This is a genomic window from Aestuariibaculum sediminum (assembly GCF_014596945.1).
Classification (GTDB): Bacteria; Bacteroidota; Bacteroidia; order Flavobacteriales; family Flavobacteriaceae; genus Aestuariibaculum; species Aestuariibaculum sediminum.
Genome location: NZ_JACVXB010000001.1, coordinates 288358 through 346028, shown reverse-complemented (window position 1 = coordinate 346028; position 57671 = coordinate 288358). Strand labels below are relative to the sequence as shown.

Here is a 57671-nt window from a genome sequence, read left to right as displayed (position 1 = left end):
AAATGGAAAACACGACGATACACACCTTTCCGGTTTGGGTGCTCATAAAGTTGCTGAATTGGCTGTTGAAGCATTAAAAAATAATGTGCCTGAAATTAAAAAGTATTTTAAATAAATGATCGGTTTAGATTAATGCGCCGGGTTTTTGGCTGATTTTTCAATTTATAAGAAAAATCCGCTGGATTGTTACTGCTTAAAACCTTAATTTAGTAGCATTAACTAAATAAGCGACTTGGGTTTCAGGATTATCATGTTGAAGCTCATAAATTACTCATTGATGAAACTTCATTTAATAGACCGAAGTACACCCCAAAATGCCTCATTTACGGCAAATATTCATGAAGGTTCTCATTTTTTAAAAATTTGGCATTACCATGCTGAGCTCGAGTTTGTGCTTATTTTAAAAAGTGAAGGTATGTGTTTTGTGGGTGATGCCGTAGAACCATTTTCGGCAGGAGATGTGTTTTTAATTGGAAAAAATACACCTCATATGTGGTTAAATGGAGAAATATATTTTGAGGAAGACTCCACACTAACTGCTAAATCTGTGGCAGCTCATTTTAAGGAAGATTTTTTAGGAAATCACTTTTTTGAAACACCAGAGATGAAACATTTAGCTGAACTTTTCGAAAAAGCACGATTTGGTATTAAGTTTTTGAATTTGGAAACCCAAATAATAGAAGAAATACAAGGTTTAATCGATCTCGATGGATTTTCAAAGACAATGGCCTTTTTAAATATCATGAATACGCTGGCTAAACATGATGGCTATAAATTATTGGTGAGTTCAGGTTTTTTAAATGCATTTCAGGTGTCAAAACATAAAAGCTTAGATGATGTTTATGCATACATGTTTAAAAATTTCAATAAACCTATAAGTTTAGATGAAGTCGCCAAAATAGCCAATATGAATTCTTCGGCATTTAGTAGGCTGTTTAAACGAATTAATGGGAAAACGTATTCCAGGTATTTACTTGAAATAAGGATTGGATATGCATGTAAACTTCTTTTAGAGAACAAGGGAAATGTTTCCGAAATATGCTACGACGTAGGCTTTAATAATGTCTCTAATTTTAACAGACAATTTAAGTTTTTAATGGGATGTAGCCCTACCGATTATGTTAAGTCTCATCTTTAAAAGATCTAGTAACATGTGTTATTAATATTACATAAAGAAAATCAATTTGTTATTAAGTGCAAAAATAGTACTAGTTTTGGTCATAATTTAAGAAGTGATGCTAATTAAAAAGTTTTAGTATTGCAAGTTACAACCCCTAATGAAAAATACTGGCTATGAAAAATGAAGTGTTAAAAATTCACCCAAAGGATAATGTCCTTGTTGCATTAACCGATTTAGCTAAAGGATCACATGTTTCTTATGAGGATGTCGAATACATTCTACAGGAAGATATACCAGCCAAACATAAATTTGCAATCACTAATCTAAGTGAGGGAGATAGCATTTATATGTACGGTGTTTTGGTGGGGAGAACAACCGAAAATATTTCTCAAGGGAGTTTAATAACGACTAATAATTTAGTTCACGATACCGAAAAATACAGTACAGATAAATTGAGTCAAAAATTTGTCTGGAAAGCTCCCGACGTTACAAAATTTAAAGATCGAACATTTTTAGGATATCATCGGGCAAACGGTACGGTAGGAACCGAGAACAATTGGTTGGTAATTCCGCTTGTATTTTGTCAGAATAGAAATGTTGAAGTGCTTAAAAAAGCCTTGGTAGAAAAGTTAGGTTTTGATACCCAGCAACATTCTGGTTTTAACGTAGATAGTTTAATAGAGGATTATAAATCAGGAGCTTCTACTCACGATATATTAAACAAAAATATTTCACTAAACAAAGACGAACGTGTTAAAAATCAATTGTTTCCTAATGTTGATGCTATTCGGTTTTTAACGCACGATGGTGGTTGTGGTGGCTCAACAGATGATGCGATTGCTTTATGTCATTTACTAGCCGGTTATATAAACAATTCAAATGTGGCGGGAGCCACAGTTTTAAGTTTAGGTTGTCAGCATGCACAGGCGAGCATTTTAAAACAAGCTTTAGAAAAGTTAGGATTTGAAAATGAAAAGCCAGTATATTTTTTAGAGCAACAGGATATACATACAGAACAAGAATTACTATCAGAAGCCATTAAAAAAACCTTTGTAGGTTTAATAGAAGCTAATAAAATTGAGCGTAAGCCAGCAGCATTAGATAAGTTAGTTATTGGATTAGAATGTGGAGGTTCCGACGGTTTCTCTGGCATTTCAGCAAATCCGGTATTGGGGCACGTGTCCGATTTACTTGTAGGGCTAGGAGGGGCAACAATACTTTCTGAATTTCCTGAATTGAATGGTGTAGAACAAGAACTTATTAATAGATGTCAAACCAAAGAAAGTGCCGATAAGTTTTCAAAAATTATGGCGGTTTATAATGAAAAAGCCAGTTTATTAGGAGGAGGTTTTTCTGCAAATCCTTCACCAGGAAATATAAAAGATGGCTTAATTACCGATGCGATTAAATCGGCCGGAGCGGCTAAAAAAGGGGGGACTTCTCCTATTGAAGATGTTTTGGATTACACCGAACAAGTCGTAAAGCCAGGTCTGAATTTATTGTGTACCCCCGGAAATGATGTTGAATCGACAACTGGATTGGCAGGTTCAGGTGCGAATATTATTTTATTTACTACTGGTTTAGGCACTCCTACAGGAAATCCAATTACTCCAGTAGTAAAAGTGTCATCCAATACAAAATTGTATAATAAAATGAATGATATTATCGATTTTAATACAGGTGGAGTCATTGAAGGAACGTCAACAATAGAAGAAACAGGAGAACAATTATTAAACTTTGTAATTGATGTGGCTAGTGGTAAACTGGTAAAAGCACGACAATTGGAGCAAAATGATTTTATTCCTTGGAAACGAGGAATGTCGTTGTAAAAAAGTTAATATATTGATGCTTAAAAGCCTTATAATAGTAATACTTCCTGTTACTTGAAAATATAAAACTTAAGCTTTAAAAGTCGAAAAGATAAGACTGTAATAAACCAAAAATAAACATATGAAATTCAGTTTAAAAAATAAAACAGCCATTGTTACCGGAGGAGGTAGTGGTATTGGAAAAGCTATTTCAAAAACATTGGCAGCACAAGGCGCTTTTGTAAACATATTAGAGTTAAATGTAGATAACGCTGAGGTAACTAAATCGGAAATTGAGTCAGATGGCGGTCAAGCTGCTGTGTATCAATGTAACGTTGTAAATCAGGAAGATGTAATTAAGGTTGTTAATACAATTGCTGAAAAAAATGGTGTTGATATTTTAATAAACAATGCAGGAATCGCACATATTGGTAATGTTGAAAATACTCAAGAAGCAGATTTAGATCGTGTTTATAATGTTAATGTAAAAGGTGTTTATAACTGCATTTATGCATCCATTCCGCACATGAAAGCTAAAGGCGGAGTCATTATTAATATGGCATCGATAGCCTCGTCTGTGGGAATTAATGATAGATTTGCTTACTCCATGTCTAAAGGAGCAGCGTTAACCATGACGTATTCGGTTGCAAAAGATTACGTAAATCAAGGTATACGTTGTAACTGTATTTCGCCTGCTCGTGTTCATACACCGTTTGTTGACGGATTCCTAAAGAATAACTATCCAGGTAAAGAAGCTGAAATGTTTGAAAAATTATCGCAAACTCAACCTATTGGGCGCATGGGGAAACCTCAGGAAATAGCCGATTTAGCCTTGTATTTATGTTCAGATGAAGCATCATTCATTACGGGTACTGATTTTCCTATTGATGGCGGGTTTATTAAATTAAACGGTTAATATGTTTAAACTAATTGGTTCCTTCGTTTTTGGATTATTGTTTTTGAGCAGTCCTCTTTCTGGTGCGCAAAACAAAATGGATGATTTAAGTTTTAAGGATAAGTTAACCCCAATAACATCAGACAATGTTTTTAAAACCGAAGGTTACTATAATTGGGGTACATCCATTTTAAAAGGCGACGACGGAAAATACCATTTATTTTATTCACGATGGAAAAAGGAATACGGTTTCTATGGTTGGTTAACGCATTCTGAAATTGCGCATGCCACATCTAATAACCCTGCAGGTCCTTGGGAAAATGAAGAAACCATCTTGGAGGGCGCTAGAGGAAATCGCTGGGATGCGATTACGGCACATAACCCTAAAATTAAATATTTTGATGGAAGATATTATTTGTATTACGTCGGGACTAATTTAGGAGAAAATGCATTTACAGAAGAAGAATTAAAAGAAACAGCTTTAACAGGCTATAGCCATCCGAATTGGAAGATATTAAGACCAAATCAACGCGTTGGTGTTGCTGTGTCTAATTCGGTGAACGGGCCCTGGAAACGTTTTAAAAAACCTTTAATCGAACCATCGGGACCAATTACTACTTTAACTGTAAATCCGGCTATAACAAAAGGAACGGACAATCTTTATTATCTGGTAATAAAGGGGGATAAACCAAACGAAAAAGGTTTTGTTAGAAATCAAGCTGTAGCAGTGTCGACTTCGCCAACTGGGCCCTTTGAAATTCAAGAAAAACCTGTAATAGACTATTTGGATACTGAAGACATGTCTATATGGTATGACGAGATTAGAGAACGATTTTACGGTGTTTTTCATGCACATGGTTTTATAGGAGTGGTTACCTCTAAAGATGGTATTCATTGGGAAAAAGCTCAGAATTATGAGTTGATGCCCAAAAAAGTAAAGCAGGATAATGGGGTGCTGTTAATACCAGATCGACTAGAACGTCCTTTTATTTATCAAGAAAACGGAAAACCTAAAGTATTAGGGCTGGCAGCAAAGCAAGGAGATGAATCTTTTAGTATTTTTATACCTATTAATGAAAAGATTTAAAAAACGAACCATATTAATATAAGTAACAGAAATAATAAACTTTAAAAAATGAAATTAATACGATTTGGAGCGGAAGGACAAGAGAAGCCAGGCGTTCAGTTAACAAACGGACAACGTTTAGATGTATCAGGATTTGGAGAAGATTATACGGAAAAATTTTTTGAAACAAACGGGCTAGAACGATTAGAAGAGTGGTTGAAAATAAATGAAGATAAATGCCCTGGCGTAGCAGAAGATATAAGATTAGGGTCGCCAATTTGTCGTCCATCAAAATTAGTTTGTATCGGACTTAATTATGCGAAACATGCTGAAGAGGCTGGAATGAAAGTGCCAAACGAACCGGTATTGTTCTTCAAGTCTACAACAGCAATTGTTGGTCCTAATGACAATGTTATAATCCCTAAAGGAAGCGAAAAAACTGACTGGGAAGTGGAACTGGCAGTGGTAATTGGTAAAAAAGCCTCTTATGTTTCTAAAGAAAATGCTTTAGACTATGTGGCAGGCTATGTGTTGCATAACGATGTAAGTGAGCGTGCTTATCAAATAGAAAAAGAAGGTCAGTGGTGTAAAGGAAAAGGATGTGATACCTTTGCTCCTTTAGGTCCTTTTATGGCTACAAAAGACGAAATAAAAGATCCTAATAACTTACACTTATGGTTAAAGTTAAACGGTGAAATGATGCAGGATAGTTCTACATCAGATTTTATTTTTAATATACAGGAATCTATTAGTTACATCAGTCAGTTTATGACCTTATTGCCAGGTGATGTCATTTCAACTGGAACCCCTTTTGGAGTTGGTTTAGGTTTAACACCTCCATTATACTTAAAGCCGGGAGATGTTATGGAATTAGGTGTTGAAGGTTTAGGGGTGTCTAAACAAACTGCGGTGGCTTACCCTGGAGAATAAAAGATAAAGCGACTACAAAAAGTAGCGATGTAATAAAAACAAAAGGCTTTTAAAAATAGAAATTCAATGATGAATAGATATTATGGATTACTTATCGTTTTATTAACAATTTTATCTTGTAAGAAGGATAATGGTATTGTTTTAAAAACGAAAAATACGATAGAAATCACAAAAACGGATTCTAAGGATTCTATAATTTTAAAAGCCGCGCATGTTGTGCCTACCCTAAATCAGTATGAGGCACTGAAAAACGAATTTATTGCTTTTATTCATTTTGGCCCGAATACATTCACGAGAATGGAATGGGGTAATGGGAAAGAAGATCCAGAAGTTTTCGATTTAAAAACACTGGATACCGACCAGTGGTGCGATGCCATGAAAAGTGCAGGCATGAAAATGGTAATCCTAACTGTAAAGCATCACGATGGTTTTGTGCTATGGCAAAGTCGCTATACCAAACATGGGATTATGTCTACTGCATTTCAAGATGGAAAAGGAGATATACTCAAGGACCTTTCAGCATCGTGTGAGAAGTTTGGTTTAAAGCTAGGAATATATTTATCACCTGCTGATTTATATCAAATTGAAAACGAAGAAGGGCTTTATGGTAACCTCAGTGAATATTCTAATCGTACCATTCCGAGACCAGTGGAAGGGCGTCCTTTTGCGAATAAAAAAACATTCACTTTTAATGTTGATGATTACAATGAGTATTTTTTGAATCAACTTTTCGAATTGTTAACAGAGTATGGGCCAATTCATGAGGTTTGGTTTGATGGTGCGCACCCAAAACGAAAAGGCGGACAGAAATACAATTATATCGCATGGAAAGAGTTGATTTCAACTTTGGCGCCTGAAGCAGTGGTGTTTGGGAAACAGGATATCCGGTGGTGTGGAAACGAATCCGGTGCAACACGAAAAACCGAATGGAATGTGATTCCTTATAATGAAAATCCTGATAAACTAAACCGTTTTGCGGATATTACCAGTGAAGATATTGGGAGTAGGGAGAAATTGTATGGGGCTAATTTTTTACATTACCAACAAGCAGAGGTAAATACATCTATTCGTGAGGGTTGGTTTTATAGAGATGACACATCGCAAAAAGTTAGAAGTGCCGACGATGTATTCGATATTTATGAACGCTCGGTGGGAGGTAATGCAACGTTTTTATTAAATATTCCCCCAAATAGAAAAGGGAAATTTTCACCCGAAGACGTAAAGGTTCTTCAAGAGGTGGGTAAACGTATTGAGGCAACATATGAAACTAATTTGTTTAAATCTGCAAAAGGTCCTAGAAATGTTTTAGACGATGATTCAGAGAGTTTTGAGCTTTTAAATGATAAAAACAATGAGTTAGTTATTACTACACCAACAGCCGTTACCATAAACCGATTAGTACTTCAAGAGGCCATATTAACACATGGTGAGCGTATCGAAAAGCATGCGTTAGATGTATGGGTGAATGGCGCCTGGAAAGAAATGGCAACAGCCACCAATGTGGGTTATAAACGCATTTTACGTTTTCCTGAAGTGACTTCTGATAAATTCAGAATTCGTGTTTTGGCGTCTCGTTTTAAGCCTGCAATTTCTAATGTTACGGCGCATTATTATAAAACACGTCCGCCGCAATTATCAATTTCAAGAAATGCAAAGGGTAATTTGGTAATAGAACCCAAGAAACACGATTTTGGCTGGAAACCACATGGCGAAGATGTGCTTAATAATTTGAATTCTGGTTACGAAATTCGCTATACGACCGATGGTTCCAAACCAACCAAATCTTCGAAATTATATAAAGAATCGGAAATTGTGGCTTCGACTCAGGTTAATGCAGTTGCTATTGATAAAGAGCAAGAGGGAAGTGTAGCTTCATACGATTTTGGTATTTTGAAATCAGATTGGAAACTTTTAGGTGCCGATAGTGAAATGGAGAATCATTACGGATTGCATGCTTTTGACGAAGACCCAAATACCTTCTGGCAATCTCAGGATACAAATAAAGCGCATGAATTTGCTGTTGATTTAGGACAAACCTATAATATTTCAGGGTTTGCTTATACACCTCAAAATAAATTTTCAGAGGGCATGATAGAACAAGGTACGTTTGAGATAAGTCAGGATGCCAAGCATTGGAACGTTATTGAGTCATTCGAATTTGGAAATTTAATTAATGACCCCGTTAGAAGAAGACATAATTTCGCAAATCCGGTGAGCGGAAGATATATCAGGATTACCTCTAAAACTATTGCAGGTGGGGAGCAAACAGCAGCAATTGCAGAACTTGATATTTTTGAATAAGACCGCTTCGGAAACCTGTATTAAAATTTGTAAAAGCGTTTTATTAACATGAAATATTAATAGAATATGATAATAGATAGTCATCAACATTTTTGGAAATACGATCCCGTAAACCACGCGTGGATAGATGATAGTATGGCAGTTATTCGAAAGGATTTTATGCCTTCTGATTTACAAGCGCTTTATCAAGAAAATGGAGTTGATGGATGTGTTGCGGTACAAGCCGATCAAACCTTAGAAGAAACAAATTTTTTACTCGATTTATCTATAAAAAATAAATTTATCAAAGGCGTTGTTGGTTGGGTTGATTTGAGGGCTTCGGATTTAGAGAAAACACTGGAAACATATAGTAATGAAGCCAAGCTTAAGGGTTTTAGACATATTGTCCAAGGAGAGTCGGATCACAATTTTTTATTAAGATCAGATTTTTTGAAAGGAATTGGTTTTCTTGAAAAATATGATTATACTTACGATATATTAATCTTCCCACATCAATTAGGTGCCGCTTTAGAATTTGTTAAGCGTTTTCCTAATCAAAAATTTGTTATCGATCACATGGCGAAACCATATATTAAAGATGGTTTTTACGATGGATGGGCAACCTTAATGAGAGAAATCGCTAAACATGAGAATGTGTATTGTAAAATGTCCGGAATGACCACTGAGGCCGATTTCAAAGCATGGACACCAAACCAAATGCAACCCTATATGGAATTAGTTTTAAATGCCTTCGGAACAGATCGCATCCTGTATGGATCGGATTGGCCAGTTTGTTTAGTGGCAGGAAACTATTCAAAAACCAAAAAACTAATAACCGATTTTATTGCAGCTTTAACCACTAATGAACAACAAAAAATTATGGGTGCTAATGCAATAGAATTTTATAAATTATAAGACATGGATTTACATTTAAAAGACAAGGTTGTAGTGGTTTCAGGATCTTGTGGAATTAAAGGGAGTATTGGAGAAACCATAGTACAACGCTTAGCAGATGAAGGAGCTATACCCGTTCTGATTGATAGAAATGACAGAGGCGTTGGATACGCTGCAGAGTTAAATGAGCGAGGTATAGACTCTATTTTCGTAAAGACCGATTTAACGCAACCGGAACAAATTGAAGCTGCTGTAAAAACCATTGTTGAAAAATATGGTCGAATAGACGCACTTATTAATAACCAAGGCGTAAACGATGGTGTTGGTTTGGATGCTTCAGTTGAACAGTTTATAGATTCTTTAAAACTTAATGTTGTTAGCTTTTTTGCCATGGCGAAATATTGCTTGCCCTATTTAAAGGCTTCAAAAGGAAATATATTAAATATAGGTTCTAAAGTAGGTATGACGGGACAAGGCGGTACTTCGGCATATGCTGCAGCTAAAGGCGGTGTGCTAGGTTTAACCCGTGAATGGGCTGTCGATTTAATTAAGGAAGGCATTCGTGTTAATGCCATTATTATTGCAGAATGCTGGACCCCAGCTTACGATACTTGGATTAAAACACTTGAAAACGGCGAAGAAAAATTAAAATCTATAGTTAAAAAAATACCGTTAGAACACCGAATGACTACACCTGAAGAAATTGCAGATACCTGTGCCTTTACTATCTCGGATAGATCATCGCATACAACAGGGCAATTTATATTCGTAGATGGTGGCTACGTGCATCTTGACCGATCGTTGTTAACTGAATAATTACAATTTTATCACTTCGAGCTAAGCCGGTAGCAATTACTTTTAACTTGTTTGCTCGGAGTGAATGTTCTTAATTTTAAAAAATAAAATGCCATGTCTATTACCAGATACTGTTTAGGCTGCGATTTAAAAGAGAACCCCGAACTTATTGCAGAATATATTGAACATCACAGAAACGTTTGGCCAGAAATTCTTAAAAGTATTAAAGATTCGGGAATTGTCGATATGGAAATTTACAATATTGGGAATCGACTATTTATGATAATGGAGGTTAATGAATCTTTTTCTTTTGAAAAAAAGTCCGAAATGGATTCAAATAATTCTAAAGTTCAGGAATGGGAGCATTTTATGTGGAAATTTCAACAAGAATTACCTTTTGCAAAACCTGGAGAAAAATGGGTGCTTATGGATCGTATTTTTAAGCTTTAAGTAAAGTTTAGTCTTTAGCCATTTATACTACCTTTAAAAACAATTAAATTTTTAGTTAAAAAAACTTTAAGTGTTTTTGTTACACTTATAAAATAATGTTATATATTTGTGAATATCAAATTCTAATGCGTATAAATTAGGCTTTAGGTAAAATGTTTTACTATTTTTGCAGCATTATTTAAAATGTGTTCAACAATCTAAATGTTGACGATTAAATTAACTAAAATTAAAATGAACAAAAAATTAGATCAGCAGGCAGCAGATAATATCAGAGCGTTGGCTGTAGCTATGGTAGAAAAGGCTAATTCAGGACACCCTGGAGGACCAATGGGAGGTGCAGATTTCATGCATATTCTTTATTCAGAGTTCTTTAATTACGACCCAACCGACATGGAGTGGCCGTTTAGAGATCGCTTTTTCATGGATGCCGGTCACTTATCGACATTAATGTATGCTCAATATTATCTTTTAGGAAATTATGCAAAAGATGATGTGGCTAATTTTAGACAATGGGGTTCTATCACTCCAGGTCACCCAGAAGTAGATGTTAAACGAGGAATTGAAAACACCTCAGGGCCACTAGGTCAAGGACATACTATGGGCGTTGGAGCTGCGATTGCTGCTAAATTTTTAGAAGCAAGATTTGGAAACTGGATGAATCATAAAATTTACGGATTCATTTCAGATGGTGGTATTCAGGAGGAAATTTCTCAGGGAGCCGGTCGAATTGCTGGTCACTTAGGATTAAGTAACTTCATTATGTTCTTCGATTCTAATGATATTCAGTTATCAACTTCAACTGATGAAGTTACAACTGAAGATACAGCCATGAAATACGAGTCTTGGGGGTGGAAAGTCGTAACTATCGATGGCCATAACCACGACGAAATTCGTCAGGCTTTAACCGACGCGAATAACGAAACTGAAAAGCCAACCTTGATTATTGGTAAAACCATAATGGGTAAAGGTTGTGTAACTGCCGATGGTAGTATGTTTGAAGGGTATTGCGAATTACACGGTCAGCCTATTGGAAATACAGGCGCAGACTACGCAAAAACGCTTGAAAATCTAGGAGCAGATGTAGAAAACCCATTCGATATATTTACTGATGTTAAAGGTTTTTATAAAGATATAATTGCAAAGAAAACAGCTCAAGCTGCAGAAAAGAAGGCAGAAATTGAAGCTTGGAGATCAGCAAACCCAGCATTAGCTGAAAAATTAGATTTCTTCTTCTCAGGGCAATTACCAGAATTAGATTTCTCAGCAATCGAGCAAAAATCTGGAGTAGCTACAAGAGCGGCGTCATCAGCGGTTTTAGGATACTTAGCTGAAAATGTAGAAAACATGATTGTTTCTTCAGCCGATTTATCGAACTCCGATAAAACAGATGGGTTCTTAAAAAAATCGCATGCCCTTAAGAAAGGTGATTTCTCTGGTGGATTCTTACAAGCAGGTGTTGCCGAATTAACTATGGCATCTATCGCTAACGGTATTGCATTACACGGTGGTATTATTCCGGTTGTAGCAACTTTCTTTGTATTCTCAGATTATATGAAACCAGCCATTCGATTAAGTGGTATCCAAGAATTACCAGTTAAGTATGTGTGGACACACGATGCGTTCCGTGTAGGAGAAGATGGGCCAACGCACCAACCAATCGAGCAGGAAGCTCAGATTCGTTTATTAGAAAAGCTTAAAAACCACAGCGGAAAACCTAGCTTCTTAGCTCTGCGTCCTGCTGATGCTGTTGAGACGACTGTTGCATGGAAAATGGCTTTAGAAAATACATCAACCCCTTCTGGATTAATCTTATCCAGACAAGGTGTTAAAGATGTACCGGCACAAGGCGATTCAAGATATAATGAAGCCTTAGCTGCTGAAAAAGGTGGTTATTTAGTAAAAGAAGTTGAAAACCCAGATGTGGTGCTAATCGCTAACGGATCAGAGGTTTCTACTTTAGTTGCTGCTACCGAAATTTTAGAAGGCGAACACGGATTAAAAGTGAGTATAGCTTCGGTAATTTCAGAAGGTGTATTCAGACTTCAATCTAAAGATTACCAAGAAAGTATAATTCCTAAAAACAAACCATTATTCGGATTAACAGCTGGTTTACCAGTTAATTTAGAAGGTTTAGTGGGCGATAAAGGACAAGTATTTGGTTTAGATCATTTTGGATATTCAGCACCAGCAGGTGTGCTTGATGAAAAATTCGGATTTACCGGGCCACAGGTAAGCGCACAGGTTCTAGAATATTTAAAAGTATATAACAACTAATAAGTCAAGATAAGATGAAATGCCTAAAGGTCAAGTCGTATTAGGCATTTCACCTTACCTAAACAAACAAATAATTAATAACAGATGAAATTTTTTATAGATACAGCAAACCTAGAGGAAATTGCAGAAGCACAGGCTTTAGGAGTGTTAGATGGGGTAACAACAAACCCGTCTTTAATGGCGAAGGAAGGTATTACAGGAGAAGCTAATATTTTAGCGCATTACCAAAAAATATGTGATATCGTTGAAGGTGATGTAAGTGCCGAAGTTATTTCAACAGATTTTGAAGGTATGGTAAAGGAAGGCGAAGCTTTAGCTGCGCTACACCCACAAATTGTGGTAAAATTACCTTTAATTGCTGATGGAATTAAAGCCTGTAAATATTTTTCAGATAAAGGCATCAGAACAAACGTAACATTGGTGTTTTCAGCGGGACAAGCTTTATTAGCAGCAAAAGCAGGAGCGACTTATGTGTCTCCGTTCTTAGGTCGTTTGGATGATATTTCTACCGATGGATTAAACTTAATCGCTGAAATCAGACAGATTTACGATAACTATGGTTTTGAAACACAAATCTTAGCAGCTTCAATTCGTCACACTATGCACGTTATCGACTGTGCTAAAATTGGAAGTGATGTTATGACAGGGCCATTATCATCAATTACAGGGTTGTTAAAACACCCACTAACTGATATTGGTTTGGCGAAGTTCTTAGCAGATTACAAAAAAGGAAATCAATAACATTAACACGATTTGTTGTGAATAATATAATGGAACAAAAACAACAAATTAAGTTAGCTGTTGATTGTATCATTTTCGGGTTCAATAACAATAGGCTAGAGTTACTTCTAGTGCACCGAGGTTTTGAACCCGAAAAGGGTAAATGGTCTTTAATAGGTGGTTACGTTGGAAATGAAGAAGATCTAGACGATGCTGCTAATAGGGTTCTGTATAATTTATCCGGTTTGGAGAATATTTATATGGAACAGGTAAGAACATGGGGGGAAGCTAATAGAGATCCTTCAGGTCGTGTGGTTTCAACAACCTATAGCGCGATGATATTAAAATCGGAATACAATGCAGAATTAGTAAATAAATACGACGCTCAGTGGTTTCCAATTGATGAACTTCCAGAATTAATTTTTGATCATAGAGCTATGGTCGATTCAGCGGTTCGTAGGTTAAGACGCCGTGTTCGAAACTATCCTATAGCATTTAACCTTTTGCCAGAAAAATTTACCTTACCACAGCTGCAAATGCTGTATGAAGGTATTTTAAGTGAACCTCTTGATAAAAGAAACTTTAGAAGAAAGGTGGCGCAAATGAATTACTTCATTAAATTAGAAGAAAAGGATATGTCCGAATCACGAAAAGGAGCCTATTATTACAGGTTCGATGAAGCGCTTTATGCCAAAGAGTTAAACTTCAATTTATAATAGGTATTAAAGATAACTTTAGCGAGTTATTTTTTTTGACTTAAATTTTAAAAGTGTAAATGATACACTTTTAAAAATAATTACTATATTGCAATACTTTTTTTAGCATAGCCTTTGAAATTTGTAGACGTAATAGGTTCTGGGCTTTTTTTAAGAAGTAATAATTAGATTGAGAGTGGTGAACTAATTTTCAATTAAAATTATCGAGTAAACTACATTAGATGTTCAGATTATGAATGAATTAAAATACACCATCGGTATGGACTTCGGTTCAGATTCGGTTAGGGCTTTAATTGTAAATACCAGTACCGGTAAAGAAATGGCAACTGCCGTACATTATTACGCCAGATGGAAAGCGGGGCTTTATTGTGAACCGTCAAAAAGTAAATTTAGACAACACCCATTAGATTATATTGAAGGTATTGAAGCAACGATAAAATCGGTAGTTTCACAGGTACCTCAAGAAGTAGTAGATAACATTGTAGGGCTAGGTGTTGATACTACAGGATCTACACCAGTAGCCGTTGATAAAACAGGAACACCTTTGGCATTATTGGAGGGATATGAAAATAATCCTAACGCCATGTTTGTTCTGTGGAAGGATCACACAGGTATTAAAGAAGCCGATGAAATAAATGCCCTGTGCGCCAAGTGGGATATAGATTATTCGAAATATGAAGGTGGTATTTATTCTTCAGAATGGTTTTGGTCGAAAATATTGCATGTATCAAGAACCGATAAAAAAGTACTAAATGCTGCTTACTCTTGGGTAGAACATTGTGATTGGATTCCGTTCCTGTTAACAGGAGGAAACGATGTTTCTCAAATGAAACGCAGTCGCTGTGCAGCTGGTCATAAAGCTTTATGGCATGAATCTTTCGGAGGATTACCACCAAACGAGTTTTTTGTAGCTTTAGATCCTGTTTTAGATGGGGTAACCGATAGATTATTTCAAAAAACATATACATCCGATGTTTCCGTGGGAACGATATCTGAGGACTGGGCAAGTAAACTTGGGTTACCTAATACCGTTCAAGTTGCTGTAGGTGCTTTCGATTGTCATATGGGAGCTGTAGGTGTAAATATAGAACCTTATCATTTAACAAAAGTTATGGGGACTTCAACGTGCGACATCGTTGTAACACCTATGCAAGAAGAAGAACATTTGGTAAAAGGCATTTGCGGTCAGGTAAATGGTTCGGTAATACCTAATATGCTTGGTTTAGAAGCTGGTCAATCGGCTTTTGGCGATATTTATGCCTGGTACGAGCGTTTAATAGCATGGCCTATTAAAGAACTGATACGAAATTCAACCTTAATTTCAGAAGCCGTTAGAGAAAAATTAGTCGAAGAAGCCATTAGTAATATACTGCCGAAATTAAGTGAAGCTGCCGCTGAAGAACCTATTGGAGCTTCAGGCGAATTGGCTTTAGATTGGATGAATGGTAGAAGAACGCCCGATGCCAATCAGAATTTAAAAGGTGTTATTTCTGGAATTAACCTCGGAAGCACTTCACCAAAAGTATTTAGGGCTTTAGTTGAAGCATCGTGCTTTGGCGCTAAAAAAATAGCCGACAGATTTGTTGAAGAAGGCATTCCCATAAAAGGGGTTATTGCCATTGGTGGTATTTCAAAAAAATCAGATTTAGTCATGCAAATCATGGCCGACGTTTTAGGTGCTCCCATAAAAGTGGCCAAATCAGAACAAGCCTGTGCGTTAGGAGCTGCAATATTTGGTGCCGTTGCTGCAGGAATTCATCCCGATACCGAAACGGCTATGAACGTCATGGCAAGTCCGTTTGAGAAAGTTTATGAGCCCATAAAAGATAATGTAGACGCTTATAAAAAAATATACAATGAGTATAGCGACTTGTGTGTTGCTATGGAAGAACATATAATGAAATAGTTAATTTTCGTTTTAATAGTTAATAAAAAAAGCATGAATTTTTTATGCTAATAAGTTTAGCTAATAAAAGCTAAATACAACGTGGGTGTTTAGCGGTCTAGCGAAAATTTATTGTAAAATTTGGAGTGAAACTTCCGTAAGAATTTTAGGCTGTTTGAACTAACTGAAACTTATGATAAGGCAATGTTCATCACAGTGAGTTCCTAAAAATTAGGAGACGATTAATACATTTAGATAAAGATTCATTTCAATTAAAAAAATAAAAATATAACAGAAGAAATATAGGGTTATGAGTATTTATAAATCTTTAAAAGAAGAAGCTTACGAAGCTAATATGCAGCTTCCAGAGTTAGGCTTAGTACTCTTTACGTTCGGTAATGCAAGTGCAGTAGATCGCGATAAAGGTATTTTTGCTATTAAGCCTAGTGGTGTGCCGTATGCAGAATTAAAACCTGACGATATGGTTATTTGTGATTTCGATGCTAAAATAATTGAAGGAAACATGCGTCCATCTTCCGATACAAAAACACATGCCGTATTGTATAAAGAATGGGAAAAAATTGGCGGTGTAGTTCATACCCATTCTACTTATGGGACGGCTTGGGCACAGGCTATAAAGGATATTCCGATTTTCGGAACAACACATGCCGACCATTTAATTTCTGATATTCCATGTGCTCCACCAATGAAAGATGATTATATTGCCGGTGATTATGAACATATGACCGGATATCAAATTATTGATTGCCTCAAAGAGCGAAATTTAGATTACAACGAAGTCGGAATGATTTTAGTTGGTAATCATGCGCCTTTTACCTGGGGAGCTTCTGCTGCTAAAGCTGTGTATAACAGCGCTGTTTGCGAGGAAGTTGCTAAAATGGCCTACTTAACGCTACAAATAAACCCTAGTGCAGCAATATTAAAAGATGCGTTAAAAAAGAAACATTTTGAACGCAAGCATGGTAAGGATGCTTATTACGGTCAAGGTTGCTAATCGTAACGAGTATTAACATTTAACTAAACTAATTAAATTATTATGAGTATTTTATCTTTCGTTGCATTTACGCTACTGGTTGCTGTAATTGCATGGTGGTCAACAAGAAAAACCGATGAAAATTCTTCTGATGGCTATTTTCTTGGGGGTAGGAGTTTAACAGGTCCCGTTATTGCCGGTTCCTTATTACTTACAAATTTATCAACTGAGCAAATCGTTGGTATGAATGGTGTGTCGTTTAGAGACGGTATACCCATTATGGCTTACGAGGTTATAGCGGCTATAGCCATGGTTTTTACAGCCTTTATTTTATTGCCAAAATATCTTAAAAGTGGTATTGCTACAATTCCTCAGTTTTTAGAAAATCGTTATGGTAAAAGCACGAAAACTATTGTGTCTTTATTATTCTTATTAGGATATGCCATTTCAATGCTTCCAACTGTATTGTACTCGGGAGCTTTAGCCATAAATACCATGTTCGATATTCCTGAAATGATTGGAATGCAACCAGAACCTGCTTTGTGGGTTACCGTATGGGCAATTGGTATTATTGGTAGTATTTATGCTATTTTTGGAGGGTTAAAAGCAGTAGCTGTTTCCGATTCTATAAATGCCGTTGGGTTAATTGTTGGAGGATCATTAATTCCTATTTTCGGTTTAATGAAAATAGGTGATGGTAATGTTTTTAAAGGTTTGAAAACGTTAACGACTGCCTTGCCAGAAAAATTTAATATTATCGGTGGTCCTGAATCCGATGTGCCATTTGCTACTTTATTTACGGGTATGCTTATAGTTAATTTTTACTATTGGGGGACCAATCAAGCTATTATTCAAAGAGCATTAGGAGCCAAAAACTTAAAAGAAGGTCAAAAAGGATTATTATTGGCTGCTTTCATTAAAATATTAGGACCTTTTATTGTGGTTCTACCTGGTATTATTGCCTTCTATTTATTTAATGGAGATTTAGCTAATGCCGACGAAGCCTATCCAATGGTAGTAAAAGCGGTCTTGCCCGTGACGTTTATTGGATTCTTTGCAGCGGTATTGTTTGGTGCTATTTTAAGTTCGTTTAATAGTGCCTTAAACAGTTCGGTAACCTTATTCGGATTAGATTTTTATAAAGAATATATTAATCATAATGCTTCAGAGCGTCAGGTGGTTAAAGCGGGTAAAATTTTCGGAATTGTTCTAGCCCTATTTTCTATGGCAATTGCACCTTTATTATATGGCGTTGAAGGAGGAATATTTACCTATTTACAAGAGTTAAACGGAACACATAGTGTGCCTATTTTAGCTATAATATTAGTTGGGATATTTTCTAAACGTGTATCTGGAAAAGCAGCAAACATTTCTATTTTATTCAGTGTAGTTACGTACTTAACAACTTTGTACATCATTAAACCAGATATCAGTTTCCTGCATTTAATGGGTATTCTGTTTGCTTTAACTGTCATCATCATGTTTGTAGTGAGTTCTTTTGTTCCTAGAGAAACAGATTATAATCAAGAGTATACAAAACAAGTGGATATTACACCTTGGCAATATTTAAAACCCGTTGGTTTTGCTGTTGTTGCGGCGGTGATAGCACTTTATATATATCTATCATAACAATTAATAAATCTTAGTTTTATTTCATAATGATCAATTTTAAACAAGGCGAAGTGTGGTTTGTAACGGGCAGTCAGCACCTGTACGGGCCTGAAACCTTAAAACAGGTTGCCGAACATTCAAAGGAAATTGCCAATGCTTACACAGAAAACGCTGTTATTCCTGTAAAAGTTGTTTTTAAACCAACAGTTAAAACAGCCGATGAGATTCATGCTATTTGTAAAGCAGCAAATAACGATGAAAATTGTATTGGTATCATTACTTGGATGCATACGTTTTCTCCAGCTAAAATGTGGATTGCAGGATTAACGGCTTTACAAAAACCGTTTTTACACCTGCATACACAATTTAACCGCGATATTCCTTGGGGAACGATTGATATGGATTTTATGAATCTTAATCAATCGGCACATGGTGGTCGTGAGTTTGGCTTTTTAGTATCTCGCCTTCGTAAAAACCGAAAGGTTGTTGTTGGTCATTGGAAAAATGAAAAAGTAATTAAACAAGTTGCAGACTGGTGTCGCGTGGCTAATGCAGTGGCCGATAGTAAGCGAATGAAAGTTGCTCGGTTTGGAGATAACATGCGTCAGGTAGCTGTAACGGACGGAAACAAAGTTTCGGCTCAAATTAAATTTGGATACGAAGTTAACGGTTATGGTATAGGTGATTTAGTCGATTTTGTAAATCAAATTACCGATGTACAAGTAGATACTTTAATTCAGGAGTATGAGGATACCTATGTTATGGCTTCAAAAATTAAAGCTGATGGCATGATGCGTCAATCATTAAGAGATGCAGCTAAAATAGAATTAGGAATGCGTGCTTTTTTACAAGATGGTGGTTACTCAGCTTTTACCGATACTTTCGAAGACTTACACGGTATGAAACAATTACCAGGTATTGCCACGCAACGTTTAATGGCTAGTGGATATGGATTTGGAGGTGAAGGTGATTGGAAAACTGCCGCTTTGGTGCGTACCATGAAAGTCATGGGACACGGACTAGAAGGAGGAAACAGCTTTATGGAAGATTACACCTATCATTTCGATCCTGAAAATACCACCTGCTTAGGGTCACATATGCTTGAAATTTGCCCAACTATTGCAAAAGGTGATGTATCATGTGAAATCCACCCATTAGGAATCGGCGGAAAAGAAGATCCGGTTCGTTTAGTATTTAATAGTGGAGCAGGAAAAGCCTTAAATGCTTCAGTTGTAGATATGGGTAACCGTTTTAGAATGCTGGTTAATAAAGTAGAAGCTGTCGAGATTAAAGATGATATGCCAAATTTACCTGTAGCCAGAGTACTATGGGATGCTAAACCAGATTTGCAAACAGCCGCGGCTGCCTGGATTTATGCTGGAGGCGCACATCATACGTGTTACAGCCAGAATATTTCGTCAGAATCGTTAGAAGATTTTGCTGAAATAATGGATATCGAGTTCTTATTAATTGATGAGAAAACCGATTTATACCGTTTTAAACAAGAGTTGCGTTGGAACGATGCTGCATATGTAATTAATAAAGGATTTTAAGGGAATTCAATCGATTTTAATTATAATAAAAACCACCGAGTAATTATTCTCGGTGGTTTTTTTATGGAATTTTACACTGTTTACATTTAAATTATTATCCTAGAAACCTTATTTCATTATAGTTTAAATCAATGAAAGGATGTCTAGCTTATCTCGACTATTTCTTAACTTTGATAAAAATTAAATAAAAAGAAAGAATATAAGGTTATGCTTACTTGGAAAGACATTGTAAATTTTGCGGTTAATGGAAATCCTAATCCAGATTTTAGAGTTGAAAAAACTGAATCAGAATGGAAATCTCAATTAACTCCACAACAATATAAAATAACCAGAGAAAAAGGTACTGAAGCGCCCCATTCAGGTGCATTTTGTACCTCATATGAAGAAGGGAAATACAGTTGTATATGTTGTGATTCGCCTTTATTTGATTCTACCATTAAATTTAGCTCGGGTACAGGGTGGCCCAGTTTTACTCAGCCTATAACCTATAATGCCATTAAGTATATTAAAGATGCTTCCTTTGGAATGGTTCGTGTCGAAATATTGTGCAACACTTGCGATGCGCATTTAGGACACGTATTTCCCGATGGCCCTGAACCCAGTGGTTTGAGGTATTGCGTAAATTCAGAAGTTTTAAAATTAGAAACGGTAAAGGAAAAATTAGATGGGAAATAAAACGATGGAATTAATGACCGTTGGTGGCGGTTGCTTTTGGTGTGTAGAAGCTGTTTTTAACGAGATTAAAGGTGTTGAGAAAGTCGTATCTGGCTATACTGGCGGACAAGCCCCGGGAAAGCCAACATATCGTGAAGTCTGTTCTGGTTTAACCGGGCACGCCGAAGTAGTACAAGTAACTTTTGATGCCGATGTAGTGTCTTTTCATGATTTAATAGTAGTGTTCATGACGAGCCATGATCCAACAACATTAAACCGTCAGGGAGCTGATGTTGGAACACAGTACAGGTCTGTTATTTACTATCATAATGATATGCAAAAGAACATAGCTCAGCAGGTGTTAATTGAAATGGCTCCTTATTACGAAAATTCGATTGTTACTGAAATTAGCGAATTGGGTGTTTTTTACGATGCTGAAGATTATCATCAAAATTATTATGCAAACAATAAAACACAAATGTATTGTAGTGCCGTAATAACCCCGAAGCTGGCCAAATTACGAAAAATGCATGCGAATAAATTAAAAGCTGCTCAGGTTTAAAATTGGATAGATGAAACTAAATATAAAAAATACATTCATAACTAATCTACCTGCCGATCCCATTCATGAAAATACAAGACGTCAGGTAGAAGAGGCTTGTTATTCGTTTGTTGAACCGAAGCAAACCCAAAATCCAGAACTTTTGCATGTCTCTAAAGCTATGCTGGAAAATCTTGGGATTTCCGAAGCAGATGCTGATAGTGATACTTTTTTGAATGTATTTACAGGAAATGATATTTATAAAAACACCCAGCCTTATGCCATGTGCTATGGAGGTCATCAATTTGGAAATTGGGCAGGTCAATTGGGTGATGGTCGCGCTATAAATTTATTTGAAGTGCATCATAAAAGAAAACAATGGACAGTACAACTAAAAGGCGCAGGTGAAACGCCTTACTCCAGAACAGCCGATGGCCTTGCAGTATTACGTTCGTCAATAAGAGAGTATTTATGTAGTGAAGCCATGTATTACTTGGGCGTGCCTACAACAAGGGCATTATCTTTAGCTTTAACAGGCGATCTGGTTCTAAGAGATATGCTTTACGATGGAAATGCAGCCTACGAAAAAGGCGCCATAGTTACACGTGTTGCCCCAAGTTTTTTGCGTTTTGGTAATTACGAAATATTTGCAGCACGACAAGATATTGGAAACCTAAGAAAATTGGTCGATTTTACCATTACACAACATTTTCCGCAATTAGGAAAGCCGAGTAAAGAATCGTATTTAAACTTTTTTAAAGAGGTTACTAATAGAACCTTAGACATGATTATTCATTGGCAACGTGTGGGTTTTGTTCATGGTGTCATGAATACCGATAATATGTCTATATTAGGCTTAACCATAGATTATGGTCCTTATGGCTGGCTCGAAGGGTTCGATTATGGCTGGACACCCAATACTACCGATAGACAACATAAACGTTACCGCTATGGAAATCAGCCGAATATTGGTTTGTGGAATCTGTTTAAATTAGCCAATGCATTATATCCTTTAATTGAGGAAGCTGAACCTTTAGAACGAATTTTAGAAAGATATAAAGTAGATTTCGAAATGAAGTCTTTGGCTATGATGCGCAGTAAGTTAGGCTTGGAAACAAAAGCTGTTTCCGATACGGCACTCATTCAGGATCTAGAGGATAATCTTTTTTTGATTGAAATTGATATGACCATATTTTTCAGGAAATTAAGTAGTTTTAAGAAGGATTCAGATTCGAAAGTAGATGGCATTCAATTAATTGAAGCGGCCTTTTATGATTTGAAGGCACTAAAACAACCGGTCATTGATAAATGGCAAGATTGGTTTCAAAGGTATGCCGACAGACTGCGTCAGGAAAATATTTCAGACGAACGTCGTAAAGAAAAAATGAATCAGGTAAACCCTAAATATGTGCTTCGAAATTATATGGCGCAATTAGCTATCGATGCTGCTAATAATGGTGATTATACCCTAATTGATGAGTTGTTTCAGTTATTAAAACAACCTTATGGCGAGCAACCTGAAAATGAAAAGTGGTTTGCCAAACGTCCGGAGTGGGCGAGACATAAAGTTGGATGCTCTATGTTATCCTGTAGTTCATAAAGTAGTATATTTATAAGCCGTTTTTAAAAAGCAATGACCGATTTTACCAAATACATAGAAACCCCGTTCGATATAAAAATTAGTTTTAATAAACTCATTGAACACTATGAGGTTTTGGCCAATAGTGATGACGACTTTATTGCTGCAAAAGCACAAAAAGTGTTAGAAGTACAGAAACCGTTACCAATATTAAGAGAGGGTTTTGGAGACTTGTCGTTTTTTAAAACTTATGAAAATGAAATTAAATTAATTTTACAGGATTCGTTTAGCGAAGTACTAACGAATAATGAAATAAAAACGGCATCAATACCATTTCAGGATGTGGTTTTTAATAGCTCTAAACGTTTTAGAAAAATTATCGAAAATGCTGGTGAAGGTTTTGAACTAAAAATTAAAAATATGCCCGAAAGCGATATTTATATTATGGCATGTACCGTAATTTTAAATGCTTGTTATGGGTTTAATTTAAGTTTTAAACGGCCAATAATGTATGAAATACCCGATGAAAACGGTGTTATGCGTTATTATAAGATTTTGTATAATGCCGATTTTGTAGAAGTTAGTCGTACTGAAAATGCCCCCCAGATTACGCAGGATGATTTTGATGAGCTATTGGATAATTTTAGTAATATAGACCTTTGGAAAGAAAAGTTTCCGCCAAAAAGTTACCTTTTTAAAGGGTTTGTGATTTCCAATATTTTCGATGTTACCGACGATCAGTCTATTTCTAATATGAAATCGACATTAATCACCGAGAAAAAACATAGAAGTATGGAAAATATGACTGATTTTCAGTCTATTTTCCAATCACTTTTAGGGATTAAGGATTTAAAAATTGGATTTTCGGTTTACAATAAAGGTGAAGATACTTTCGACTGTGTGCATCAGGAAGGTATGAAAAGCTATTTGCTCAATAATGAAGAAGAGTCCTCTTGTAATAGCGTTTTGTGTGAAGAGTCTTATAAGTCGTTAATTAATAATAATACATCATATGCTATTTCCGATGTCGATAAATCTTATGACATGTCGGAAGGAACAGTGGCTCAGTTCAGAATATTAAAAGAGCAAGGGGTAAAGAGTGCTATTTTTACACCTATTTCAGAAAATGGAGAATTACTCGCTATTTTAGAAATTGTATCGGCAACACCTAAAATATTAAACAGTATTATAGCTAATAAGCTGTCTGATGTTATTCCGTTTATTTTGGCGGCAGTAAAACGTTCTATAAGAGAATACGAAAATTCTATCGAAGCCGTAATACAGCAAGAGTGTACGTCCATACATTCCAGTGTTTCTTGGAAATTTGAAAAAGCAGCTAGACAATTTTTAAAAGATAAGGAACACATAGGAAACGATGCGGTTTTTAGTAAAATAGATTTCGAAAATGTATACCCTTTATTTGGACAAATTGATGTGAAAGGGTCTTCGGAAGCTAGAAATCTGGCAACCCAGAAGGATTTATCGCTTCAGTTAAAATTGGTAGAAGAGATAATAAACGACATATATTTAGAAGAACCATTACCCATTTACGAGCAAATAAAATTTCAAATAGACACCTTTAAAAGTGTTTTAAAAGAAGATTTTAAAGTAGATAGCGAACAACAATTAGCCAATTTCTTTAAAGATGAAATTGATCCTTTGTTTAAGTTTTTCAAAACTAAAAAAGTACGTTATGCCAAAGCTATTGAAAACTACTTTAGTGAAGTAGATACTCAGCTTAATGTTATTTATCATTACCGAAAAAAATTCGATGATACCATAGCGTTAATCAATAAAAATATGGCTTCTGTACTCGATGAAAAACAAAAGGATGCACAACAAATGTACCCGCATTTTTTCGAACGTTTTAAAACCGATGGTGTGGAGCATAACATGTATATTGGTGAAGCGATAACGAAGGAAGAAAGTTTTAACACCATGTACCTTTACAATTTAAGGTTGTGGCAATTGCAGGCCATGTGCGAAATGGAAAATGAATTTTACCAAAGTAGAGATACGTATCCCGTTACTTTAGATGTGGCGTCTATGATTTTGGTTTTTAATCAGCCGCTAACCATTAGTTTTAGGATGGATGAAAAACAATTTGATGTTGATGGAACGTATAATGCCAGATACGAAGTTGTTAAAAAACGAGTGGATAAGGCTTTAATAAAAGGTACTAATAAGCGTGTTACTGAAAAAGGAAAAATAAGCATCATCTACTCACAAAAGGAAGATGAGACAGAATATTTACAATACATTAAATTTCTTCAGCATAAAAACGTTTTAAGTGATGCGGTTGAAATAGTAGAGCTTGAAGATTTACAGGGGGTTACAGGTTTAAAAGCTATTCGTGTAAAAATTCTTTATCATCATGAAAACACAAAAGACTTTTATACTTACGACGATTTAATAAAAACTATTAAAGCTTAGTCAGGTTAATTAAATCATTATTTTAAAGGAAATTGCGAAAGCCAAAACTGACACGATAATGCCTATCATGAAAAAAGAATAAGTAATGCGAAGTATGCGATATTTTCGATCTAAAACTTTGCCAAGAAAGTAAAGGTCCTTTGTTAAGGATGAGTACACATAATCTTTGTCTTTAACCAATTCGCTAACAGCCCATTCAAATTCATCTAATTTCATTTTATGAAAATTTCCGAAGAAAGTAAGGTTTACATTTTTGTTTTCTACATCCTCTTTGGTAAACTGGCCGCGCGTTACATTTGGTCGTGTGGCAATAATGGAAAGGATCATTGAAATAACACTGGATGTAGTAAATATAGCTGTTGGAATAATTAAATATGCATTGCTGGGGTTGTCTAATTTCGAAAATAAATTAGATAAAACTAAAGAGATGATAATTGCATTAACCGATAGTAAAATGTTGGCTTTAGTATCGGCAATGTCGCTTAATTTAATATGATTTCTTAAAGCAACTCTATAAAACGTTTGTATACCGCGTTCGGGACTTTCATTTTTGTATTGCGCTTTATATTTGGCTTTGAGTTGCTCTTTTTGCAATTGTTCTTTAATTTTTTTCTTTTGCTTAATTAATTTTTTAAGATTTGCTTCTTTTTGTTTTTGCCAGTTTTTTAGTGCGTAATCGGTATAAAATTCATGCTTTTTGGTGAGCACTTTTATGTTTTCGTCTATCCACTCTGCGGTAGAATATGTTTTAATGCCTTGAATTTCGAGTTCTTTTCTTAAAAATTCGCTGGCTTCATTAAAGTAGGGTTTGCCAAAATGCGAAGCATCAGCATCGCGCATAATTTTTTCCAATTCCGTTTCAGGCTTGTCTTCAAACTTTGTAGCTAATATGCACTTGTTAACGGCATCTATGGTATCTTGTTTTGCATTTTGTTTCTTAAGAAAAGCGGTTGCAATTTTTACACCTTCTTCTTCATGGCCTTCTCGGGCTTTTGTGTAGCCTGTGTCGTGTAATAAGGCAGCCAACTGAAGTATTTCAGCAGATTCGTCACTAATATTAGAATGTTCAATAATTTCACGTAAGCTTCTTAATACCCGCTCTGTGTGTGTTAAATTATGATATAAAAAAGTTTGATCTAAATGCGATTTAAATAAGTCAAATACAAAGTCCTCGGTTTTTTCTATAAGTAACGACATAAGAAGTAATGGTTTACGTGTATACAAATTAACAAAATTTGATGACAACTTATTTCCTTTTGAGTTTATATGTACAGGTATTTAAACGAGTTTGAATTTTCAAGGGCACAAATTTGTATATTTAAGGTTTAAACTTGGCACACATGAGCGTAAAGTCATTAGTTCTTTTTTCTTTTTATTGCGTTGCTTTTTTAATAGGATGTGCTACGAAAAAAGTTCAATATAAAGGTAGTAATACATTAGAAATGTCCTTCCCGGACAAGGAAGTAGAAAAAACGTTTTACTTAATTGGAGATGCTGGTTTGGTAAATAATGATGCTTCCTCACAAGGATTAAGAGCTTTTAAGACTTTTATTGAAGATAAAAATACGAGAGGCGATATTGCTCTTTTTTTAGGTGATAATATTTATCCTGCAGGTATGCCGGCTAAGAATGAAAAGGGCCGAATGGAAGCCGAACAAAGCTTAAAAGTTCAAATTCAATCCGTTGAAGGGTTTCAAGGTCAAACTATTTTTATCCCAGGTAATCACGACTGGTATGCCAACAGACTAGTAGGTTTAAAAGAGGAAGAAAAATATATTGAAAAGGCCCTGGGTAAGGATTCTTTTTTACCCGAAAATGGATGTCCCCTGGAAGGTATAAACGTGAGTGAAAATATACACTTGATTTTAATTGACACTCAGTGGTTTCTGGAAAATTGGGATAAAAATCCAACAATTAACGATGATTGCGAGATAAAAACCGAATCGCGTTTTTTTGATGAAATAGAGGGCGAAATTAAAAAGGGACAAGGAAAAACAGTGGTTATAGCCATGCACCACCCAATATATACCAATGGGGCACATGGAGGTGCATTTGCAGCCTCAAAGCATTTGTTTCCAACTCAAAAAAAAATTCCTTTACCTGGTTTAGCTTCTTTAGCCGTTCAGTTACGTGCGCAAGGAGGCGTTTCGGTACAAGACCGCTTTAATAAGCGTTATAATGAGCTCATGCGTCGCATTGAAACTTTGGCTACCAATTCAGGGAATATAGTTTTTGTTTCAGGTCATGAGCATACGTTGCAATACATTGAGCATGAAGGAATAAAGCAAATTGTTTCTGGTTCTGGATCGAAAGATTCGTTTGCTGCTTTGGGCGAAGATGGTCTTTTTTCTTCTGGTAAACAAGGTTTTGCTGTGTATACAGTGTTTAAAGACGGGAGTTCTTGGGTGCGTTTTTACGATGCGCAGGGAGGCATACCAACATTGCTGTATCAAAAGCAAGTTTATAAATCTTATAAATCCGTAGACCTTTCAGGGTTAAAAGAGCAATTTCCACAAACGCTAGAGGTTTCAATTTATACTGAGGAAGAAACGAATAAATCTAAGGCTTATAAATCCTTTTGGGGCGAGCATTACAGAAGTTTGTATAGTACTAAAATTAAGGCCAGAGTTGCCACTCTAGACACACTCTATGGTGGGTTAGAAGTAGTAAGAAAAGGAGGCGGTCATCAAACACGATCGTTACGATTAAAAACAAAAGACGGTAGACAATTTAATATGAGGGCGCTTCGTAAAAGTGCCACCCAGTATTTGCAAGCTGTTTTGTTTAGAGATATTTATATAGAAAATGAATTCAGGGAAACAGAGGTTGAAGATCTTATTTTAGATTTTTACACTGCAGCGCATCCTTATGCTTTTCAAATAATTCCAGAACTATCCAAAGCGGCTAAGGTGTATCACACTGAACCAGAATTATATTTTATTCCAAAACATAAGGATTTAGGCGATTTTAATGAGGATTACGGAGATGAATTGTATTTAATTGAGGAGCGTCCTGAAGAAAATCAAGCATACAAACAAAATTTCGGTTACGCTAATGATATTGAAAGTTCCCACGATATTATTGAGAAAATCAGAAAAGACGAAAAGTATAAAATAGACGAGGAAGCATTTGTGCGAGCCAGGCTTTTTGATATGCTTATAGGTGACTGGGATAGACATCAGGATCAGTGGCGTTGGGCTCAATTTAATCAGGAAAATGGAGATAAGGTTTATAGGCCCATTCCTAGAGACCGCGATCAGGCATTTTCGAATTTTGATGGCGGTTTATTAGATTTTTTAAAGAAAATAAGTAATCCAGTAAAACAATTACAAGTATATGAAGCCAATTTAAACGATGTTAAATGGATAAACAGTGCTGGTATCAGGCTGGATCGTGTTCTCATACAAAATGCAAATGAAGAAACTTGGTTAAAACAAGCAAGGTTTCTTCAAACAAATATTACAGATGAGGTTATAGAGTCTGCTTTCAATAAGGTGCCCAAAGAGGTTAAAAATCAACAGTTAGAGACTATTAAAGCTAATTTAAAAGGAAGAAGAGCCAGTTTAGCCGATATTGCTAGTCGGTATTATACTTATTTGAACAAATTGGTAATCGTAACGGCTACAGATAAAGATGATTATATTGAAGTTATACGAACCGATAATTATAAAACTCAGGTAATCATTTCTAGAATTAAGAAAGGAAAAAAGGCTGAAGTTTTAATTGATAGAACTTTTGATAAAGCGGTTACCAAAGAACTTTGGATTTACGGTTTGGATGATAAGGATATATTTGAGGTTTCTGGAAAAGGAAAACACCCTATTTTAACCCGATTAATAGGAGGACAAAATAATGATACCTACAAGATAAAAAATGGAAAAGGAATTAGAGTTTACGATTATAAAAGCAAGAAAAATACAGTAGAAGAAAAAAAAGGAGGCAACATAAGGTTTACCGATATTTACAATTTAAATTTATTCGATTTTGAAAAAGGTATCCTTAATACCAATTTAATAGCTCCTGGCATTGGCTTTAACCCAGACGATGGTATGCGATTGGGTGTTTCATTTACCAGAACAAATAAAGGATTCAAAAGAAATCCATTTTCTACACAACACCGTTTTAAGGCCGGGTATTATTTTGCGACCGAGGGATACGATTTTAACTATTCAGGAGAATTTGCTAATGTTTTTGGAGCATGGAATTTAACTGTTGGCGGACTTTTTACTAGTGAAAATTTTACAAATAATTTCTTTGGATATGGCAATGAGACGGAAAATAATGATGATGAAATAGGTTTAGATTATAATCGAGTAAAAACAGGGACTATTGGTGCGCATATTGGCTTAAAAAAGCATTCGAAATTTGGGAGTTTTTTTGGTGCTAAAATTATGTTTGAAGGTATTGAAATTCAAGATACACCCAATAGATTTATTTCTGAGTTTGAGCCTTTAATTAATGCCGATTTTTATGAACGTCGTTACTTTGCCGGAGCCGAAGCTTATTTTGATTATAAAAGTTTCGATAATAGTATAAACCCAACGCGAGGCATGACCTTTTTGATAGAAACTGGAGGTAAAACCGAATTTGATGCATCTCAATTTACATATGGTTATGTAAATACAAACCTTGGATTTTATAATGCGTTAACCGTTAATAAAAAACTGGTTTTAAAAACCAATGCTCATGCTCAATTTAGGTTCGGTGACGACTTAATATTTTTTCAGGCCGCTAATATTGGTGGGGAAAACGGGTTAAGGGGTTATCGTTTGCAGCGTTTTACGGGTAGGCATTCGTTTATAGGAAGTGGCGATTTGCGCTATAGTTTTAATTCTTTTAAAACCGCCTTGGTGCCACTGCAAATAGGCGTGTTTGGAGGTTTTGATGTGGGGCGTGTATGGTTGCGAAATGATACCTCAAAAAAATGGCATAGCGATTATGGAGGTGGGTTTTGGGTTGCCGCTGCCGAGACTATCTCAGCAACATTTAATTTGTTTACCGGAGAAGACGGTATGCGTTTTTCCTTTGGTTTTGGGATGAAATTTTAATCCTTACAAAAAACAGTAACCCAATGAATTTCTTAAAAATAAGTTTTGCTTTTTATTAAGCAAAGACTATGTGTTTTCTAGTTGTTAATTTTAAAACTATACAGATTACTACCTAAATCATCATTACTCTCGTCGGTGATTAAAATGGTATTATTATCCAAAAAACACACACCTTCTTTTTGAGATTTGTGTTCAAAAGCCAAATTTTCAATCGTGCCGTTAAAAAAGTTGTCGTCTGTAAAATTGGTAAGTTTCCAAACTTTTTCGTGATTAAGTAAAACAACGGTTTTGCCATCTTCACTTATATCGGCCGAGGTAATTTCATTGTGCTTTCCTTCTAAGTTAAATTCGGTAACTATTTCGGCAGTATGCTTTCCTGCTTTGTTAGGTACTTTTATCAATCTGGCTTTACCGGTTTCCTTACTAAATAAATAAAAGAAATCGTTAAATAAGAAGAAGGCTTCAAAGTCTTTCGGCGATTCCCCTTTTGGCAGTTTAAACCGAATTACTTCGGCTTTTGTTTTGTTTTTAATCGTTTCGGGATTCGATATTTTTAAAATACTTAGCCATTTTCGGTTTTTGTCATTATTACCAATATCACCTATAAATAAGTTGCCCATGGTGTCGGTTGTTAAATCTTCCCAATCCATGTTGTTTGCATTTTTTATATCAATATCCTTAACAATCTCTCCGTCATCATTTAAACCATATACATTATTTTTATTACCAGAATCTTCAATTATCCAAATTAAATCAGAATTGGTTGTTATTTCGTTTCCGGAAACTTCCTTTAAATGCTTCGGAATATCGGCTACTACTTTTAGCTTTCCGTTTGAACAAGCAACTAATATTAAAAATGCATAAAGCATAAATTGAGTTTTAAGGGGCATAAATTTGTGTTTTAGGCAAAATTAAATAATTAAAAAGTTATGGTAAGGCCTTTTCATTTATTAGATTTATAAAATTATAAAATCATATAGAATGACAACGGTTAATCAGTTGGTAGAACTCATTAGTTTAAAGGATATAAACGAAACAACATTTGTAGGGCATAGTGTAACCATTGGAAGTCCGCATGTGTTTGGTGGTCAAGTACTAGCTCAAGCGATTAATGCCGCCAGTAGAACCGATGTAAAAGAACGTATTTTACATTCGATGCATGCGTACTTTTTAGAAGCGGGTGATTTAACACTTCCCATTGAATATCATGTGAGTATTGTTCGGGATGGGGGTAGTTTTTCTGTAAGACGCGTTACTGCTTCACAAAACGGAACAACCATCTTTATTTTATCGGCTTCGTTTCATAAAGAAGAGGAGGGGTATAATCATCAAATCGATATGCCTAAAGATATCAAACAACCCGAAGAATTGTTAAGCTGGACCGATATGCTTAATCAATTTGGAGATGCTATTCCCTCAAGAACAAAAAGTTTTATAGAAGTAGAGCGTCCTATCGAATTTAAACCTGTAGAGGTTGTAAATCCGTTTAATAAAGAGGATTTGCCTTCGTTTACCCACGTGTGGTTTAAGTTAAATGGAGATGCAACACAACTGGATCATGTAACAAAACAGCAGATTCTAACCTATATTTCAGACTATAATATTCTGGCAGCAGCTATGAATCGTCATGCCAGTAAAGCACATTATGGCAATACTCAGACGGCAAGTTTAGACCACTCGATGTGGTATTTCAGGGATTTCGACTTTAATGACTGGATGTTGTATTCTATCGAGTCGCCAAATACATCTAATGCACGTGGGTTTGCGAGAGGTAATATTTTTACCAGAGACGGTAAGCTGGTAGCTTCTGTAACTCAGGAAGGATTAATGCGACCTATTAAAAAGAAATCATGACTTATAAAGGTTTAAAAATGGGACACCGAGGAGCATTAGCATATGTAGCAGAAAACACCATCGAATCTATTCAAAAGGCGTTAAGTTTTAATATAGACGGAATCGAAATAGATGTCCATTTATGTGCTTCGGGAGAATTGGTTGTATTTCACGATTTTACTTTAGATAGAATGACAAATGGTACAGGAGAAATTAGTAAGCACACTCTGTCTGAATTAAAGGTACTAAATGTTAATGAGCAGTATAAAATTCCAACTTTACAAGAAGTACTCGATCTTATCAATAAATCTTGCCTATTAAATATTGAATTAAAAGGAAAGCATACTGCAGCAAAAACTTGTGAAGTTATCGAATATTATGTTGGAGAAAAAGGCTGGAGTTATAACGATTTTATAGTTTCCAGTTTTCAGCATCATGAGCTTGAAGATGTTTGTAAACTTAACAAAAATATTCCGCTAGCGGTGTTAACCAAGGCGAATGTTGCCGAGGCGATTGAATTTGCTGAAACCATTGATGCTAAAATTATTCATCCAAATTTTGCCTTACTAACTCTCGAGAACGTTAATTTAGCGCACCAAAAAGGATATAAAGTAAATACTTGGACGGTTAATGATGAAGAGACTATTGCACGAATGAAAAGTTATGGTGTGGATGGGATCATTTCGGATTATCCAGATAGAATATGATTGAATATGATGTAATTATAGTGGGAGGTGGTGCCGCCGGATTTTTTGCAGCCATAAATATTGCAGAGCAAAGACCAGAATTAAAGGTTGCCATACTTGAAAAAGGCAAGGAAGGTTTACAAAAAGTAAAAGTGTCTGGAGGTGGTCGTTGTAATGTTACTCACGCCGAATTTATTCCACAGGAATTAATAAAAAATTATCCGCGAGGAGAGAAGGAGCTTTTGGGACCTTTTCATCAGTTTATGACTGGCGATACCATTGAATGGTTCGAAAAACGCGGTGTTGCTTTAAAAATTGAAGAGGATGGCCGTATGTTTCCGGAATCTAATAGTTCCCAAACCATTATCGATTGTTTCTTATGTGAAGCTAAAACTTATGGGGTTGAGGTATCATATAGTCAGAATGTATCTGAAATTAATCCTATAGAATCCGGTTTTCAAATACAAACTAAAGATGAAACATACCAATGCAAAACTCTTTTAATTGCCACAGGAAGTAGTGTGAAATTCTGGAAGCTTATTGAAAATATGGGGCATACTATTTCACAACCTGTACCGTCATTATTCACATTTAATATTAACGACCAACGCATAAAAACAATTCCAGGAGTTGTTGCGCCTCATGTTGAAATTTCGGTATTGGGAACTAATCTATTCAGTGAAGGTCCGCTTTTAGTCACACATTGGGGGATGAGTGCGCCGTCTATTTTAAAATTATCGGCTTTTGGTGCGGTGGAGTTGGCAAAACTGGATTATAAATTTCAAATTGAAATTAATTTTATCAGATATTCTTTCGACGATTGTTTAAATCAATTAAAGGCATTTAAACAGAATCTAGCCAAAAAAACAGTGTATAAATCAACATCATTCGGTTTGCCAAAACGCTTATGGCATCAACTTGTTTTAGCTTCTAATATGGATGAGCAAACCCGTTGGGCCGACTTGAACAAACAACAACTCGAAGCTTTGGCAGAGCAATTAACTAAGGCTGTTTTTAATGTAGAAGGAAAAAGTACGTTTAAAGATGAATTTGTAACCGCTGGTGGTGTCGATTTAAAAGAAATTAATTTTAAAACCTTTGAAAGTCGTATTCATAAAAACCTGTTTTTTGCTGGCGAAGTATTAAATATCGATGCCGTTACCGGAGGATTTAATTTTCAAAATGCCTGGACAGGTGCATATATTGCATCAAAAGCGATTTCAAAATGAAAACCTATATCGCATTACTTCGAGGCATAAACGTTAGCGGCCAGAACAAAATCCTAATGGCTGAGTTAAGAACCGTATTAACTGATGCAGGTTTCGTAAATGTGAAAACCTATATTCAGAGTGGAAATGTGGTGTTTAAAACCCTTTTACACAATGAAAAAGTTATTGCAGAAAACATATCAAAAGCCATTTTTAATCAATTTGGTTTCGAAGTTTCGGTTTTGATAATAACACCAAAAGATTTAAAACTCATTTTTGAAACCTGTCCGTTTTCCGAGGAAAACAAAATGAAAAGCTATTTTATGATGCTGTTTAGTGAACCAAATAAAGAGCTGATTAAGGAGGTTCAATTGTTCAGTACTTCCGAAGAACAATTCATTATAAATCAAAATTGCATTTATTTTTATGGTGTTAATGGCTACGGAAAAACAAAGTTTAACAATAATTTTTTTGAACGTAAATTAAAGGTAATTGCAACAGCAAGAAATTACAATACTATGCTAAAGTTATTATCTTTGTCGGCAGAATATTAAGACATGACCGAAGCACAATTTATTCCGCAGCCATACACGAAATCTGTCGAACAAGGTAAAGTAACTTGGGAGTCACCAAGTAATATTGCCTTGGTAAAATACTGGGGTAAAAAGGAACATCAAATTCCTGAGAATCCGTCGATAAGTTTTACGTTAAACAACTGTAAAACCATTACAACTTTAACCTACACAAAAAAAGATAACTCAAATGAATTTGATTTTGAAGTGTATTTAGATGGTGAAAAGAAGGACGATTTTAAACCAAAAATTGAAACCTTTTTCAATCGTGTTGAGCAGTATTTGTCTTTTTTGAAAGATTATAAATTTGTTGTAGAAACCCAAAATACATTTCCGCACAGTTCAGGTATTGCCTCTTCGGCAAGTGGTATGAGTGCCTTGGCGCTGTGTTTAATGAGTATTGAAAAACAGTTGAATTCAGAAAAATTTTCAGATGAATATTTCAATCAAAAAGCGTCGTTTTTAGCCCGTTTAGGTTCTGGTAGTGCCTGCCGAAGTATTGAAGGCGATTTAATTGTTTGGGGAAAAAATAATATTGTTGAAGGTAGTAGCGATTTATTTGGTGTAAAATATCCGTACGGCGTTCATGAAAATTTTAAAGAGTATCAAGATACTATTTTACTAGTCGATAAAGGCGAAAAACAAGTAAGTAGTACCGTTGGACATAATTTAATGTATGGGCATCCTTATGCCCAAAATCGATTTGCTCAGGCGCATGAAAACCTCGAGAAATTAAAAGCGATTTTAGAGTCTGGCGATTTAGATAAGTTTATAGAAATCATTGAAAGCGAAGCTCTAACACTTCATGCTATGATGATGACTAGCATGCCTTATTTTATTTTAATGAAACCTAATACCTTGGAAATTATTAATAAAATATGGGCATTTAGAGAAGCTACAGGTTTACATATTGGTTTTACTTTAGATGCTGGAGCCAATGTGCATGTATTATATCCTAAGCAGGAATCAGAGCAAATCATGGAATTTATTAAAAGCGAGTTAGTTGGCTATTGCCAAAACGAGCAATATATTTGCGACCAGATTGGTTTTGGTGCCAATCAAATAGAATAATATTACGTATATTTGGCACTGGAACTTAGTTATTGGTGCTAAGTTAAATTTTGGTTTAATTATGAAAGGACCTCTTTTTTACTCGAAAATTTTACTTTTTGGTGAGTACGGAATCATCAAAGACTCTAAAGGTTTATCTATACCTTATAATTTTTATAACGGAGCCCTTAAAGTCTCTGATAACCCAACTAAAGAGGCCGTCGAATCCAATAAAAGTTTAAAGCGTTTTGCCGACCATTTAGAAACTATTTCTCCTGATCTAGTAAGGTTTGATATTGCTTTGTTGAAGAAAGATGTTTCGGAGGGTATGTATTTCGATTCTTCAATCCCGCAAGGGTATGGTGTAGGAAGTAGTGGAGCTTTAGTGGCTGCTATTTATTATAACTACGCTAAAGATAAAATTACGGTTTTAGAAAATTTAACACGTGAAAAGCTATTACAGTTAAAAGCAATTTTCTCTGAAATGGAATCGTTTTTCCACGGAAAATCTTCAGGATTAGACCCGTTAAATAGTTATCTAAGCATTCCAATTCTTATAAACTCTAAGGATAATATCGAAGCGACAGGAATTCCGTCTCAAAAACCCGATGGAAAAGGAGCTGTATTTTTAATAGATAGTGGTATTGTTGGAGAAACAGCACCAATGGTAAGTATTTTTATGGAAAACATGAAGCAGGAAGGCTTCCGTAGTATGCTAAAGGACCAGTTTATAAAACACACCGATGCTTGCGTTGAAGACTTTTTAAAAGGCGATGTTAAGTCTTTGTTTAAAAATACAAAACAGCTGTCTAAAGTTGTTTTAAGTCACTTTAAACCTATGATACCTAAGCAATTTCATGAGCTATGGAAAAAAGGTTTGGAGACTAACGATTATTATTTAAAACTTTGTGGCTCTGGTGGCGGAGGATATATTTTAGGGTTTACCGAAGATATAGACAAAGCAAAACAAGCTTTAGCTGAATATAAATTAGAAGTAGTATATAACTTCTAGTATTCTGTCATTCTGAACATTTTCAGAATCTAATAACCATTTTACTATATGCTTAACAGACGACAGAAACATATATTATTGAAGTTTTTTAGTATGTTTTCTGTAGTTCGAGGTTACAATATTCTTATTTTAGTCATCGCCCAATATTTGGCTTCTATTTTTATTTTAGGATACCATTTACCTTTAAAAGCGGTTATATTTGATGTTAATTTGTTTATGTTGGTTATGGCTTCCGCGATAACTATTGCAGCAGGCTATATAATCAATAGTTTTTACGATTCTGAAAAAGATTTAATCAATAGGCCACATAAGTCCATGCTCGATCGTTTGGTGAGTCAGAATACTAAATTGTTATTATATTTTGTGCTTAATTTTCTCTCGGTGGTTATTGCGAGTTATGTGTCGTTTCGCGCTGTAGTATTCTTTTCATTATACATTTTTGCGATTTGGTTTTATTCGCATAAATTAAAGAAAATGCCTTTCGTTGGTAATTTAACCTCCGCGATACTGACTATCACACCGTTTTTTATCATATTTATTTACTATAAAAACTTTGAGCCTGTAATTTTTGTACATGCTATGTTTTTGTTTTTAATGATTTCCATGCGCGAGCTTACCAAAGATTTAGAAAATATTACGGGTGATATGGCGCAAAATTATCAAACTATCCCCATAGTTTATGGTGAACAGGCATCGAAAGTTATGTTAACTATTTTAGGAATTTTAACTTTGTTTCCTGCATTTTTATTGATATATAAATTTCACGTAGGTAAAATGAGTTACTTCTTTTATGCCAGCGTGTTATTACTTGTTATTTTTCAGTTTTTATTGTGGAGATCGAATACAAAACCGCAGTATCTAATTCTTCATAATATTCTAAAATTGATAATTTTGGCTGGGGTTTTTAGCATTCCATTAATTGATATTTCATTGGTTTTGAATAAAATTACTTTAATTCGCTAAGCAACAAATTATAGATTATCTTTGCATAAAAATAATAACGCATGAGCAGACATCAAGGGACAAATAGAAAAGGAAAGCCATCGGGTAGAGGACAGCGAAGCGGTGCCAAAAAAAACTTTAGCCGTACTTCAGGAAATGATAATACGAAAAGCTTTGCAAGAGGAAATGCGCCTGTAAAAACATCAAGCTCAAATCAGTCAAAATCGAATTCAGATGAAATTCGTTTAAATAAATATGTAGCCAATTCGGGGATGTGTTCACGCCGTGAAGCCGATGTTCATATTGCTACTGGATTAGTAACCGTTAATGGAAAAGTGGTTACGGAAATGGGATATAAAGTTAAAATAGGCGACGAGGTTCGTTACGATGGAAGTCGCATCAACCCAGAGAAAAAAGCGTATGTTTTACTGAATAAGCCGAAAGGGTTTGCTACGACTACGAGCGAAGGCAAAGGACGAACAGTAATGGATTTGGTTGCAAATGCAACAAATTCAAGAATAAAACCAGTTGGACGCTTAGGAAGAAACTCTAAAGGATTGTTACTGTTTACCAATGATGAAGCCATTGTAAATAAGTTTACCAATTCTAAAAATGGGGTGCCACGTTTATTTCACATTGAATTAAGTAAAAATCTAAAATTAGAAGATCTAAAAAAGATTCAAACTGGGTTTAAAATTGATGATAAGTTAATTTCTGTAGAGGAGATAAGTTATATCGACGGAGCTTCTAAAAAGGAGATTGGTTTAAAAATTAAAAACACCGGAAATACCATTATACGAACCATTTTTGAGCATTTAAACTACGATATAGTAAGTGTAGATTGTGTGGCGATTGCTCATCTTACTAAAAAAGATATACCTAGAGGACATTGGAAACATTTAACCGAGCAGGAGCTTAATGGCTTGAAAATGTTGTAATTGTTTCATTGTTAGGGAAATAAGATTAAAGAGGTCGAAAATCATGATTTTCGACTTTTTTTTGTTTAAAATTGAGATGCATTTTATCAAATATTACAAAATTCTACGAATTGCAAGTAAAGATAACAAGGGAAACCCCTGTGTTTATGGGATAAAAAAATATTTAAAAAAAATATTCAAAAGCCACCGAAATTCAATTTTTTATATTTCATTTGTACCTTTAATTAGCTGAACAATTGAAATCTGTTTTTATGTTCGGGCTTTTGAACAATAGGGAGTCATTTTCAAGAGCAGCTTATAGATTAAGTAACCGAATTTTAGAGCTAGCTTCCGCTTCTTATATTTTTTTAAGTCAACATTTGTTTGGCTTTATTCCTACGACCCATCCTCAACTACAGGTTTGATTTATTTTATTTGATATTTACGTAATATTGAATTATTTTTTAATTCACATTTTTAATATTTAAAATAAAATAATGAACACCAAATACATCGATTTAATTAATCAAACGTTTGATTTTCCACAAGAAGAATTCAAACTGGAGGAAAAACAATTACAGTTTCACGATATTGATTTAATGGGACTAGTAGAAACCTACGGTGCTCCGTTAAAGTTTACCTATTTGCCTCAGATATCCAATAATATTAATAAGGCTAAGGGATGGTTTGCTAAAGCTATAAAGAACAATAAATACAAAGGAAAATATCATTATTGCTATTGTACTAAAAGTTCGCATTTTAAGCATGTACTAAACGAGGCTTTAAAAAATGATATTCATATTGAAACCTCTTCGGCTTTCGATATCGATATTGTTGAAAACCTTAAAAAAGAAGGCAAAATTACCGACGAAACTTTTGTTATAAGTAACGGGTTTAAGCGTGCGCAATACGTAACCAATATTGCTAGACTTATTAACAACGGACATAAGAATGCGATTCCTATTATTGATAACTATGAAGAAATCGACTTACTGTCGCAGGAAATAGAAGGTAAATTTAATGTAGGAATCCGGATAGCCTCTGAAGAAGAGCCAAAATTTGAATTTTATACCTCAAGATTGGGAATAGGCTATAAAAACATAGTGCCTTTCTATAAAAATCAAATTCAAAATAATAAAAAGGTAAAACTTAAAATGTTGCACTTCTTTATCAATACAGGTATTCGCGACAATGCCTATTATTGGAATGAGTTGCAAAAGTGTTTAAAGGTTTATACCAGTCTGAGAAAGATATGTCCATCATTAGACAGTTTAAATATAGGAGGAGGATTTCCTATAAAAAACTCACTCGCTTTCGAATTCGATTACGAGTATATGGTTGATGAAATTATTAATCAGATTAAACTAGCATGTGAAGAGGAGGAAGTACCGGTGCCAAATATTTTTACAGAATTCGGAAGTTTTACTGTTGGTGAAAGTGGTGGAGCTATTTACGAAGTCTTATACCAAAAGCAGCAAAACGATCGCGAGAAGTGGAATATGATTAATTCATCGTTTATAACTACGCTTCCAGATACTTGGGCAATTAATAAACGATTTATATTATTGCCAATTAATAGATGGAATGATACTTACGAGCGTGTGTTACTTGGAGGATTAACCTGCGACAGCGACGATTATTATAACAGTGAGCAGCATATGAATGCAATTTATTTACCAAAATATAATAAGGAGAAACCTCTATATTTGGGCTTCTTTAATACGGGGGCTTATCAAGAAACCATTGGAGGTTTTGGAGGCTTACAACACTGTTTAATACCTTCGCCAAAACATGTGCTAATTGATAAAGATGATGAAGGGAATATCACAACATCATTATTTAGTGAACAACAAAAAAGTGAAGACTTACTCAAAATTTTAGGTTACCAAAATTAAAATTGGAAACTGTTTTTAGATTGTATATTGTTATTAATTAATGTTTTAGAATGATTACAAATTTCTTAAATATTGAAGTAAGCATTGTATTATAAAAGGTTAAGTTATAAATTTATAGGTGAAGATTATTAAGTAATTAAAAAAATAATCTTAACAAAAAAATATTAAAAATCACGAAATGAGTACTAAAGGACCAATTTCTCAATTTATAGAAAAACATTATTTGCATTTTAATGCTGCGGCATTAGTAGATGCAGCAAAAGGGTATGAAGCCCAATTAGAATCGGGGGCTAAAATGTTAGTCTCGTTAGCTGGAGCGATGAGTACTGCCGAACTAGGCAAAAGTTTTGCCGAAATGATTCGACAGGATAAAGTGCAAATTATCTCTTGTACAGGAGCGAATTTAGAGGAAGATATCATGAATTTGGTAGCGCATTCGCATTATAACCGTGTGCCAAACTATCGCGATTTAACCCCAAAAGAAGAATGGGATTTATTGGAAAAAGGCTTAAACCGAGTAACCGATACCTGTATTCCAGAGGAAGAAGCTTTTCGAAGACTACAAAAACACATATATAAAATTTGGAAAGATGCCGACGATAAAGGTGAGCGTTATTTACCTCATGAGTATATGTACAAAATGTTATTGTCTGGTGTTCTGGAAGAATATTATGAAATCGATTTAAAAGATTCATGGATGTATGCGGCAGCCGAAAAGAATTTGCCTATTGTTTGCCCAGGTTGGGAAGACAGTACTATGGGAAATATTTTTGCTAGTTATGTGCTTAAAGGTGAATTAAAAGCTAGCACAATGAAGTCCGGAATTGAGTATATGACTTTTTTAGCCGATTGGTATACTGATAATTCTGAAAATGGAATAGGATTTTTTCAAATAGGCGGTGGTATAGCTGGTGATTTCCCAATTTGTGTTGTACCGATGTTATACCAAGATATGGAACGCACCGATACACCATTCTGGAGTTATTTTTGCCAGATTAGTGATTCAACGACAAGTTACGGATCTTATTCAGGAGCAGTACCAAATGAAAAAATAACTTGGGGTAAATTAGACATCGATACCCCAAAATTTATAATTGAAAGTGATGCGACTATTGTTGCACCATTAATTTTTGCATATTTGTTAGATCAATAAAATAACCAACTCAAAAAATTAAAATGTTACGTAAAATTGTAGATTACAAAAAGTTGAATCAGGATATCTTGAATCTCTTGGTAGAAAAGTTTCCTGACGGATATGATGACTCCGATGTAATTTCATTTAGAAATGCTCAAAATGAAATTATCGAGGCAGTTGAGGTGCGTACCGACGATACTATTTATTTAGTAAAAGTTGGAAAACGACTTGTACAGGCAATGGAAGACTTTGGTGATGATGATAATGATGACAACGATACCGAAGTAGATTTCGAAAGCGTAAAAGTTGAGGATTCAGATGAAGATGATGACACTTCAGACGATGATGCAGCTGCTGACGACGACGATGATAACGATTAAAATTACCAAATAAACAATGAGAACAGCTGTTTTTAAGTCATACAAAAAGGGATTGTTTACTTTTTGGTTTGAAAATGGAGAAGAATTAGTGTTTGAAGAGGTTCATCCAAGAGTGCTAAAACAATACGATTTAAAAAACGACAAGAGTTTTATAGATCAGGAATTTAGGATTACTTTCGTTGAGGAATTCGAAGATCATGATGAAGATTTAGTATACTACAGGGTTGAAAGTTTAAAACCCCTTTAAAAAGCTAAATTATTTATAAATAGAATATTACTGAGTCTGCTGTTTATTAAAATAGCAGACTTTTTTATTCAATATAACTTCCCAAATAAAAACCGCGTAAACAATTACATACTCTAAAGTAACGACCCACAGGTTTTCTGAGTTATTAGTATTCGTATAAGCCAAATAACTCAAAATGATGACAAAACTCCATACTAAAGGGAATTTGTAATTAGTAAATATAGACAATATGAGTAATGTGGCAATATACCATGGATGTACGGTCGTTGCTGTAAAGTAGTAAAAACTTAATGCAAGTAGCATACTGGTTGTTAGCTGGATAGTGGTGGTGTTTCTTTTGTAAAAGGTTATACCTAGCACAAACAGGATTACCAATAGCGGAATAAATTTTCCAATAATTGCAATTTCATTGTAGCCTCTAACGGTATATCCAATAGCTCTGGCTATATAGTATATACTGGCATTAAATTCGAAATCTTGAAACCATAATCCTATGGTTTCGGTATAATTATTCACAAATTCAGTAGATAAAAAAGGAAGAAAAAGTAAAAGTGTTGCAATACCCGTAATGCTATAAAAACCAATTAATTTAAAAATTCCATGATTTGTATCTTTTCGAATGAACCATTTTATAAATAATGGCATAAATAATAAAGGTAAAAGTTTTGTTGCTACGGAAAGCGCTAATATAATAGCCGCCATTATCCATTTCTGCCTATGCAGTAGGTATAAACTCCATATTAAAAAGAAAATCATTACGCCTTCAAAATGAAGATTTCCTGTTAATTCAATTATGATAAATGGGTTTAATGCATACCAAAAAATATGACTAATAGGTAAATTGTTTAACTTCAGTAGCTTTTGTCCAAAATAAAGCGTGCCAAAATCTGCAGCTATAATCAGTAATCGCATAGTTATTACAGAACCAAGAATATGCGTTTTAGACACCAAAGCTGCTATTAAAAAGCATAATTGGTTTAATGGTGGGTAATTGGTGTAATGGCCGGCATTAAGTTCTCCCATGCCGATATATAACTCTTTAGCTTGAGCAATTGGGTAATTACCATTTTTAATAAATGATTCAACATTAAATAGGTAAGGATTGTATCCTTCAAGAATGAGGCGCCCATCCCATATAAATCGATAAAAATCTTGCGATAGATTTGGTAATGAAACAATGAAAACAGCTCGAAATAGAAACGCTAAAACTGTTAGTAGTTTTGTGTTATTGCTGCAGCTATGAATAAGTTTATAAAACAAAACAAATAGAGCAATATAATAAACAATGAGTTTTGTGTAATCTGTTCGAACTAAATGATAAGCAAAATTATAATATAAAATCACTGAGGCGAAAGCCATAATAAATGCGAACTTGTGACGCTTTAAATATTTTAGAGAATCTTGCATGATTCAAATATACTCTCAATTTGTAAAATACGGGGATTCCTAATTATTTAACTTCCTTGATTTTTCAAAGGGTTTTTTTATAGACATTTTAACAGATAAGAGCCATTACAGCGAATTAGGTAAATCTTCTTGAGCCATTTAAAAGTTGTAAATAAAAGGCTTAAATTTAACTAACACTTTTTTAAAAATAGCCAGATTTAAGCGGGTTCTTAAATCTATAATTCAAAATAAATAATGAAACAAAAAGGATCTGAAGCAAAACGATTAGAGGTTGCAGATGCCTATCGTAATTGGAAAAAATGGGGGCCATATTTAGCCGAAAGACAATGGGGGACAGTTCGTGAAGATTATAGTTTACACGGTGAATCTTGGGAGTTTATTGATCATGATAAAGCCAGAAGTAATGCTTTTAGATGGGGGGAGGAAGGCATTGGTGGGTTTTGCGATTCACGAGAAATATTGTGTTTGGCACCTGCGTTTTGGAATGGTCACGACGCTATTCTAAAAGAGCGTTTGTTTGGCCTGACTAACAATCAGGGAAACCATGGAGAAGATGTAAAAGAGCTTTATTTTCATCAGGTGTCAACACCAACACATTCTTATGCTAAATATTTATACAAGTACCCTCATAGCGCCTTTCCTTATAGCGATTTAGTGCATGGTAATCAAAAAGGACGACACGACCCGGAATATGAGCTGCTCGATACAGGCTGTTTTAAAGAAAATGCTTATTTCGATTGTTTTATTGAATATGCAAAGGCTGATGTAGACGATATTTTGATGAAAGTAACAGTGGTAAACCGAGGAAAAAAAGCCGCTGATATCCATGTGTTACCACATTTATGGTATAGAAACTTTTGGAAACATAACAAACGTTTTGAACGTCCTAGCATGAAATTATCGTCGAAGCAAGAAGAAACAATTATAGCTAGAAGTATAAGAAATGGTAGATATTATTTTTTCCATGAAGGTGGAGAGCAATTGTTTTGCGAAAATGAAACCAACAATAAACGTATTTATAATGTTCCAAATGAAATCGATTATGTTAAGGACGGTATAAACAATCATGTAGTTGAAGGAAAAGCAACAGTTAATCCACAGAAAACGGGTTCTAAATTGGCTATATGGCACCAGTTTACATTAAAACCCGGAGAAGAACAATCGGTTAAAGTGCGCTTAAGTAAGAGTAAATTACAATCTCCATTTGAAGATTTTGAAGCTGTTTTTAATCAACGGAAGGAGGAATGTGAAGCTTTTTATAATGAAACAATAGCTTCCAAGATTCCAGAATCACATCAAAATATTGCAAAGGCGGCTTTTTCAGGTTTGTTATGGACGAAACAGTTTTATTATTACGATGTGTTTAAATGGCTATTCGGTGGTCCAGGTGAGCCCAAACCAGATCGAGTCAATCTTAGGAATTATAGTTGGCAGCACCTTACTAACCGGCATGTTATTTCTATGCCAGATAAGTGGGAATACCCATGGTATGCAGCATGGGATTTGGCGTTTCATATGGCTTCCTTTGTAGAGATAGACCCTTATTTTGCTAAAGAACAACTGTTACTGGTATTACAAGAGAATTACATGCATCCTAATGGGCAAATTCCAGCATATGAATGGAATTTTAGCGATGTAAATCCGCCTGTACATTCCTGGGCTGTTTGGCATGTTTATGAAAAGGATAAAAATTATACCGGGGTAGGAGATACCGCTTTTTTAGAAAAAGTGTTTCAAAAGTTGCTTATAAATTTCACCTGGTGGGTTAATCAAAAGGATAAAAATGGAACCGATTTGTTTGAGGGTGGTTTCCTTGGTTTAGATAATATAGGGGTGTTTGATAGAAATCATATGCCACCGGGTATTACCAGAATGCAGCAGGCCGATGCTACGAGTTGGATGGCAATGTTTACTCTAAACATGTTACGAATGTCCCTGGAATTGGCTAAATCCAATAAAATTTACGAAGAAATTGCGGCTAAGTTTTTCAGGCACTTTTTAAATATTGCCTGGGCTATGCATCACATTGGTAAAAAGGATATTTCGCTCTGGGATGATGAGGACAATTTTTACTACGATGTCGTTGAAATGGAATCTGGAGCTACCGAAAGGCTGAAAGTGCGTTCTCTCGTTGGGGTAATTCCTATGTTTGCTGTGGAAATTATGCATGAAGATCTCTTTGAAGAATTGAAAAAGTTTAGGGTAAAAGCCAATGAAATTATAAGAACGCGACCAGATTTAGCGTCATTAATTTCTAACCTAGATGATACTAATAAAGATGGAAATTACCTATTCTCAATTATGCGAGGATTCCGATTAGAACATTTATTAAAGCGTTTATTAGATGAAGATGAATTTCTTTCAGAGTTTGGAATTCGTTCATTATCAAAATATCATGAAAAGCATCCGTTTGTGTTTTTATATCACGGGCACCATCAAATTCAATACGAGCCTGGGGAAAGCCGTTCTAATATGTTTGGAGGTAATTCTAACTGGCGGGGGCCAATTTGGATGCCTATCAACTACATGATTATTCAATCATTAAGAAAATATTATACGTTTTATGGTGATGACTATAAATATGAGTTTCCAACAGGTTCTGGCAACAAACTAAATTTAAAACAAATAGCAAACGAACTTACCAAGCGATTGGTTAAGTTGTTTGAAAGAAATGAAGAAGGTAAATATCAGTATCATGCAGATGATGCCAACCATATGTTCGCTAAAGAAGAACACTTTAAAAATGAACATTTATTTTACGAGTTTTTCGATGGCGACACTGGAAAAGGCCTAGGAGCTTCTCATCAAACTGGATGGACGGCTTTAATAGCTAATTTAATTATGGAAATGGATGAGGAATAATACATCTGTTAAAATGTAAACACAAAAAAGGCTCGTTTTTTTAACGAGCCTTTTTTGTGTTTCTATGTTATAAGTATTAAACTTTTGATGTCAGCGATTTAATAAATACATATCCGAATCCTATGAATAACATAAGGTGAAACGGAAATAGCCCAAAATCTCCCCCTTGGTTGCCAACTATAAATGCGCTGTACATCCCAAAACCGAAATATAGCATAAGTAAACCTTCAAAAATTACGTGTACCGACACTGTTTTTTTCAAATACTTGTTCTTTTTCCAACTGTCTTTTAAGGTGTTGATGTTAAATTTAGGAGTTCTTACAAATTCACTTTTCTTACCCCAGTGACCTTCTAATACCGCAATTGAATTATGTAGCGAAAAACCCATGGCTATAGAGAAAAATACGAAAAACATTCCGATATATCTTAAGAAGTTTTTTATACCACCTCCATAGGTGTTTTTATACATAAACCAATAACATACAAAAAATATGATGGTACTTATTACAAAAAAGCTCATAACGTAAAAATACGGCTTCAAGTGGGTGTATTCGTTTTTAATATAAAGCATTGGAATACTTAAAATACCAACAATTAAAATATTTAAAAACATGGTGCTGTTTAGCAAGTGTAATAATCCGTGAACTTTAGTTTTGCGCGAAATGTTTTCGTTTTTTAAAACACGCCATAACATTTTTTTAAAGTTTTCGGCACCGCCTTTATTCCATCTAAATTGTTGCGATCGAGCAGCACTAATAACGATTGGTAATTCGGCAGGAGTTTTAACGTCTTCTAGATATTTGAACTTCCATTTTTTTAATTGTGCACGATAGCTTAAATCCAAATCTTCGGTTAAAGTATCACCTTCCCAGTTACCAGCATCTATAATACAGGTTTTACGCCATACGCCTGCAGTCCCATTAAAGTTTATAAAGTGACCTTTTGAGTTTCTGCCAACTTGTTCCAATGTAAAGTGGGCATCAAGAGCAAAAGCCTGAATTTTTGTTAATAATGAATAATTGCGGTTTAAATGGCCCCAACGGGTTTGTACTACACCAATATTTTCATCTTTAAAATACGGAATAGTACGTTTTAACCAATCTTCTTCTGGTAGGAAATCTGAATCGAAAATAGCAATAAATTCACCTTTTGCAATTTTTAAACCTTCTTTTAAGGCTCCGGCCTTATATCCGGTTCTATTCGTTCTGGTAATATGTTGGATATCTAAACCAGTTGCTTGTAATTTTTCAACATGAGCACGCGTAGATTCAACGGTTTCATCGGTAGAATCGTCGAGTACCTGTATTTCAAGTTTATCTTTAGGATAATCTATTTTAGCAATATTATCTAACAAGCGTTCCATAACGTACATTTCGTTATATACTGGAAGCTGTATGGTTACCATAGGTACTTCGCTTGGATTTTCCAGATCGAAAGTCTCGCAATTGTCCTGAGAGCGCTTTGATGAGAGGTAATTAAAAAGTAAATTTAATTGCGCTAATGCATACAAGAAAATGAGGAAAAGTGCAATACTATAAATAATGATAACTGTTGTTTCTATAATCATTTTGTAATACTATATTTAAAAATCCAACATAAGATTTTTATGCCTGCAAATATACTACCTTTTACGGTTCCTGAAACTTTTGATATGCCAATTCTGTTGCGATAGTTCACAGGTATTTCTATATACGACAAATTTTGTTTTATGGCCTTCAATTGCATCTCGATTGTCCAGCCATAAGTTTTGTCGATCATATTCAACTGTAATAATTTTTCGTATTTAATGGCTCTAAAAGGTCCCAGATCAGTGTATTTTGCGGAAAAGAATAAGGTCATTAAGTTTGTGGCAAGCCAATTGCCGAAAATTTGCGGGCCGGTCATTGAACCTGGTTCACGTAATTGCTTTACGCGAGAACCAATAACGAAATCTATATTTTTTTCGATAATAGGCTGCACTATTTTGGTTAATTCTTCGGGGTAATCGCTATAGTCTCCATCCAAAAATACAATAATATTTGGTTTTTCGGCTTTATTTTCAATGTATTGCATGCCTTTTAAGCAAGCATAACCATAACCTTTATTTTCTTCGTTTAAAACCGTTGCGCCTGCTTGTTTTGCATGTATCTCGGTTTGATCGGTAGAGTTGTTATTAACCACAATGACTTCATCAACAATATCGGGGATATCATTAATCACTTTAGCAATAGAATTTGCTTCATTATAAGCAGGAATAATAACGTTTATTTTGGGCATTAAGTCATTAATTTTCAGCGGTAAATGTACAATTTCTAATCGTTATTTTGTTGATTATTTAATAAATCAATTAAGTCCATATTATTACCTAGTAAAATATCATTAGAGTTAATACGACCATGCATGGAATCGTTTTCTAACTTTAGCACTCCTCTAGGGCAAACGGCACTGCAAATACCACAACCAACGCAGCTGGAACGCACTATATTTTCACCTTTTTGGGCGTAGGCACGAACATCAATTCCCATTTCGCAATAAGTCGAACAGTTGCCACAGGAAATGCACTGTCCGCCATTTGTAGTAATGCGGAATTTTGAAAATAAACGCTGTTGAAAACCTAAAATAGCAGCCATTGGGCAACCAAACCGGCACCAAACTCTATTGCCGAAAATTGGATAAAATCCTGTTCCGATAACACCTGAAAAAATGGAGCCAATATAAAAACCATAAGCAGCGCGTAAGGTACTCGACTTTATAAGAAAGATGTGGTCTGAAGCTCCTGAAACATACAATGTGATTAATGAGGTGATAATTACAAAATATCCTATCGCACCGTAGCTCGCATCTTTACCTATTTCGTGACGCTTAAAGAGCATGACTATTGTGAAAACGATAGTTAATAAAATGGCTGTCCCCAAAAGAAAGGCGTTTTTAGATAACCAATAGGTGTCTGGGTCTTTCATAAGATAAGAATAGATTACAGCAATGGTCATAATAACTGAAAACACTAATACAGTATGAATTAACCAACGCTCTATTTTCCAAGCCGAAAGTTTTTTGCTGCTTAAATGTCTAAACGGGTCGCCGGCAGTTTCGGCCAATCCACCACAACCACAAACCCAGGAACAATACCATCGTTTACCATATTTATAAGTTAAAATTGGAGAAATTATAAAAATAGATAGAATACCAAAAATAAGCATGGCTAAGCCTAAATTTCCTGAGGATAGCAGCCCATTAATAGACCAACTATCAAAAAGGTAATAGTTTAATGGCCACATGCTTTTTAAATCGTAATATGGCAAATTATAATTTGGGCTGGCATTTAACCTAGACATGAACTCAGGAATTAAAAAGGCAAACCCTAATTGAAAAAACATCACCGAAATAGTTCGTAATTGCTGATATCGGTTATGCCGGTATTTTAAAATAAATTTATAGCCAAATATTAAAATAACCAAGGTGTAAAGTGTTCCATAAACAAACCATTGGCTTGCGGGATTACCATTTAAAAGTTTACTCAATGGATCAAAAAAAGCTATTAATCCTGAATTTGAATTTCCGTTAGTTCCCAATCCTAAATATTCAGGGAAAAAATATAGTACGATATAAAAGGTAGTTATTAAAATGCCCGTTAACCAGGCTAATGTGCCGCGTGAGGTCAAGGATTTAAACCAAATGCCATCATTTTTTATTCCTTTCGATGTTTTTAAGTAAGCATTTGAAAAGATCATAGAACCTACGGTTATTAAAACCAGAGATAATATTAGAAACAATGTTTTATTTGGAAATGACGCGTTACATCCGGCTAATATCAAAATGAAAAGCCCCACAACTCCAACGCAAAGGCCTAATTTTTGTTTCAGTGACAAATTCACTGTATTAGGATTTACAATTGACATCGTATGTTGAGGTTTCTGGTTCATATTTGAGATTGAAATTGATTATGAAAGGCTTTTTGTATTTCCTTATGATATGTTGCGAAAAATTCCGGGTCAAAATTAGCTTCATGAAGATGATTAATAACAAAAGCTATATCCCTTTTTTCAATAAGCCAGTTATTGAATGTTTCATGACGCATACGAATACCAAAGGTGTTTATACCAAGAAATGTGTTTGTATGTAGGTTGTAAGCAATCGTTACCCATTTTGTGTTATCGTGGTGCGACCAATGAAATTGGTATTCATGTTCAGGTTTATTTTTCTTAGCATTTACCCAACCGTAAGTTTGGTATTCAATATCAAAAAATTTAGCTGAATTAAACCAAGGTCCTGGGTCGTAGGCGTTGCGTTTTCCGCAAATTGTTTGAGCAATTACTTCTCCCATCATTCTGCCGGTATACCATACAGCTTCAATGGAGCGTCGATTTTCTAAAGGTTCTAAAAGTTCAGCACAATCGCCTATAGCATACACATTCGAAATGTTGGTTTCTAAAAAACGATTTACCAAAACACCTTTATTAGTTTTGATATTCGAAGGTTTTAAAAAGTCAATGCTAGGAGAAACACCTGCCGTTAGTCCAACAAAATCACATGGAATTTCTTCTCCGGTTTCCTTAATGATAACCGATTGTACTCTGCCGTTATTATCTGATATAATCTCTTCAAGATTTGATGAAAGTCGCAGGTCGATATGGTGGCTTTTAATGTGTTTTGTTATTAGTTGGCTATCGTTTTCCGGTAAAACATTGTTCCAAAAACTAGATTCTCTAACAATAAAAGTTACAGGTATATTTCTAGAATTTAGCATTTCGGCTAATTCAATGCCTATTAAACCTCCTCCAACAATTACGGCTCGTTTACATACTTTATTGTTAGGGGCATAGACTTCGAGATTTTCTAAATCTTGTTTGCTGTATAAACCTTGAACCCCCTTTAAATCCTGACCAGGCCATCCAAATTTGTTAGGTTTACTTCCTGATGCAATAATGAGTTTGTCGTAATTTAGTTGAGCTTTGTTTGAAAAATGCAGTGTTTTTGTTTTAGTGTCGACGGCTTTAACGAAGGCTTTAATTAAATTAATATTGTTTTTTTTCCAGAACCAGTTTTCATAAGGTTGGGTGTGCTCAAAAGTCATATGTCCCATATAGACATACATCAGGGCAGTTCTGGAAAAAAAATATTCGGACTCAGCAGAAATAACAGTAATTTTTTTATTGGAAAGTTTCCGTATATGTCTGGCTGCTGTAATTCCAGAAATGCCATTTCCAATAATAACGATATGTTCCATTAAGGTTGTTTTGTTACAGGTTGGTCGAAGCCTCATATAAAAACTTAAAAAGTCTATACATTTTGTTTAAATTTAAAAATAAAATTTAGGTATGCGATTTATTTTAATAGGGTTTGTGGCTTTTTTATTGAATTCCTGTGCGATGACATCGCTAACAATGCAAAAAATAAATGGTATTAGCTTTGTAGCGGCACGAGACTCAATTAAGGGAGAGCATATAAAACCTGTAGCAAATATTCATGCAAATTATGTGGCCATAATGCCCTTTGGTTTTATTTCAAATTTACAACATCCTCAAATAGTTTATAATTCAAATAGACAATGGTTTGGAGAAACTGCCAAAGGCGTAAAACAATACATTAAAAGTTTTAAGTCATCAGGGATGGCAGTTATGATTAAGCCCCAATTATGGGTAAGTCGAGGTGAATTTACAGGCTTAATAAAAATGAATAATGAAAAGGCATGGCGTGAATTAGAGGATTCTTACTTGAATTTTATATTAGATTATGCCCGGGTGGCTCAGGAAATGGATGTAGCTATTTTTTGTATAGGGACAGAATTGGAAACTTTTATTGATTATAGACCCGAATATTGGAAGCATGTAATCGAACGTATTCGAAAGGTATATTCAGGAAAATTGACATATGCAGCCAATTGGAACGAATTTAATCGTACACCGTTTTGGAACGATTTGGACTTTATTGGTGTTGATGCCTATTTTCCAGTAAGTGAGTTAAAAACCCCAACCGTAGAAGATTGTCTGGAAGGATGGGGACTTTATAAAACTGAACTTAAAGAGTTTTCCGAACGTCTGGACAAGCCCATTCTATTTACCGAGTTTGGTTACCGTAGTATCGATTTTTCTGGGAAGGAGCCCTGGAATTACGACAGACGCTTAAATGTTATAAATTTAGAGGCCCAGGTTAATACAACTCAAGCTTTATTTGAGTCGTTTTGGGATGAACCTTGGTTTGCAGGAGGGTTTCTTTGGAAATGGTTTCACAAACACGATGATTCAGGTGGTAAAAATAATATCATGTTTACACCGCAAAATAAACCCGCTGAAAATTTAATTAAAGATTGGTATTCCCGTTATTAAACTTGCAAAAACAAAGTGGTGTAAGTTTTAATCATTTATTTTTAATCTAAAATTAATCTTAGAATGAATGCCTTTTTTGGTAAAATATTAGTTTTGTATCAAAACAAGGTATGAGTACATATGCAATTGGTGACATTCATGGAGGTTTTAAAGCCTTAATTCAAGTGTTGAATAAATTAGAGGTTAAAGATGGCGACACCCTTATTTTTATGGGAGATTATGTCGATGGATGGAGTGAGTCTGCACAAACCATTGATTTTTTAATCGATTTATCCGAAAAGATACATTGTATTTTTATTAAAGGTAATCATGATGTCTGGTGCGAAAATTGGTTGCATACCGATTATGTAAACCCAACGTGGTACATTCATGGTGGTAAAGAAACCATGGAAAGTTATGCTGGTTTTTCAAAAGAAGACAAACAACGCCATTATGAGTTTTTTAATGCTATGCCATGGTATTATTTAGATGACCAAAACCGATTATTCATTCATGCCGGGTTTACTTCTATGCACGGCGTTGGAAAAGAACCCATGGCTCAAAGTTTTTCTACAGACAGAACACTTTGGGAGATGGCTTTAGGTTTAGATAAAACAATTGAGAAAAATTCTGTTAAATACCCTGGCAGATTAAAGCATTACAATGAAATTTTTATAGGGCACACACCAACAATTAATTTTAATTCTTTTGAACCTATGAATGCCGCAAACGTATGGAATATAGATACAGGAGCAGCGTTTTATGGAAAGATTACAGGAATAGATGTCGATTTAAAAACTTTTGTACAAAGCGATGTAGTAAAAGATTTATATCCTAATGAAAAAGGACGCAACCGAAGCTAATCGGTAGCGGCTTCAATACTTTTAAAGTTTTTAATAGCTTCGTTTGGTTCTATAACGTTGTATCCTTTCCAGAAATCTGGGTCGTAGGCTTTTAATTGTGTAGGGGTTACATTAGCTTTTTCATAAAACGCATTAAAGGAAGATTCATTTATAATCTTATTTTCAAAAACAGCTAATTCTTCTTTTTCTTTGGTTGAAAATATAAAATGTATGTCCGTAGATAATTCATTTTGTTTTCGTCGACCTTTGGTGTGCTTGTTTTTTTCAATAATTTTTAATGGTCTGTCGAATCCGATTTTATGCGTAGATTCGTCTTCAGCATATTTTAAAGTATACACATTTGATTCCTGAATTTTGTTATAAATTAAGGTGCCTTTTTGTTTGGTGTACATGTATGAGATGCCAAATAAGCTAAATTTTTTTAAAGGATTTACACTTTCGTAATCAACTCTTATAATTGCAAAATCGTCTGTATTTATGTATAGGACACCTTGATAGTCGGCTTTTCTTTTGGGTGTAAAAACTATTTTGTAAACAAAGCTGTCGTTCAAAAACAGGTAATCTAATATTTCAAAATTGTATCTGTTTTGTTTTTCTAAAAAGTCTAAGTTCGAATTTTTATAAATAAAACTACGTTGTTCTAAATCGGCTATAGAACGTTTTCTGTATTTTAGAAATTGTTTTTTTCGTTCTTCAGCTTTCTTTTTTTGTTCTTCTAAAAATGCTTCCGATTTTTCTTTTTCTAGTTTTTTATTCGGTTCAAAAAACGAGGAATCTATGTCTTGCTTTACCCCAATAATACCTGATTTAATTTTAAAGTAGGAATCGCGTTTTACATGATTTTTTATAATATCATTCATGCGTTTCTCAATAGCTTCCTCATCAAAATCGCTGTTTTCATCTAATAAATGAGCCGCTTTGGTTATGTCTAATTTGTAAGGTTCATTTATGTTTTCATTTCGGTATAAATGGCCTAAAATCTCAGTATAATCGTCCGATTGTTTCGGAATGGCATTAATAATGCTGTCGATAAATCTTTGATTTAATTCTGGAATTGAACTTTCTTTAACCTCAACCTTGTTTTTTAAAATTGTATTGGATAAAGATGATCTGTAAAACAGCTTACTCATTGAAATTATAGGTTGGTAATTGTCGTTTAAATGGTTGTTGGCTTTTTCTATAATCTCCTCGGCGGTATAGTTTTTATTTGACACCAAAACCTCATTTAGTTCAATGCTTTTTTCCTGAAGCAAAATAGAATCTTTGTTAAAATTTAGAGCAGGAATTGCTTTGGTTTTGTAGCCTAAACATTTAATGTAAATGCTGTCATTACTTTTTGGCGAAGCTTTTAAGTTCATTAGAAAGAAGCCTTCGTCGTTACTTATAACACCCGAAATATTATTGTATGAAATTGTTGTGTAGGGGATAGGTTTTAGTGTTAAGGAGTCTAAAATGGTGGCACTTAGTTGTGCTTGAGCAAAAAGCTTGAAAGACAAGAATGTGAAGCATAAAATCGATAAATATTTTTTTAGCATAGCAATGTATTTGTATTAAAGTTATGACTTTATAAAATATAGACGATTGAATTAGACTTTTGTTAAGCCTCTTTTTTGAAAAATTTAACGTGTTAACTGTAAATGAATGTGTTACAATCTTTGAAAGCAATGTTAATTACGAAATATGCTTTTTGTAATAGAGGTAAAGTTCGTTGGCATTAGCTCCAAAACGTTGCTTTAGGTGAATGACAAAAAAGTGGTATTGTAATTTAAAAACTCCTAGGTTTTTATAGCGTCTCGCATCGGTTGTTAACCATCTTGGAATAACTTTAAACTGGTTTATTTTATACAATTCATTAATTAAAATATTGTCTTCATAAATGGTGTAATTTTCATTGTAACCTCCAATATCATCAAATAATTTTTTGGTTATAAACAGGCTCTGGTCACCGCCTCTGCATATTTGCCAAGGTAGTTTTGTTAAATAGCCTACGAGTTTTAACCACCAATGGTTATAGTTAAATTTCATTATAAAACATCCAGCTAAATGTCCTTTGGTGAATTCGTTAAGAATATAGGTGTCGAAATTATTGGGTGGGAATGAATCGGCGTGTAAAAAATAAAGAATGTTTCCCGTTGCGTATTTTGCCCCTAAGTTCATTTGTTTTGCTCGGCCTTTTGCAGAATTAACAAGATTAACCTCAGGAAATGTCGCAACGATTTTTTGTGATCCGTCGGTACTACCGCCATCAGCAACAATTATTTCAGCAATATTTTTAGATTGTGAGTTTTTGTAAAGGTGCTTTAATAAAGTTTCTATGGTTGTAGCTTCATTTAGTATTGGTATTATTATGGAAATTTTATTCATTTAAATTCCAGTTATACGGTTTGAAACTAATCGTTGCATTTTCAGAAATTGTGCTTTCGGTATACCTGCTAATAAAGTGCGCAATGCTCTTGTCCTGAGCTAAAAAATCGGAGCGATACCATTTAAAGATTTTGGATAATTCCAACTGATTAATGGAAATGCTGTTTTTAGTAGTATCGTTTAAAAATGTTGTTGTAGCTATAGTAAGTTGCTCTTCCAATTGGTTTGGAGTAAATGCAAAATTTTGAAGTTTTGGACAGGAAATAGAAGCACAGTTTATTGCAAAATGAATTCTAGGTTCCTCCATTTTTCTTAAGATATCATGTTCTATTGTCGATAAATCATACCATTGTTCGTTAAATTTCCATAAGGGTTGTTTCCAGGGTTTTTTTATGTTTTTAATACTTGAAATCGGGTAGTGCCGTAAAACGAGGTCAATAGTAAGAGCATTATATGCGTTAATCCAGAAAGCAAGGACTTCATTTTTATTAGCAGTTTTACCGGGTACATGTTCACTTAAAAAGTGTATATAATCTTTTAAAATATGGTGTTGTTTTTTAAATGCTTTATAATCTACTATGCCATTAGGAGTTACATGCTTTTGGAGAAGAGTATTCCAAAGGCGAGAGTCGTTCTCTTGTGCTTGTAATTCATATCGGGAAATTTGAAATGAACCGATTAAAAAAATGCATAAAACTAATTTCATTTTTTACTTAAGGGATAGAGTTCTTGATGAATAAAATCTTTTGGGAAATTTTCGTCGCCTTCAAACCCTAATTCAATGTCTCTCCCATTGTAGGGTATATGAGCCGTGTTAAATAGGTAATCCCAAAGACTTAATGTAAGTCCGTAATTGATACCGTATTTGCTGTGTTCTGGTAAGTTTTTTGCATGGTGCCAGATATGCATTTTGGGGTTGTTGAAAATATATTTTAAAGGACCGTAGTTCCAACCTAAATTGGCATGATTTAAATGACCGATTGCGATATTAAAAAAATGAACTATAGCGACATCTTGAGCATCAAACCCGCCAATTATGGCCATGGGAATGTATAACAAGGACTTGTAAATCACTGGCTCCATCCAATGGTATCGTAAATGAGCTGCAAATCCCATTTCTTTCACCGAGTGGTGCACTTTATGAAAATTCCAAAGCCATGGGATACGGTGTAATAATCGGTGGGTGTTCCATTGTATAAAATCGCCAACTACAAAAAATATGAAAAGGCCTAAAACTTTTGGTAGGTCGTCGACATCGAATAACTGAAAACTTGAAATGCTAATTCCGATAAAGGATAAAATATCGTTTAAAAACTGGGCAGCCGTATTTGATAAGGCTATGAGAACAATTAAATTCAGAAGAAAGAAATTAAAAAACATGTAAAAGGTATCTAGCCAGAAATCATTTCTGAAAATGGATTGGTTTTTTCTCCAGGGGAAACATATTTCCAGCAGCCATACAATTAATGAAATACATAGTAGGCCATAAAAATAGTTATCCCAGTGATTGATTGAAATTAATTCGTGCTTTAAGTAATTCCAATACCCGGTGTAAGCATTTTTGATAATTTCTATATATTTATTCATAACTAATTGACTAACTAATCTTAAAGTAAAAATAAGATATTATGAGGACAATAGATCGATTACTGGCTACTTATGGCGAAAGTCATCAAACCACTTTTTATAAGCGTATTCACTTCATCTGTGTCCCTGCAATATTTTTTTCTATTGTAGGATTGTTGGCTTGCATTCCTACTGGGTCTTT

At 34.7% G+C, this 57671-nt stretch carries 49 protein-coding genes (2 of these 49 only partly in view); 38 read left to right on the top strand and 11 right to left on the bottom strand.

From position 1 onward, the window contains the following. The 21 genes from ICJ83_RS01635 to ICJ83_RS01535 all read left to right on the top strand — a co-directional run. Positions 1-115, top strand: the end of a protein-coding gene (locus ICJ83_RS01635; RefSeq protein WP_223154562.1) for a rhamnogalacturonan acetylesterase. 572 nt of this gene lie to the left of the window's left edge; the window shows 115 of its 687 coding nt (coding positions 573-687); the start codon falls outside the window, past its left edge; the stop codon is at positions 113-115. Positions 116-277: 162 nt separating this feature from the next. Continuing rightward, complete coding sequence (locus ICJ83_RS01630; RefSeq protein ID WP_188228610.1) at positions 278-1138, top strand: AraC family transcriptional regulator; 861 nt, start codon at positions 278-280, stop codon at positions 1136-1138. Positions 1139-1293: 155 nt separating this feature from the next. Next, positions 1294-2949, top strand: a complete 1656-nt coding sequence (locus tag ICJ83_RS01625) for a UxaA family hydrolase (RefSeq protein ID WP_188228609.1) — start codon at positions 1294-1296, stop codon at positions 2947-2949. Positions 2950-3070: 121 nt separating this feature from the next. Beyond that, positions 3071-3844 carry an SDR family NAD(P)-dependent oxidoreductase gene (locus ICJ83_RS01620; protein WP_188228608.1) on the top strand — a complete coding sequence of 258 codons (774 nt, stop codon included), beginning with the start codon at positions 3071-3073 and terminating at the stop codon, positions 3842-3844. A 1-nt stretch (position 3845) separates the two neighbouring features. Beyond that, entirely contained in the window at positions 3846-4910 is a 1065-nt protein-coding gene (locus ICJ83_RS01615; protein ID WP_223154561.1) for a glycoside hydrolase family protein, read from the top strand. A 48-nt stretch (positions 4911-4958) separates the two neighbouring features. Continuing rightward, positions 4959-5819: a fumarylacetoacetate hydrolase family protein gene (locus ICJ83_RS01610; RefSeq protein ID WP_188228607.1), complete on the top strand. Its 861-nt coding sequence runs from the start codon at positions 4959-4961 to the stop codon at positions 5817-5819. A gap of 66 nt (positions 5820-5885) precedes the next feature. Further along, positions 5886-8120 carry an alpha-L-fucosidase gene (locus ICJ83_RS01605; RefSeq protein ID WP_188228606.1) on the top strand — a complete coding sequence of 745 codons (2235 nt, stop codon included), beginning with the start codon at positions 5886-5888 and terminating at the stop codon, positions 8118-8120. 66 nt (positions 8121-8186) lie between these two features. Beyond that, a complete protein-coding gene (locus ICJ83_RS01600; protein WP_188228605.1) occupies positions 8187-9014 on the top strand; it encodes an amidohydrolase family protein in 828 nt (275 codons plus the stop codon). A 3-nt stretch (positions 9015-9017) separates the two neighbouring features. Next, positions 9018-9809, top strand: a complete 792-nt coding sequence (locus ICJ83_RS01595) for an SDR family oxidoreductase (protein ID WP_188228604.1) — start codon at positions 9018-9020, stop codon at positions 9807-9809. A gap of 93 nt (positions 9810-9902) precedes the next feature. Continuing rightward, complete coding sequence (locus tag ICJ83_RS01590; protein WP_188228603.1) at positions 9903-10238, top strand: L-rhamnose mutarotase; 336 nt, start codon at positions 9903-9905, stop codon at positions 10236-10238. 231 nt (positions 10239-10469) lie between these two features. Then, positions 10470-12512, top strand: coding sequence for a transketolase family protein (locus ICJ83_RS01585; protein WP_188228602.1), 2043 nt, complete (start codon positions 10470-10472; stop codon positions 12510-12512). An 84-nt stretch (positions 12513-12596) separates the two neighbouring features. Beyond that, on the top strand, positions 12597-13253 hold the full coding sequence (gene fsa / locus ICJ83_RS01580) for a fructose-6-phosphate aldolase (RefSeq protein WP_188228601.1): 657 nt from the start codon (positions 12597-12599) through the stop codon (positions 13251-13253). A 17-nt stretch (positions 13254-13270) separates the two neighbouring features. Next, positions 13271-13948, top strand: coding sequence for an NUDIX hydrolase (locus ICJ83_RS01575; protein WP_317173246.1), 678 nt, complete (start codon positions 13271-13273; stop codon positions 13946-13948). A gap of 232 nt (positions 13949-14180) precedes the next feature. Continuing rightward, positions 14181-15854: a ribulokinase gene (locus ICJ83_RS01570; protein WP_188228599.1), complete on the top strand. Its 1674-nt coding sequence runs from the start codon at positions 14181-14183 to the stop codon at positions 15852-15854. A gap of 289 nt (positions 15855-16143) precedes the next feature. Further along, entirely contained in the window at positions 16144-16848 is a 705-nt protein-coding gene (locus ICJ83_RS01565; RefSeq protein ID WP_188228598.1) for an L-ribulose-5-phosphate 4-epimerase, read from the top strand. A 42-nt stretch (positions 16849-16890) separates the two neighbouring features. Then, a complete protein-coding gene (locus tag ICJ83_RS01560) occupies positions 16891-18456 on the top strand; it encodes a solute:sodium symporter family transporter (protein WP_188228597.1) in 1566 nt (521 codons plus the stop codon). A 29-nt stretch (positions 18457-18485) separates the two neighbouring features. After that, complete coding sequence (gene araA / locus ICJ83_RS01555; RefSeq protein WP_188228596.1) at positions 18486-19991, top strand: L-arabinose isomerase; 1506 nt, start codon at positions 18486-18488, stop codon at positions 19989-19991. A gap of 207 nt (positions 19992-20198) precedes the next feature. Continuing rightward, positions 20199-20666 carry a peptide-methionine (R)-S-oxide reductase MsrB gene (gene msrB, locus ICJ83_RS01550; protein WP_188228595.1) on the top strand — a complete coding sequence of 156 codons (468 nt, stop codon included), beginning with the start codon at positions 20199-20201 and terminating at the stop codon, positions 20664-20666. Continuing rightward, complete coding sequence (gene msrA, locus ICJ83_RS01545) at positions 20656-21207, top strand: peptide-methionine (S)-S-oxide reductase MsrA (RefSeq protein WP_188228594.1); 552 nt, start codon at positions 20656-20658, stop codon at positions 21205-21207. The genes msrB and msrA overlap by 11 nt, the downstream gene beginning before the upstream one ends. Positions 21208-21217: 10 nt before the next feature. Continuing rightward, positions 21218-22786 (top strand): protein adenylyltransferase SelO, encoded by a 1569-nt coding sequence (locus ICJ83_RS01540; protein ID WP_188228593.1) that lies wholly within the window; start codon positions 21218-21220, stop codon positions 22784-22786. Between the two features lie 33 nt (positions 22787-22819). Beyond that, on the top strand, positions 22820-25198 hold the full coding sequence (locus ICJ83_RS01535; protein ID WP_188228592.1) for a GAF domain-containing protein: 2379 nt from the start codon (positions 22820-22822) through the stop codon (positions 25196-25198). A gap of 9 nt (positions 25199-25207) precedes the next feature. Here ICJ83_RS01535 and ICJ83_RS01530 read toward each other — a convergent pair whose 3' ends face one another. Then, positions 25208-26395, bottom strand: coding sequence for a Pycsar system effector family protein (locus ICJ83_RS01530; protein WP_188228591.1), 1188 nt, complete (start codon positions 26393-26395; stop codon positions 25208-25210). Positions 26396-26538: 143 nt separating this feature from the next. On the opposite strand from ICJ83_RS01530, the gene ICJ83_RS01525 reads away from it, so the two are divergent. After that, positions 26539-30246, top strand: coding sequence for a metallophosphoesterase (locus ICJ83_RS01525; RefSeq protein WP_188228590.1), 3708 nt, complete (start codon positions 26539-26541; stop codon positions 30244-30246). A gap of 77 nt (positions 30247-30323) precedes the next feature. Here ICJ83_RS01525 and ICJ83_RS01520 read toward each other — a convergent pair whose 3' ends face one another. After that, on the bottom strand, positions 30324-31136 hold the full coding sequence (locus ICJ83_RS01520; RefSeq protein ID WP_223154560.1) for a hypothetical protein: 813 nt from the start codon (positions 31134-31136) through the stop codon (positions 30324-30326). Between the two features lie 91 nt (positions 31137-31227). Between ICJ83_RS01520 and ICJ83_RS01515 the strand changes: the two genes are divergently transcribed. The 12 genes from ICJ83_RS01515 to ICJ83_RS01460 all read left to right on the top strand — a co-directional run bounded on the left by ICJ83_RS01515 (position 31228) and on the right by ICJ83_RS01460 (position 42123). Continuing rightward, on the top strand, positions 31228-32100 hold the full coding sequence (locus ICJ83_RS01515) for an acyl-CoA thioesterase (RefSeq protein WP_188228589.1): 873 nt from the start codon (positions 31228-31230) through the stop codon (positions 32098-32100). Continuing rightward, the gene (locus ICJ83_RS01510; protein WP_188228588.1) at positions 32097-32786 is read left to right on the top strand and encodes a glycerophosphodiester phosphodiesterase; all 690 of its coding nucleotides are present in this window, start codon (positions 32097-32099) and stop codon (positions 32784-32786) included. The genes ICJ83_RS01515 and ICJ83_RS01510 overlap by 4 nt, the downstream gene beginning before the upstream one ends. Continuing rightward, positions 32783-33994, top strand: a complete 1212-nt coding sequence (locus ICJ83_RS01505) for a BaiN/RdsA family NAD(P)/FAD-dependent oxidoreductase (protein WP_188228587.1) — start codon at positions 32783-32785, stop codon at positions 33992-33994. Before ICJ83_RS01510 ends, ICJ83_RS01505 begins: the two co-directional genes overlap by 4 nt. Then, positions 33991-34527, top strand: a complete 537-nt coding sequence (locus tag ICJ83_RS01500) for a DUF1697 domain-containing protein (RefSeq protein WP_188228586.1) — start codon at positions 33991-33993, stop codon at positions 34525-34527. Before ICJ83_RS01505 ends, ICJ83_RS01500 begins: the two co-directional genes overlap by 4 nt. Before the next feature lie 3 nt (positions 34528-34530). After that, positions 34531-35616, top strand: a complete 1086-nt coding sequence (locus ICJ83_RS01495) for a diphosphomevalonate/mevalonate 3,5-bisphosphate decarboxylase family protein (RefSeq protein WP_188228585.1) — start codon at positions 34531-34533, stop codon at positions 35614-35616. A 61-nt stretch (positions 35617-35677) separates the two neighbouring features. After that, positions 35678-36607 (top strand): mevalonate kinase family protein, encoded by a 930-nt coding sequence (locus ICJ83_RS01490; RefSeq protein WP_188228584.1) that lies wholly within the window; start codon positions 35678-35680, stop codon positions 36605-36607. Between the two features lie 48 nt (positions 36608-36655). Continuing rightward, entirely contained in the window at positions 36656-37570 is a 915-nt protein-coding gene (locus ICJ83_RS01485) for a geranylgeranylglycerol-phosphate geranylgeranyltransferase (protein WP_188228583.1), read from the top strand. A 41-nt stretch (positions 37571-37611) separates the two neighbouring features. Then, positions 37612-38487 (top strand): pseudouridine synthase, encoded by an 876-nt coding sequence (locus ICJ83_RS01480; RefSeq protein ID WP_188228582.1) that lies wholly within the window; start codon positions 37612-37614, stop codon positions 38485-38487. Between the two features lie 476 nt (positions 38488-38963). Continuing rightward, complete coding sequence (locus ICJ83_RS01475) at positions 38964-40361, top strand: arginine decarboxylase (RefSeq protein WP_188228581.1); 1398 nt, start codon at positions 38964-38966, stop codon at positions 40359-40361. A gap of 178 nt (positions 40362-40539) precedes the next feature. After that, positions 40540-41514 carry a deoxyhypusine synthase family protein gene (locus ICJ83_RS01470; protein ID WP_188228580.1) on the top strand — a complete coding sequence of 325 codons (975 nt, stop codon included), beginning with the start codon at positions 40540-40542 and terminating at the stop codon, positions 41512-41514. Positions 41515-41537: 23 nt separating this feature from the next. Then, a complete protein-coding gene (locus tag ICJ83_RS01465) occupies positions 41538-41876 on the top strand; it encodes a hypothetical protein (protein ID WP_188228579.1) in 339 nt (112 codons plus the stop codon). A gap of 16 nt (positions 41877-41892) precedes the next feature. Next, positions 41893-42123, top strand: coding sequence for a hypothetical protein (locus ICJ83_RS01460; RefSeq protein WP_188228578.1), 231 nt, complete (start codon positions 41893-41895; stop codon positions 42121-42123). A 27-nt stretch (positions 42124-42150) separates the two neighbouring features. Here the strand turns inward: ICJ83_RS01460 and ICJ83_RS01455 are convergent, their stop codons facing one another. Continuing rightward, positions 42151-43530: a mannosyltransferase gene (locus ICJ83_RS01455; RefSeq protein ID WP_188228577.1), complete on the bottom strand. Its 1380-nt coding sequence runs from the start codon at positions 43528-43530 to the stop codon at positions 42151-42153. Positions 43531-43764: 234 nt separating this feature from the next. Here ICJ83_RS01455 and ICJ83_RS01450 point away from each other — a divergent pair, with 234 nt between their 5' ends. After that, on the top strand, positions 43765-46392 hold the full coding sequence (locus tag ICJ83_RS01450; protein WP_188228576.1) for an MGH1-like glycoside hydrolase domain-containing protein: 2628 nt from the start codon (positions 43765-43767) through the stop codon (positions 46390-46392). Positions 46393-46468: 76 nt separating this feature from the next. Here the strand turns inward: ICJ83_RS01450 and ICJ83_RS01445 are convergent, their stop codons facing one another. The 4 genes from ICJ83_RS01445 to ICJ83_RS01430 are packed head-to-tail and all read right to left on the bottom strand — an operon-like array spanning position 46469 to position 51598. Then, the gene (locus tag ICJ83_RS01445; RefSeq protein WP_188228575.1) at positions 46469-47959 is read right to left on the bottom strand and encodes a cellulose synthase family protein; all 1491 of its coding nucleotides are present in this window, start codon (positions 47957-47959) and stop codon (positions 46469-46471) included. Further along, on the bottom strand, positions 47956-48648 hold the full coding sequence (locus tag ICJ83_RS01440; RefSeq protein ID WP_188228574.1) for a glycosyltransferase family 2 protein: 693 nt from the start codon (positions 48646-48648) through the stop codon (positions 47956-47958). The genes ICJ83_RS01445 and ICJ83_RS01440 overlap by 4 nt, the downstream gene beginning before the upstream one ends. Positions 48649-48683: 35 nt before the next feature. Beyond that, positions 48684-50294, bottom strand: coding sequence for a 4Fe-4S binding protein (locus tag ICJ83_RS01435; protein WP_188228573.1), 1611 nt, complete (start codon positions 50292-50294; stop codon positions 48684-48686). Next, positions 50291-51598: an NAD(P)/FAD-dependent oxidoreductase gene (locus tag ICJ83_RS01430; protein ID WP_188228572.1), complete on the bottom strand. Its 1308-nt coding sequence runs from the start codon at positions 51596-51598 to the stop codon at positions 50291-50293. The genes ICJ83_RS01435 and ICJ83_RS01430 overlap by 4 nt, the downstream gene beginning before the upstream one ends. 91 nt (positions 51599-51689) lie before the next feature. Between ICJ83_RS01430 and ICJ83_RS01425 the strand changes: the two genes are divergently transcribed. Both ICJ83_RS01425 and ICJ83_RS01420 read left to right on the top strand, forming a co-directional pair. After that, positions 51690-52697 (top strand): glycoside hydrolase family 113, encoded by a 1008-nt coding sequence (locus ICJ83_RS01425; protein ID WP_188228571.1) that lies wholly within the window; start codon positions 51690-51692, stop codon positions 52695-52697. 110 nt (positions 52698-52807) lie between these two features. Further along, positions 52808-53539 carry a metallophosphoesterase family protein gene (locus ICJ83_RS01420; protein ID WP_188228570.1) on the top strand — a complete coding sequence of 244 codons (732 nt, stop codon included), beginning with the start codon at positions 52808-52810 and terminating at the stop codon, positions 53537-53539. On the opposite strand, the gene ICJ83_RS01415 is transcribed toward ICJ83_RS01420, so the two are convergent. The 4 genes from ICJ83_RS01415 to ICJ83_RS01400 form a co-directional block, all read right to left on the bottom strand. Beyond that, on the bottom strand, positions 53536-55074 hold the full coding sequence (locus tag ICJ83_RS01415) for a peptidase associated/transthyretin-like domain-containing protein (protein WP_188228569.1): 1539 nt from the start codon (positions 55072-55074) through the stop codon (positions 53536-53538). The two genes, ICJ83_RS01420 and ICJ83_RS01415, sit on opposite strands and share 4 nt — an antisense overlap. Before the next feature lie 136 nt (positions 55075-55210). Then, positions 55211-55903, bottom strand: a complete 693-nt coding sequence (locus tag ICJ83_RS01410) for a TIGR04283 family arsenosugar biosynthesis glycosyltransferase (protein WP_188228568.1) — start codon at positions 55901-55903, stop codon at positions 55211-55213. Further along, complete coding sequence (locus ICJ83_RS01405) at positions 55896-56609, bottom strand: DUF547 domain-containing protein (protein WP_188228567.1); 714 nt, start codon at positions 56607-56609, stop codon at positions 55896-55898. The genes ICJ83_RS01410 and ICJ83_RS01405 overlap by 8 nt, the downstream gene beginning before the upstream one ends. Further along, positions 56606-57490 carry a sterol desaturase family protein gene (locus ICJ83_RS01400; RefSeq protein WP_188228566.1) on the bottom strand — a complete coding sequence of 295 codons (885 nt, stop codon included), beginning with the start codon at positions 57488-57490 and terminating at the stop codon, positions 56606-56608. Before ICJ83_RS01400 ends, ICJ83_RS01405 begins: the two co-directional genes overlap by 4 nt. A gap of 41 nt (positions 57491-57531) precedes the next feature. Here ICJ83_RS01400 and ICJ83_RS01395 point away from each other — a divergent pair, with 41 nt between their 5' ends. Beyond that, positions 57532-57671, top strand: partial view of an Mpo1 family 2-hydroxy fatty acid dioxygenase gene (locus ICJ83_RS01395; RefSeq protein ID WP_188228565.1) — the beginning only. It continues 331 nt past the right edge of the window; only the first 140 of its 471 coding nucleotides appear in the window; it begins with the start codon at positions 57532-57534; its stop codon lies beyond the right edge, outside the window.

Coding starts and splice junctions, on each gene's coding strand:
- ICJ83_RS01630 (WP_188228610.1), top strand. CDS start 278: ATGAAACTTCATTTAATAGACCGAAGTACACCCCAAAATGCCTCATTT.
- ICJ83_RS01625 (WP_188228609.1), top strand. CDS start 1,294: ATGAAAAATGAAGTGTTAAAAATTCACCCAAAGGATAATGTCCTTGTT.
- ICJ83_RS01620 (WP_188228608.1), top strand. CDS start 3,071: ATGAAATTCAGTTTAAAAAATAAAACAGCCATTGTTACCGGAGGAGGT.
- ICJ83_RS01615 (WP_223154561.1), top strand. CDS start 3,846: ATGTTTAAACTAATTGGTTCCTTCGTTTTTGGATTATTGTTTTTGAGC.
- ICJ83_RS01610 (WP_188228607.1), top strand. CDS start 4,959: ATGAAATTAATACGATTTGGAGCGGAAGGACAAGAGAAGCCAGGCGTT.
- ICJ83_RS01605 (WP_188228606.1), top strand. CDS start 5,886: ATGATGAATAGATATTATGGATTACTTATCGTTTTATTAACAATTTTA.
- ICJ83_RS01600 (WP_188228605.1), top strand. CDS start 8,187: ATGATAATAGATAGTCATCAACATTTTTGGAAATACGATCCCGTAAAC.
- ICJ83_RS01595 (WP_188228604.1), top strand. CDS start 9,018: ATGGATTTACATTTAAAAGACAAGGTTGTAGTGGTTTCAGGATCTTGT.
- ICJ83_RS01590 (WP_188228603.1), top strand. CDS start 9,903: ATGTCTATTACCAGATACTGTTTAGGCTGCGATTTAAAAGAGAACCCC.
- ICJ83_RS01585 (WP_188228602.1), top strand. CDS start 10,470: ATGAACAAAAAATTAGATCAGCAGGCAGCAGATAATATCAGAGCGTTG.
- fsa (WP_188228601.1), top strand. CDS start 12,597: ATGAAATTTTTTATAGATACAGCAAACCTAGAGGAAATTGCAGAAGCA.
- ICJ83_RS01570 (WP_188228599.1), top strand. CDS start 14,181: ATGAATGAATTAAAATACACCATCGGTATGGACTTCGGTTCAGATTCG.
- ICJ83_RS01565 (WP_188228598.1), top strand. CDS start 16,144: ATGAGTATTTATAAATCTTTAAAAGAAGAAGCTTACGAAGCTAATATG.
- ICJ83_RS01560 (WP_188228597.1), top strand. CDS start 16,891: ATGAGTATTTTATCTTTCGTTGCATTTACGCTACTGGTTGCTGTAATT.
- araA (WP_188228596.1), top strand. CDS start 18,486: ATGATCAATTTTAAACAAGGCGAAGTGTGGTTTGTAACGGGCAGTCAG.
- msrB (WP_188228595.1), top strand. CDS start 20,199: ATGCTTACTTGGAAAGACATTGTAAATTTTGCGGTTAATGGAAATCCT.
- msrA (WP_188228594.1), top strand. CDS start 20,656: ATGGGAAATAAAACGATGGAATTAATGACCGTTGGTGGCGGTTGCTTT.
- ICJ83_RS01540 (WP_188228593.1), top strand. CDS start 21,218: ATGAAACTAAATATAAAAAATACATTCATAACTAATCTACCTGCCGAT.
- ICJ83_RS01535 (WP_188228592.1), top strand. CDS start 22,820: ATGACCGATTTTACCAAATACATAGAAACCCCGTTCGATATAAAAATT.
- ICJ83_RS01530 (WP_188228591.1), bottom strand. CDS start 26,395: ATGTCGTTACTTATAGAAAAAACCGAGGACTTTGTATTTGACTTATTT.
- ICJ83_RS01525 (WP_188228590.1), top strand. CDS start 26,539: ATGAGCGTAAAGTCATTAGTTCTTTTTTCTTTTTATTGCGTTGCTTTT.
- ICJ83_RS01520 (WP_223154560.1), bottom strand. CDS start 31,136: ATGCCCCTTAAAACTCAATTTATGCTTTATGCATTTTTAATATTAGTT.
- ICJ83_RS01515 (WP_188228589.1), top strand. CDS start 31,228: ATGACAACGGTTAATCAGTTGGTAGAACTCATTAGTTTAAAGGATATA.
- ICJ83_RS01510 (WP_188228588.1), top strand. CDS start 32,097: ATGACTTATAAAGGTTTAAAAATGGGACACCGAGGAGCATTAGCATAT.
- ICJ83_RS01505 (WP_188228587.1), top strand. CDS start 32,783: ATGATTGAATATGATGTAATTATAGTGGGAGGTGGTGCCGCCGGATTT.
- ICJ83_RS01500 (WP_188228586.1), top strand. CDS start 33,991: ATGAAAACCTATATCGCATTACTTCGAGGCATAAACGTTAGCGGCCAG.
- ICJ83_RS01495 (WP_188228585.1), top strand. CDS start 34,531: ATGACCGAAGCACAATTTATTCCGCAGCCATACACGAAATCTGTCGAA.
- ICJ83_RS01490 (WP_188228584.1), top strand. CDS start 35,678: ATGAAAGGACCTCTTTTTTACTCGAAAATTTTACTTTTTGGTGAGTAC.
- ICJ83_RS01485 (WP_188228583.1), top strand. CDS start 36,656: ATGCTTAACAGACGACAGAAACATATATTATTGAAGTTTTTTAGTATG.
- ICJ83_RS01480 (WP_188228582.1), top strand. CDS start 37,612: ATGAGCAGACATCAAGGGACAAATAGAAAAGGAAAGCCATCGGGTAGA.
- ICJ83_RS01475 (WP_188228581.1), top strand. CDS start 38,964: ATGAACACCAAATACATCGATTTAATTAATCAAACGTTTGATTTTCCA.
- ICJ83_RS01470 (WP_188228580.1), top strand. CDS start 40,540: ATGAGTACTAAAGGACCAATTTCTCAATTTATAGAAAAACATTATTTG.
- ICJ83_RS01465 (WP_188228579.1), top strand. CDS start 41,538: ATGTTACGTAAAATTGTAGATTACAAAAAGTTGAATCAGGATATCTTG.
- ICJ83_RS01460 (WP_188228578.1), top strand. CDS start 41,893: ATGAGAACAGCTGTTTTTAAGTCATACAAAAAGGGATTGTTTACTTTT.
- ICJ83_RS01455 (WP_188228577.1), bottom strand. CDS start 43,530: ATGCAAGATTCTCTAAAATATTTAAAGCGTCACAAGTTCGCATTTATT.
- ICJ83_RS01450 (WP_188228576.1), top strand. CDS start 43,765: ATGAAACAAAAAGGATCTGAAGCAAAACGATTAGAGGTTGCAGATGCC.
- ICJ83_RS01445 (WP_188228575.1), bottom strand. CDS start 47,959: ATGATTATAGAAACAACAGTTATCATTATTTATAGTATTGCACTTTTC.
- ICJ83_RS01440 (WP_188228574.1), bottom strand. CDS start 48,648: ATGCCCAAAATAAACGTTATTATTCCTGCTTATAATGAAGCAAATTCT.
- ICJ83_RS01435 (WP_188228573.1), bottom strand. CDS start 50,294: ATGAACCAGAAACCTCAACATACGATGTCAATTGTAAATCCTAATACA.
- ICJ83_RS01430 (WP_188228572.1), bottom strand. CDS start 51,598: ATGGAACATATCGTTATTATTGGAAATGGCATTTCTGGAATTACAGCA.
- ICJ83_RS01425 (WP_188228571.1), top strand. CDS start 51,690: ATGCGATTTATTTTAATAGGGTTTGTGGCTTTTTTATTGAATTCCTGT.
- ICJ83_RS01420 (WP_188228570.1), top strand. CDS start 52,808: ATGAGTACATATGCAATTGGTGACATTCATGGAGGTTTTAAAGCCTTA.
- ICJ83_RS01415 (WP_188228569.1), bottom strand. CDS start 55,074: ATGCTAAAAAAATATTTATCGATTTTATGCTTCACATTCTTGTCTTTC.
- ICJ83_RS01410 (WP_188228568.1), bottom strand. CDS start 55,903: ATGAATAAAATTTCCATAATAATACCAATACTAAATGAAGCTACAACC.
- ICJ83_RS01405 (WP_188228567.1), bottom strand. CDS start 56,609: ATGAAATTAGTTTTATGCATTTTTTTAATCGGTTCATTTCAAATTTCC.
- ICJ83_RS01400 (WP_188228566.1), bottom strand. CDS start 57,490: ATGAATAAATATATAGAAATTATCAAAAATGCTTACACCGGGTATTGG.